This window comes from Streptomyces sp. NPDC101219, assembly GCF_044767675.1.
In the GTDB taxonomy this organism is placed as follows: domain Bacteria; phylum Actinomycetota; class Actinomycetes; order Streptomycetales; family Streptomycetaceae; genus Streptomyces.
Window position 1 is genome coordinate 650,678 of record NZ_JBIWOK010000001.1, and the last position, 55,638, is coordinate 706,315.

The following is a 55,638-nucleotide window of genomic DNA, read 5'->3' on the forward strand; positions in this document are numbered from 1 at the left end:
CCTGTGCATGCAGATCCAGGCCGACGTGCTCGGCGTTCCCGTCAGCCGGCCGGTGGTCGCCGAGACCACCGCCCTGGGCGCCGCCTACGCGGCCGGGCTCGCCACCGGCTTCTGGAACGACACCGACGAGCTGCGCTCGCACTGGCAGGAGTCGAAGCGCTGGGAACCGCAGTGGAGCGAGGAGCAGCGCCAGGAGGGCTACGAGGGCTGGAAGAAGGCCGTCGAGCGCACCCTGGACTGGGTCAAGATCACCTGAGGGATCACCTGAAGGTGCGGGCCGCCGGACCCGCGGGGACCTCCGGCGGCCCGCGCGAGACGGCTCAGCGGTCCGCGATGTCCTCGCGCAGGCCGTCGGAGAACTCCCACCACGCCAGCGGGAGCCAGTCGCCCTTGACGAAGGCGTCGACGGTGGCTCCCCGGCCACGGACGGTGACGGTCGTGCCCGGGGGGTAGGTGGTGCCGGACAGTCCCGGCACGGGGACCAGCAGTGTCCCCAGTCGTTGAGCTGACATTTCTCGGTCACTCTCGTGCTGTGCCCCCACGGGGGCACGGAAGTATTGCGTTCACGGGGACATTACCGATTTGCCCCCCACGGAGGGCCGGAGAACCATGAGAGATGGGTCACGCGTACCGAGCGGCAGGGGCGCGTGACGCATCACCGTGCGTTTCTCCGACGGAGGGAGCGGCCATGAAGGCCGTCGTTTACCAGGGGCCCTTCAGCGTCTCGGTCGAGGAAGTCGACAAGCCCGCCATCCAGCATCCCAACGATGTGCTCGTGAAGGTCACCTCCACCGCGATATGCGGCTCCGACCTGCACATGTACGAGGGCCGCACCGCGGCCGAACCCGGCATCGTCTTCGGTCACGAGAACATGGGCATCGTCGAGGAGGTCGGCGACGGCGTCACCACGCTCAAGGAGGGCGACCGGGTCGTCATGCCCTTCAACGTCGCCTGCGGTTTCTGCCGGAACTGCGCCGAGGGATTCACCGGATACTGCACGACCGTCAATCCCGGATTTGCGGGCGGCGCCTACGGCTATGTCTCCATGGGGCCGTGGCAGGGAGGCCAGGCGGAATACCTGAGGGTGCCCTACGCCGACTTCAACTGCCTGAAACTCCCCGAGGGCACCGAGCACGAGACCGACTTCGTGCTGCTCGCCGACATCTTCCCCACCGGCTACCACGGCTGCGAACTCGCCCAGGTGCGCCCCGGGGAGAGCGTGGCGGTGTACGGAGCGGGGCCGGTCGGCCTGATGGCCGCGTACTCCGCCATGCTGCGCGGCGCCAAGCAGGTGTTCGTCGTCGACCGGGTCGCGGAGCGGCTGCAGAAGGCCGAGGAGATCGGCGCCACACCGATCGACTTCTCCCAGGGCGACCCCGTGGAGCAGATCAAGGACCGGACCGACGGCGTCGGCACCGACAAGGGCGTGGACGCGGTCGGCTACCAGGCGACCGCCGGCGGTTCCGGCGAGGAGGAGCCCGCCGTCGTGCTGAACTCGCTGGTCGGCACCGTGCGGCCCACCGGCGCGCTCGGAGTGCCCGGTCTCTACGTCCCGGCGGACCCGGGAGCGCCGGACGAGCAGGCCAAACAGGGCATGCTCCTGGTCGCGATCGGCAAGCTGTTCGAGAAGGGCCTGCGGGTCGGCACGGGCCAGTGCAACGTGAAGCGCTACAACCGGCACCTGCGCGACATGATCATCGAGGGCCGGGCGAAGCCCAGCTTCGTCGTCTCCCACGAGCTCGGACTGGACGAGGCGGCCGACGCCTATGACAAGTTCGACAAGCGGGTGGACGGCTACACCAAGGTCGTGTTGCACCCCTGAGACGGGGCACCCGGTTCCGGCCCGCGGGAGGTGGAACCCGCGGGCCGGGCCATGCCCCGCGGAGGTCACTCCGTTGCCGCGCCGCTGTCGGCGGTCCGCCGGGCAGGCCGTGAAAAGCGCTGATACGTTCCGTTTCGAGCGGTACGTCCCGGAAAGGAATGCGGCCACGTCCCCCAACGGCAACGGGCCCGAGCCCGAGTTCTCAGCAGTCCGACGCCACCCCCGGCTCTTCCGTGCCGCCCAGCGTCGCCGGCAGCCGCGGCTGCGCCGGTCGGACATCACGGTGACGGACGAGCGGGCGGTCAAGCGTGCGGTGAAGGCCGCCTCGCTCGGCAACGCCATGGAGTGGTTCGACTTCGGCATCTACGCCTATCTGGCGGGCACCATCGGCCGGGTCTTCTTCCCCTCCGGCAACGAGACGGTGCAGCTGCTGTCGTCGTTCGCCACCTTCGCGGTCGCCTTCCTCGTGCGACCGCTCGGCGGCATGGTCTTCGGCCCGATGGGCGACAAGATCGGCCGCAAGAAGGTCCTGGCCCTGACGATGATCCTCATGGCGATCGGCACCGCCGCCATCGGCATGCTCCCCACCTACGCGGCCGTCGGCTTCTGGTCCCCCGCCCTGCTGATCGTCTTCCGCCTGCTGCAGGGCTTCTCCACCGGCGGCGAGTACGGCGGCGCATCGACCTTCATCGCGGAGTACGCCCCGGACAAGCGGCGCGGTTACTTCGGCAGCTTCCTGGAGCTGGGGACGCTGGCCGGGTACACCGGCGCCGCCGGCCTGGTCACCGCACTCACCGCGTGGCTCGGCAGCGACACCATGGACGCCTGGGGCTGGCGCATCCCGTTCCTGATCGCCGGACCGCTGGGCATCGTCGGCATCTACCTGCGGCTCAAGCTGGACGACACCCCCGCCTACCTGAAGCTGGAGCAGGAGACCGTCCGGGTGTCCGACGCCGCCGACGCGGTGGAGACCACCGCCCGCGGCGGACTCGCCCGCGTCTTCCGCGAACAGTGGCGCACGCTCGTGCTCTGCATCGCCCTGGTCGGTGCCTACAACGTCACCGACTACATGCTGCTGTCGTACATGCCGACGTATCTCTCGGACGAGCTGCACTACAGCGAGTCCCACGGACTGCTGATCCTGGTGGCCACGATGGTGGTGCTGATGCTGATCATCAACCGCGTGGGCATCCTGTCCGACCGGTTCGGCCGCAAGCCCCTGCTCATGACGGGCATGCTGGGCTTCTTCTTCCTGTCCGTCCCCGCGTTCCTGCTGGCCCAGCAGGGCAGCCTGCTCGCCGTCTCGGCCGGCATGCTGATGCTCGGCCTGTCCCTGGTCTGCCTGCTGGGCACCATGTCGGCCGCGCTGCCGGCCATGTTCCCGACGTCGGTGCGCTACGGCTCCCTGTCCGTCGGCTACAACCTGTCGGCATCGCTGTTCGGCGGCACCACGCCCCTGGTGATCACCGCCCTGATCGGCGTGACCGGCTCGGACATGATGCCCGCCTACTACGCGATGGCGGCGGCCCTGGTCGGCGTGATCGCGGTGGCCTGCATGAAGGAGACCGCGCAGCAGCCGCTGGAGGGCTCACCGCCCTCGGTGCAGACACCGGCGGAGGCCGCCGAGATCGTCGAGGCGCAGGCGCCCACGCCGAGGTTCTGAGGGGCGGGAAACCCGCCCGGGGAGCGGCGCGTCGAGGGCCCTCCCCGGGGCGGCGCGTGTCCGGTCAGGACGACTCGCGCACCACCAGTTCCGTCGGCAGCGTCACCTGGCGGCGGGGCGCGCCGTTGCGGGTGATGTCGGTGAGGATCCGCACCATGGTCCGGCCCAGCTCCTCCACCGGCTGACGCACCGTCGTCAGCGGGGGATTGGTGTGGCGGGCGAGGACGGAGTCCTCGAATCCGACGACGGCGACGTCCTCCGGCACCCGGCGTCCCCGGCGCCGGAGTTCGGCCAGCGCGCCGACCGCCATCAGGTCGGAGGCGGCGAAGACGGCGTCCAGATCGGGCGCGCGTTCAAGAAGCGAACACATCGCGCGGGTGCCGCTCTCCTCGGTGAAGTCACCCGCCTCGACCAGGAGTTCGTCGGCGGTCAGCCCCGCCTCGGCGTGGGCGTCGCGCCAGCCGGCGAGCCGGCTCCGGCCGACGTCCATGTCGTGGGGGCCGGTGATCGTCGCGATCCTCCGGCGGCCGCTGTGCAGCAGGTGCCGGACCGCCACGAGGGCGCCGCCAGCGTTGTCGGAGTCGACGTAGCTGAGCTGCTCGCCGGCGTCGCGGCGGCCGGCCAGCACGGTGGGCAGGCCCATCTCCTCCAGCATGCCCGGCAGCCGGTCGTCGGCGTGGACGGAGACGAGGAGGACCCCGTCCACCCGGCGCGTGGCCACCGACTCGGTGAGCTGGTCCCGTTCGGCCTGGTCGCGCACCAGCATCAGCTGCAGCTGGGTCCGGGTCTCGGTGAGGGCGCCGCTGACGCCCCTGATCAGCGCGGCGAAGAACGGCTCCGAGCCGAGCCTGCTCTCGGACTCCGGGATGACCAGGGCCACGGCGTCGGTGCGGTTGGTGACCAGTCCGCGGGCGACCGAGTTCGGGACGTAGTTGAGCTCCTTGATCGCCTCCAGGACGCGGGTACGGACCTCGGCGCTGACCAGGTCGGAGCCGTTGACGACGCGGGACACCGTGGTGCGGCCGACGCCGGCGCGGGCGGCGACGGTCTTGATCGTGGGACGGCGGTTCCCCGTCATGTGCTCCCCCCTGGGGCCTGTCGTTCGGATCATGCCGCGGACGCGGGGCCGGGCGCGCGCCAGGCGACGCCGGCCGCGGAGTGACCAGCGACAAGTCTTGCAGATGTCGCGCGGTGGCCGGTGCCGAGGTCGGGCGGCACCGGCGGCGGACAGCGGTCCGCGACGAAGAGTTGCGTTCAAGTTATTGACATACGAGCCGCCGCACATGAGTCTTCGTTGCATCGATGGGCACGTTCCCACCCCGAAGTGGGAACGTACCCACCTCATTTTTCAGAGCCGCTGTAGTCATCGCAGACCTCGTCACTCCGGTGTGTCAGCGCCGTCGCTAGGAGGAGATCCATGGGCAGTACCGGTTCGATGCGTTCGAAGGCGGTGGCGGCGGTCGCTGCCGTCGGCGCGCTGACGCTGGTCGTCGGCTGCAGCAGCGGTGACGACTCGGCCACCGGCGGTGGCAAGAAGGACGGCAAGGTCACCATCACCATGGGCCTGTACGGGGTCATGGGCATCAAGGAGACCGGCCTCCTGGAGAAGTACGAGAAGGAGAATCCGGGCGTCGAGATCAAGGCGGAGATCGCCGGTGACGAGCAGACGTACTACACGGCGCTGCAGACCCGGCTCGCGGCCGGCAAGGGCCTGAAGGACATCCAGGGCATCGAGATCGGCCGGGCCAAGGAGATCACCGAGACCCAGGCGGACAAGTTCGCCGACTTCTCCGAGGTGACGGGCACCGACCACTTCCTGCCCTGGAAGGAGTCCCAGATCAGCACCGCCGACGGCAAGGTGCTCGGCCTGGGCACCGACATCGGTCCCATGGCCGTCTGTTACCGCAAGGACTACTTCGAGCAGGCCGGTCTGCCCACCGACCGCGAGGAGGTCGCCAAGCTCTGGGAGGGCGACTGGAAGAAGTACGTCGAGGCCGGCCGCGACTTCAAGAAGGGCTTCAAGGGCAAGGACGTCGCCTACATGGACGCGGCCAGCGGCCTGTTCAACGCCATGGTCTACGGCCACTCCGAGCAGTACTACAACGAGCAGGGCGACCTGATCTACGACAAGAACCCGGTCGTCAAGGAGGCGTGGAACCTCGCCGCCGACGCCGCCGAGGACGGCCTGACGGCCAAGCTCCGCCAGTTCCAGCCCGGCTGGGACCCGGGTCTGGCCAACGGCACCTTCGCCACGGCCGTGTGCCCGGCGTGGATGCTGAGCCACATCAGCGAGAAGGCCGGCGACGCGAACAAGGGCAAGTGGGACGTCGCCCGGGCCCCCAAGGGTGCCAACTGGGGCGGCTCCTTCCTCGGCGTTGTCGAGCAGAGCCCGGTGAAGGAGGAGGCCCAGAAGCTGGTGGCGTGGCTGACCGCGCCGGAGCAGCAGGCCCACATCTTCAAGGAGATCGGCAACATCCCGTCCTCGCAGAAGGCCCTGGAGACCGCTGAGGTGAAGGGCGCCACCTCCGAGTACTTCAGCGGCGCGCCGATCGGCGAGATCTTCGGCGCCGCCGCCCGGGAGATCCCGGACAAGCAGGTCCTCGGCCGCAAGGACGGCACCATCAAGGACACCTTCTCGCAGGGCCTGACGCTCATCGAGCAGCAGGAGACCCCGCGTGACGAGGCGTGGGACACCACCGCGGAGCGCATCGAGAAGGCGGTCGGCTGACCCGTCACGCCCCGCGGCCGTCCGGGCCCGTCCGCCGCCGGCCGGCGGCGGGCCCGGCGCCCGGGACCGGGATCACGCATTCGCACCCAGGAAGGAAAGACGGTTGGCCACCTCCACCACCAAGGCCCCGGCCGGCGAGGAGCCGCCGGGCCCGCCGCCCGGCAAGGGCGGCGAGAGCACCCCCCGCAGGCGCGGCGCGCTGCTGCACCTGCTGGACGTCAAGGGCGCCCCCTACGCGTTCGTCGCCCCGTTCTTCGTCGTGTTCGCCGCCTTCAGTTTCTACCCCCTCGTCTACACGTCGTGGATCTCGCTGCACCAGGTGGAGCTGGCCACTCTCGACGTCATGGAGTGGGTCGGGTTCGACAACTACGTCGCACTCTGGAGCGACGAGCGGTTCTGGAACGCTCTGGGCAACACCATCACGATCGGTGTCATCTCCACGGTGCCCCAGCTGCTGATGGCGCTCGGCCTCGCCCATCTGCTCAACTACCGCATGCGGGCCTCGCTGTTCTTCCGCGTCGCCTCGCTGGTGCCCTACGCCACGTCGGTCGCCGCCGCCGCCCTCGTGTTCACCATGATCTTCGAGCGTGACTTCGGCATGATCAACTGGGCGCTCGGCACCGTCGGCATCGACCCGGTGGACTGGGAGGCCGACAAGTGGCCCGCCCAGGTCGCCATCTCCACCATCGTCATCTGGCGCTGGACCGGCTACAACGCCCTGCTCTACCTGGCCGCCATGCAGGCCATCCCCGCCGACCGGTACGAGGCGGCCTCCCTCGACGGGGCCTCCCGCTGGAAGCAGTTCACCCACGTCACCGTCCCGGGCATCCGCTCCACCATCGTGTTCACCATCGTGCTGTCCACGATCGGCGCCACCCAGCTGTTCGGTGAGCCGCTGATCTTCGGGCAGGGCCCCAACGGCGTCACCGGCGGCGCCGACAACCAGTACCAGACCCTGGGCCTGCTGCTGTACGAGGAGGGCTGGAAGAACTACCAGATGGGCCGCTCGGCGACCGTCGCCTGGGCGATGTTCCTGCTGCTCGTCCTCGTCTTCGTGGTGCAGCGCCTGATCAAGCGCCTGCGCTCCCGCACGTCCTGACCTGGAGTCGCCATGACCACCCACAGCCTCCCGGCCCGGACCGAGACCCCGGCCCGGCCGCCCGCCGAGACACCGCCGGGCCGCGGCGGACGCCGGCTGCTGCGCCAGCGCGCCGGCCGCCAGCACCACGCGGGCCCGCTGGCCTACGTCCTGCTCGCCATCATGGCGATCCTGTCGATCTTCCCGCTCTACTGGACCATGGTGGCGGCCTCCACCGACAACACCCGGGTCAGCCAGACCCCGCCGCCCTTCCTGCCCGGCCCGAACCTGTTCAGCAACCTCGCCCGGGCCTGGGACGAGGCGGCCATGGGCAAGGCCATGATCAACAGCCTGATCGTGGCCGGCGTGATCGCGGTGTCCACGGTGATGTTCGCGACGCTCGCCGGATTCGCCTTCGCCAAACTGCGGTTCAAGGGCCGCAACGCCCTGCTGATGCTGGTGATCGGCACCATGCTGGTGCCGCCGCAGCTCGGCGTGGTGCCGCTGTTCATGATGATGTCCGAGCTCGGCTGGTCGCAGCAGCTCCCGGCTGTCATCTTCCCCACGCTGGTGAGCGCGGTCGGTGTCTTCTTCATGCGGCAGTACCTCTCCGAGGCCCTGCCCGACGAACTCGTCGAGGCCGGACGGGTCGACGGGGCGCACTCGCTGCGCATCTTCTGGAGCATCGTCCTGCCCGTCGCCCGGCCCGCCATGGCCGTCCTGTTCATGATCACCTTCGTGCACGCATGGAACGACTTCTTCTGGCCGTTCGTGGTGCTCGACATGACCAACCCGACGGTCCCCGTCGCCCTCACCCAGCTCAGCGCCGGCTACGTCCGAGACCAGTCGCTGATCATGGCGGGCGCCCTGCTCGGCACCCTCCCGCTGCTGGCCATGTTCCTCGTGTTCGGCCGGCAGATCGTCAGCGGCATCATGGCCGGCGCCGTCAAGGGCTGACCCGCCGCGCCCGGCCCGTAGCGCCCACCCCCACCACGCGTTCCGCGTGCGACCCCCACCACTTCGAAAGGACTTACGTGGTCACCGCAGCACAGCCGACCGCGTCCGCCCCGGACGCAGCCCGCACCTTCCCCCAGGGGTTCCTCTGGGGTTCCGCGACGGCCTCCTACCAGATCGAGGGAGCCGCCACGGAGGGCGGCCGCACACCGTCCATCTGGGACACCTACGCCCGCACCCCCGGCCGGGTCCGCAACGGCGACACCGGCGACATCGCCACCGACCACTACCACCGCTGGCGTGAGGACGTCGCGCTGATGGCCGAACTCGGCCTGGGCGCCTACCGCTTCTCCCTGGCCTGGCCCCGCATCCAGCCGACCGGCCGCGGCCCCGCCGTGCAGAAGGGCCTCGACTTCTACCGGCGCCTCGCCGACGAACTGCTGGACAAGGGCATCAAGCCCGTCGCCACCCTGTACCACTGGGACCTGCCCCAGGAGCTGGAGGACGCGGGCGGCTGGCCCGAGCGCGCCACGGCCGAGCGGTTCGCCGAGTACGCCGCGCTCGCGGCGGACGCCCTCGGCGACCGGGTGCACACCTGGACCACCCTCAACGAGCCCTGGTGCAGCGCCTTCCTCGGCTACGGCTCCGGCGTCCACGCCCCCGGCCGCACCGACCCCGTGGCCGCCCTGCGCGCCGCCCACCACCTGAACCTGGGCCACGGCCTCGCCGTCCAGGCGCTGCGCGACCGGCTGCCGGCCGCCGCCCAGTGCTCCGTGACGCTGAACATCCACCACGTCCGCCCGCTCACCGACAGCGACGGCGACACCGACGCGGCCCGCCGCATCGACGCCCTCGCCAACCGGGTGTTCACCGGCCCGATGCTCCAGGGCGCCTACCCGGAGGACCTGCTCAAGGACACCGCCGGGCTGACCGACTGGTCCTTCGTGCGCGACGGCGACCTGCGCGAGATCCACCAGCCGCTGGACTTCCTCGGCGTCAACTACTACACGCCCACCGTCGTTTCCGAGACCGACGGCAGCGGCACCCACACCTCCGACGGACACGGCAACAGCGCCCACAGCCCCTGGCCGGGTGCCGACCGGGTCGCCTTCCACCAGCCGCCCGGCGAGACCACCGCCATGGGCTGGGCCGTCGACCCCACCGGCCTGTACGACCTGCTGCGCCGCCTGGCGTCGGACTTCCCGAAGGTCCCGCTGGTCATCACCGAGAACGGCGCGGCCTTCGACGACTACGCCGACCCCGAGGGCCGGGTCAACGACCCCGCCCGGATCGCCTACGTGCGCGGCCACCTGGCCGCCGTCCACCGGGCCGTCCAGGACGGCGCCGACGTGCGCGGCTACTTCCTGTGGTCGCTGCTGGACAACTTCGAGTGGGCCCACGGCTACAGCAAGCGGTTCGGTGCGGTCTACGTCGACTACCCGACCGGCACCCGCATCCCCAAGGCCAGCGCCCGCTGGTACGCGGAGGTGGCCCGCACCGGCGTCCTGCCCGGCGCCTGACCAGGCCCGGTGCGGCACCATTTCGCCGCCCCGCGCGGTGCCGCACCGCCGGACCGCCCCCGCTCCCGGAAGCCCCGGGAGCGGGGGCGGTCCGCCGTCGTCACCCGGCGCCGCTGGGCGTCGGCTGCGGCGTACCGCCCGCCAGGACCTCGGTGAGCCGCGGAGTGCCTTGGGCGACCGCCGCGTCCGTGGAGTCGTGGTCCGCGCCGTCGAGTCCGCCGTTGGTCACGGTGATCGCGTTCGCGCCGACCTGGACCGCCGCCACGTCCAGCGTCAGGGTCACGGGGTCGCCGTCGCTGGTGCCCTTCACCGTCACCGTCAGCCCCTGCCGCGCCTCGCCCTCCTCGGGCAGCGTCCGCTCCACGACCTGGACGGTGCGGTCGCCGTGGTCGCCCCCGGTCAGGGTGAACTCGTCGCAGGCCGAGGGCAGCGACTTCAGCCACTCCATGGACTGGTCCAGGTCGGCCTTCTCGTAGGCGGCGACCTGGTAGTACAGCCGGGAGTCGCCCTGCTCGAACCCGGTGACCGCCGACGCCCCGGACGGGCTGCCGAGCAGGGTCTCGTCGTAGAGCGAGTCCATCAGCCGCTTGCAGTCCTGCGCGTCGCTCTTGCCGGTGAGGAACTTCGCCGCGTCCACGTCACCCAGGAGCAGGGAGTCCCGCCAGGTGGCCGGGTCCTTCACCAGGTTCCAGTCGTCCTCGAGGTCCGACTCGGTGATCAGCGCGTTCCGAGCGCCGGTCTCCGTCAACTCCTGCCCGGGGGAGGGGGAGGCGGTGGTCTGCGCGGCGGGCGGCCGTTCGGCCACGGTGGAGGCGGTGCCCGACGCGGCCCCGGCCTCCCCGCCCCCGCCGGAACAGGCGGCCGTCGCCAGCAGAGTCCCGGCGGCGAGGACGGTGGCGAGGACCCGTACGGGACGGGCGGCCGCGCGCGGTCCGGCCGGCGGCCGGGCGACCGGACGGGATACGGACGCACCCGCCGCGATGACGCGGGACGGACGGACAGCCGGGCGGGGGGTGGTCACGAGCGCCTCCTGAGGACAACAGCGGCCGCCGCCGGCTGGCCCGGGGCGGCTCCCCTTGTCCCCTCACCGCACCACCGGCCCGTCCGGGCGACCAGCGCAACGCGGACATACGGGTGACGAGGGGCCGGGCGGGCGGGGGCCCGGGTTCCACGGCCGCGTCCGCACCGCACCCGCCGCGCCACCGGGACTTTGCCCGCTCTTTACAACCCGCCCCGTCGCTGCCTCGTCTCTCCGCACGATCCGTCACCCGGCCCGCCGGACCTCCGAGCGGGCGGAACCACCAAGGAGAGAGCCACCCATGCGCCGAACCCTGCTGAGTGCCGCGGCACTTGCCTGCACCGCCGTCCTGGCGGGCGCGGCCTCCGCGTCGGCCGACGGCCCCGCCCCGGCCGTGCCCGTCTCGGACGCCGCAGCGACCCCCGTCCCGACCGAGGCTTCCGCCACCGAGCCCTCCCCGGTACCGGCCACGAGCGACGCCCCCGCCCCGACCGAGGCTCCCTCCACCGAGCCCTCCCCGGTACCGGCGGAGAGCGACGCCCCCGCCCCGGCCGAGGAGGCCACGGGGGTGTCCGTCGTGCCCAGTGGCGCGCCCGACACCGGTGCGGCAGCCACCTCCTCCGGCCCGGACGGCACGCTGATCGGCGGGGGCGTCGCCGCCGCCCTCGCCGCCGGCGGCGCCGGTGCCCTCCTCGTGCGCCGCCGGCGGACGACCGCCGGATGACGGCCCTCTCCAGGCGCGCCCTCGTCACCGCGGCGGCGGCCTCCGTACTGGCCGCCTGCGGCACCGGACACCGCACCGGACACCGCACCGGACATCGCACCGGCACCGGGCTTCCCGGCGACGGGCAGGGCGGCACGGCGCGGGCCCCGCGCCCCACCTCGCGGGCGGACCACCCCGGCCGCTCCGTCCCGGTCCGGCTGCGGATCCCGGCCATCGGGGTCGACACACCGGTCATCCGGCTGGGACTGGCCGCGGACGGCACCGTCGAGGTGCCCCCGATCACGGCCGACGACCGGGCCGGCTGGTACCGGTACTCCCCGCCGCCGGGCAGCACCGGACCGTCGGTGATCCTCGGTCACGTCACCGTGGGCGACCACGGGGACGGGGTCTTCCGCCACCTGGGCCGGCTGGGCCGGGGCGACCGGATCGAGGCCCGCCTGGAGAACGGCACCGCATCGCGGTTCACCGTCCGGTCCGTCCGGACGGTGGCCAAGGCGGACTTCCCGACCGAGGCCGTCTACGGCGCCGTCGGCCGTCCGGAGCTGCGCCTCATCACCTGCGGAGGCCCCCGCTCCGGTGGCGAGTACCGCGACAACGTCATCGTGTTCGCCGCGCCCGACCCGGCGCATCCCTGACCGGTCACGGCCCCGGGCAGCCGGACCCGCACCCGGCTGCCCGGGGGAGCGGCCCCTGGGCCGCCGGTGCGCTCCGCTCCCCGACACTGGTCACCCCACGACCCTGGAGAATGTTGAAAAGGTCCCGAGAGAAGGCGGCCGCCGAGCTCTTCGCCGCCCTCTATCCGCGCCTCGCCGGCTGGTGCCGACGCCTGGTCGACGACGACGAGACGGCCCACGAGATCGCCTCGGAGGCGTTCACCCGGCTGTGGGCCCGCTGGACGACGGTGTCCGAACCCCGGGCGTTCCTCTACGTCACGGCCGCCAACCTCGTCCGGGACCACTGGCGCAAGCTGGGACGCGAGCGCCGCGCGGTGGACCGGGTCACCACCGAGACCGCAGTCCGCCCGCACAGCGAACCGGCCGACCCGTCCGTCCGGCTGCTGGTGCAGTCCCTGCCGGAACGCCTGCGCGTGCCGATCCTGCTGCACTATTACGCCGACCTGCCGATCCGTGAGATCGCCGTGGTGACCGGACGCAAGGAGGGAACCGTCAAGGCCGATCTGCACGCCGCCCGGGAACTGCTCCGCGCCCACCTGAGGAGAAGCCTTGATCACACACGCTGACGAGGGTCCGGAGTTCGCGCCCGACGACCCCCTCGCGGTCCTCCTGCGCCCGTCCGGCGACCATCTCGGCCCGCCTCCCGGCCGGTTCGAGGAGGTCCGCCGCGCCGCGGCCCGGCGCCGCCTGGTGCGCGCCGCCGCGGGGGCCGGCCTCGCCTGCGGTGCCGCGCTCCTCGTCGCGCTGCCCCTCCAGCAGACCGCTCCCGACGGGCCGGCCGCTCCCACGGCGCCCCTGGCCCCGCCACCGGTCAGCAGCACCTCCCCGACGCCGACGCCGGCGCCGCCGTCGCCCGAGCCCTCCGTCGCCCGGCCCACCGAACAGCCCACGACCGTGGGCCCCGAGGTCCCCGTACCGTCCACCGGGCACCCCGGAACGGCCGGCCCCCGCGTCCCGTCACCGTCGGCCACCCCGGTCCCGGGGACGGTCCCCACGCCGTAGGGCCGCGACCGGGCCTGCCCGCTCACTCCGGTGAACCCGTCACCCCGGCGGAGCGGCCGGCGTCGGGGCGTGGCGCACCGGCCCTGAGCGCGGCCACGGCCGAGGCGGCGTCGTCGGCGTAGAAGCGGAAGGCCCGGGCCTCGGCGGGCCGGCCCAGCACGCGTACGAAGCGCACCGATTCGGTGAGTTCGACGGTGACCGTGGTCTGCCCCGCCACGGCCAGGTCGGCCGTCCCGTCGTCCCCGACGGCGGCCATCCTCCCCTCGGGGAAGGCCCGGACCGCGCGGACCGAGGCGATGCGGCCGGCCGGGATGCGGATGTCCAGCAGGGCCCCGTACCGCAGCCGCAGCGAGCCGTCCGCCCCGATCACGTGCGGGCGCACCACGCAGGAAGCGTGCAGGGCGACGACGAAGTAGCAGCCCCAGACGTCCACGACGAGCGTCACCGCGTGGACCACCGGCCACGGGATCACCAGCGCCAGCATCACCGTCTCGACGACACAGACGAACAGGAATCCGGCCATGACCGCCGACTGCCCGGAGGCGTACGGGACGGCCGTGTCGCCCCGGCGCACGCCGTGCGGTCCCCGGCGGGTCACCCACCGCAGGAAGCTGGTCGACAGGAAGATCTCGTGGGCCGTGAGCCGGCGCACCGCCGCGGGCACGCTGTCGGCGAGCGCGGCGCGGAGGGCGGCACGCCGGCCGAGCCCTCCGTGCCGGTGCCGCCGGTGGTCGAGGCCGACCAGGACGGTGGCCAGGACCAGCGGGACGAGCGCCGTCAGCCGCACCGTCCACTGCACCCCCGGGGCGATCCGTACCCCTCCCACCACGCACAGGACCAGCACCAGTTCGGCGGGGAGGAGCGCGACGAGGGACCAACGCACCGCCGTGCGCAGGGCCTTGAGGTTCGTGGCGCCGGCCGGGCCGGCGAGCTCGGTTCGCATGGCCCCAGTAGAACCGTTGCCGTCGCGACAGGGTCAAGCGCCGTCCCGGCCTCCCGCCCCGTCCTACGGAAGGCCCGTGCGGGACTCCCGGTCCGGGGCGGGAGCGGGCACGGGCGCGCCCACCTCGACGCCCCGCCACACGGCACGCAGCGCGGATCCGGTGTCGTCGGCCAGGTGGTCGTCCGGTACGGCCCACATCCGCACCGGGGTCGCGTCGGCGCCGATCGCGGGCCAGCCCGGGTCGCCGGACGCGGCGAAATCCGCCCAGGCCCGCACCATCCGGCGGGACAGGGCCCGGTCCTCCTCGTCCGGGGCGCCGCCGATGAGGAACGGGGCCCCCGTCGCGTCCAGGTTGCCGAAGGCGAAGGGGACATCGGCGGTGTGCCAGGGCCGGACCGTGCCGTCCGGTCCCGGGCGGCGGCGGGCGAAACGGGACAGGTGCGCCCGACCGCCGGCCCGCGCGTGCCGTTCCGCCAGCCGGCTGCTGTACTCGCCGAAGCAGGCGTCGCCCAGGAACGCGAGATGCCGGTCGAACACCGGCGCGTCGGGCATCAACGCCCGGTACTGGTCGACCAGTTGTACGGGAAGGCTGAGCGCCTCGGCGGCGTCCGCCGTCGCCCGCTCCGCGTCGGTCCGGCGCACGCTGCCCGTCGCGTGCAGGAACCAGTACTCCTCCAGGGTGTGGCAGACCAGCAGGTCCACGTGGCGGGCGGCACCGGCCGTCACGGCGGTGAGCGGATCGGCGGGCAGCACCTCACCGTCGACCACCGGCTGGAACAGGACGGGGTCGACCGCCTGGCTCGGCAGGACCGGATCGTCAGCGCACTGCCCGGACACCGTGTCGGCGGCGGCCACCAGGCGCCCGGGTGAGGCGGACCGCAGACCGTCGGCCGTCGGCGCGACCCCTGCGGCCCGCGCGATCCTCGCCGTGACCGCGGCGGCGGCCCCGGCGGAGAAGAAGGCGGCCGGCACGCTGTGGGCGATCGCCCGCCGCATCAGCCCGCGTGCCCGGTCCATGCCCAGCAGACAGGCGACGGAGCCCCCTCCGGCGGAGTGCCCGGCCACGGTGACGCGTTCGGGGTCCCCGCCGAACTCGGCGATGTTGTCCCGGACCCAGCGCAGTGCGGCCACCTGGTCCAGCAGTCCCCGGTTGTCGGGGAAGCCCGGCACGTGCCCGAACCCCTCGAAACCCACCCGGTAGTTGCAGCTCACCACGACCACCCCGGCCCGGGCGAGCGCCGCACCGTCGAAGCCGGGCTCCGCGGAGGAACCGAAGGTGTAGGCACCGCCGTGGATCCAGAACAGCACCGGCAGCGGTCCGCCGTCCGGCCGGGGGCGCACCCACACGTTGACGCTGAGGACGTCCTCGTCCCCGGGGCGCCACACCGGTGCGCCGGGCAGTTCGGCCGACTGCGGGGCGACCGGCCCGAACTCCGTGCAGTCCCGGGGGTGCCGGTCCCCCCAGCCGGGGACCGGCCGCGGCTCACGGAAGCGGTGCGGGCCGAAGGGCGGGGCCGCGTACGGCACCCCCAGCACGGCGATCACGCCGTCGGGCGACCCCCGCCCGGCCACCCGGCCACTCGTCGTCCGGAACTCCGTGCTGATCCTCGCGCTGTCGTCCATGCGGGGCAGCCTCGCACGCCGTCCGGCCCGTCCTCGAACCATTAACCGCCGCTCTGCGCGCGCCCGGTGGCGGGCCCGGCCCCCGCTCACCCGGCCGTGGGAACGCCGAACCACCTCCGCAACCGCTCCTCCAGGGCGTCCTGCCGCTCACCGGCCCAGGCGACATGACCGTCCGGCCGCAACAGCAGCGCGGGCACGTCGAGTTCGTCGCCGGCGTCGACCACGTGGTCGACCCGGTCGGCCCACCCCGACACCGTCAGGCCGCCCGTCGTGTCGAGCAGCAGGCCCCGCCCGCCGTGCATCAGCTCGTACAGGCGGCCCCGCTTCAGGGCGACGTCCCGCAGGCGGCGGCCCAGCAGTTCGTGGTCCCGGCCATCGCCGTCGCCGACGTCGTAGCGGATGTCCACCGCGGTGATCATTCCGGTGATGTACCGGTTCACCTCGTCGATCCCCATCAGCTTCGTGAACAGCTCGCGCAGCGCGGCCGTGCCCGGGTCGGTCCGCATCAAAGCGATCTGCGCACGGGTGTTGGCGAGGACGGCGGCCCCCACCGGGTGCCGCTCGTCGTGATACGTGTCCAACAGCCCTTCGGGCGCCCAGCCGTTGACGGTCGCCGCCAGCTTCCAGCCCAGGTTGAACGCGTCCTGCACCCCGAGGTTGAGGCCCTGACCGCCGGTCGGCGGATGGATGTGCGCGGCGTCACCGGCCAGCAGCACCCGTCCGGCCCGGTAGCGTTCGGCCTGCCGCGTGGCATCACCGAAACGGGACAGCCAGCGCGGCGAGTGGACCCCGAAGTCCGTGCCGGCGACGGCCCGCAGCCGCTCCTTGAACTCCTCCAGGGCCGGTCCCGTCGTCCGGTCCTCGGACACGCCCTCGGCCGGGACGACGAAGCGGTGCATGCCGTGCTGTCCGTCCACGTCGGGGACGACTCCGAAGCGCAGCTGGGTCGTGCGGACCCGGGCCACGACCTCGGCGATCTCCGCCGGGTCCGCGGTCGCCGCCATGTCGCCCAGCAGAGTCTCGACCGTGGCGGGCTCCCCGGGGAACCCGATGCCGAGCAGCTTGCGCACCGTGCTGCGCCCGCCGTCGCACCCGACGACGTAGCGGGCCCGCAGCCGGGTGCCGTCCGCCAGGACGGCGTCCACCGCTTCCCCGTCCGCGCCGTCCTCGCCGCCCCCGAGCGGGGTCAGCCCGACGACGTCGCAGCCGCGGCGGATGTCGGCGCCGAGTTCGACGGCGCGTTCGTGGAGCAGGCGCTCGGTGTCCGGCTGGGCGGTGGCCAGGCCGTAGGGGTGCGCCGTGTCCAGTCCGTCCGGCCAGGGGGCGGTGATGCCGCCGAAGAGGCCGCCGACCTGGAACGTCTCACTGACGGCGAGGAAGCGGTCCAGCAGGCCCCGCTGGTCCATCAGCTCGACACTGCGCGTGTGCAGCCCCCGCCCCCGGGACTGCCCGGAGGGCCCGGGCAGCCTCTCCAGGACGACCGTGTCCACGCCGTGCAGCCGCAGTTCGCAGGCCAGCATCAGGCCGGTGGGACCGCCCCCGACCACGATCACGTCCCTCATCGCACAACACCCGTCCGCCGAGTTCGAGAAATGGCTGATACGCCCACAGAAGCCGTGTACGTCGCGAAGCGGGATTTTCCGCTGTTCCGGGCGTAGGTCGGCCATTCTGCGGGACACCGGGGGTCTTGCCGCAAGCCCCCCGGTGCGCTATACGTTGAGAGTGGCAAGGAGCGGACGACTCCTTGCCTTTCGTGTTTTCCGGCCCCGGCGGACGCGTGGCCCTCGCTGTGCCGCTCCCTCGCGGCCGCGGACGACGGGTCTACTCGCAGACGATCTCGTCGCGCGGGGTGTAGTGGGTGTGGAAGGGCTGCCGCTTCACTTCCCGGCCGTCGTTGAGGAAGACCCGCTCCACCGTGACGTCGAAGCCCTCCAGCGGGGTCTGCGGCACGCACTCCTTGTCGGTGCTCACCTTCCGCTTCGGCTCCACCACATTGCGGCGGGGACCGGTCACCGACTTGATCTCGTCGTACTTCTTGGTGCCGAAGAAGGTGATGGTCACGGACGTGTCGGTCGCCTGGGCCTGGATGTACAGGGCGTTGCCGGAGTCGTTCGCGAACTTCAGGTCCAGGCTGCCCCAGGCCACGGTGGCCTCCCGGCCCTCGGGGTAGCGCTCGATGTAGAAGGAGTGGGCGCCGTATTCGACGGGCCGCACGCCGGCGAAGAACATCGCGTTGAACATGGTCGTGGCCACGGAGGAGACGCCGCCGCCCGGCGCCTTGGTGTACTTGTCGTTGAGGATGATGACGCCGTCGCCGAACCCGTTGGCCTCGGTGCGTTCACCGACGGTCCGGTTGAAGCTCCAGGTCTCGCCGGGCATCACGAGGGAGCCGTTGATGAGCTCCGCGGCACGGCCGATGTTCTGGGTGCGGTAGGCGGCCGGCTCGAAGGTGACCGTGTACGACGACACCTTCTCCTTCAGGCCCAGCCGGGCCACCTTCTCGGGGGTCAGTTCCGGTTCGGTGCGCCGCGTGGCGAGTTCGCCGGTGCGGCCGGCACCCGACTCGGTGAGCAGGGGCAGTACGGCCTTGCCGAGGGCCTTGTCCTCGACCCGCACCCCGGTCCGGCCGCGGTCGGCCACGACGACCCGGTCGCCGTCGACCCGCAGCGTGGCGTTGCGGGGCGTGGTGGTGAGCTCCGCCAGGGGGCGGGCCACGGCGGGGGCGGCCCGCAGGCCCTTCTCGTCCAGCCGGGGCGCGAGCCTGCCGCCGTCGTCGGGACGCATGCTCAGATGCTCGCCCAGTACCTTCGGGGGGATCGAGAACCGCTGGTCGCCGGCGGTGAGGGTGACGGGCGCCGACATGGCCGGCCGGGCGAACTCGCGCACCGCGCGCTCCACCTCCGCCGCCGTGACCTTCGGCCGGGTCTCGCGCGCGGGCAGGGCGGTCACCTTGTCGGTGCCCTGCTGGAAGGAGTCGCGCAGGGTGTCCACCGCGGCGTCGACGTCCAGGGCGTGGCCGGCGCGCGGCGCTGTCGCGTTGACCCTGCCGTCGGCGAACGTCACGCCCCCGTCGCGCACCTTCCGGTCCAGCTCCTCGGCGAGCGAGCGCAGCGCCGCGCGCGAGGCGTCCTCGTCGGTGGTCACGACGGGCTCGATCTCACCGCCCGAGCGGAACAGGGCCCCGATGACGCTGACCGGGTCGGATCCGGTGTGCGCGGCGCGGTCCACGGTGCCGGGGATGTCGAAGGTCAGCCCGGCCTCCCGGGGGACGACCGCCCCTGTGCGGTCGCCGACCGACACGGGGAGCTCGCGCGATGCGACGGGCGTGAGGTGCCGCTCCAGCTTCCGGGTGGCCTCCGCGGCGCTCAGCCCTCCGATGTCCACCCCGCGCACCGTCGTCCCGGACTCGATCTGCCCGCCCGCGACGAGGAGCCCCGTGAGATACAGCCCGCCGAATCCGAGGGCGAGCGCCCCGCCGGTCACGGCGAGCGCGGGAACGGCCGCGGGGCGGCGGACGGAGGGTATGCGGGGGCGCATGGGTCTCCTGGACGATCGACACGGTGGTGCGCCCCTGGCGCGACGCCACGTACGGGGCAATCACACCAAGGTAGGCGCAACGCGGCATCGGCCGGGTATGCCCCAGGTCACCCCGGACCCTCCCGGAGCGGACCCGCGGCGCGCTCGCCGCTCTACCCAGGGCCGGGGGGTCCGCGATGTGAAGGCGGTCACAGTCGACTGTGAGGACACTCACAGCCGCGCGGGGCGGCCGGCGGCGGGAACGCTCTCGTGCCCCGGCACGCCGACGCCACCGCGCGCCGCGTCACCGTCAGCCGGGCGCCGCGGCCGCCGTCCGGGCCGATCCCGTCGTGGCGAAGCGCTGGCGGTAGGCGCCGGGGGTGGTGCCGAGATGGCGGGCGAAGACGCGGCGGAGCGTCTCGTCGCTGCCGAACCCGCTGTGCCGGGCCGCCGAGGTGACGCTGTGGCCGTCCAGGAGGAGCTGCTGGGCCCGGCCGAGGCGGACCCGCTCGACCCAGCGGGCGGGCGTGGTGCCCAGCTCGGTGTGGAACAGCCGGGTCAGGTGCCGGGGGCTGACGGCCGCCGCACGGGCCATCGACGCCAGGTCGTGGCCGGCCGCCGGGTCGGCCAGCACGGCCTCGATCAGGGGCTGCAGCAGGGCGTTCCCGGTGGGCGGGGCGGTGGCGGTGGTGAACTGCGACTGGCCGCCCGGGCGCTGCAGGAAGACGACCAGCTCGCGCGCGATGTGGCGGGCCGCCTCCGCGCCGTGGTCGTCCTCGACGAGGGCCAGGCTCAGGTCGATGCCCGCGCTGATGCCGGCCGAGGTGATGAAGCGCCCGTCCCGGACTTGGATCGCGTCCGGTTCGACACGCACCCGCGGGTGGCGCCGGGCCAGGGTCCCGGCGTGCCGCCAGTGCGTGGCGGCCCGGCGGCCGTCGAGCAGCCCGAGGTCCGCCAGCACGAAGGCGCCGGTGCACACCGAGGCGACCCGCTCGGCGGGCGCGGCCAGGGCACGGGCCGTCGCCAGCAGCTCCGCCTCGACCGGCTGCTCGGCCAGGCGGTCGCCGCCGGCCACGAGCAGCGTGTCGACCGGACCGGCCTCGGCCGCCGTCACCGTGCCGCTCAGCGGCATCCCCGTCGACGTCCTGACCCCGCCGCCGTGTGCGGACACCAGGACCAGGTCGTAGCGGTGGCCGAGCCGGCCCGCCTGGTGCAGGACCTCGGCGGGACCGCTGACGTCCAGCAGCGTCACCCCGTCGAACACCACGAAACCCACCCGGTGCGTCATGCGCGGGTCACCCCGATGCCGGGCGCCGGACGGCCCGGGCGGGCGGTGCCCCGGCCCCGCGATGTCCGGATCCGAGGACTGTCTGGCAGAAAGGACATGGCGCCATCGTACGGGGCCCACGACCCTGGAAGAGGGGCCGAGACGAGGAAGTGGAGAGACGACATGAGCGAGACCATCGCGGGCGTACGGATCCCGGACAGCGCGCTGGCCCGGGAGGCGACCGAACTGGTGCGTGAGGCCGCCTCACCCCTGCTGTTCGACCACTCCCGGCGGGTGTTCCTGTGGGGAGCGATGCGCGGGCGCGAGCAGGGCCTGAGCTTCGACCCGGAGCTTCTCTACGTCGGGGCGATGTTCCACGACCTCGGCCTGACCGAGCGGTTCCGCCGCACCGACCAGCGGTTCGAGATCGACGGCGCCGACGAGGCGCGGCGCTTCCTGCACGCCCACGGTGTCACCGGCGAGGAGGCCGACCGGGTCTGGACGGCCATCGCCCTGCACACCACCCCGGAGATCCCGCTGCACATGGCCCCCGAGATCGCCCTGGTCACCCGGGGAGTGGAGCTGGACGTGCTGGGGATCGGCTACCCGGCCGTCTCCGACGAGGAGCGGGCGGCCGTGGTCGCCGCGCACCCCCGCCCGGACTTCAAGAACCGGATCCTGGCCGCCTTCACGGAGGGCATCAAGGACCGCCCCGACACCGCCTTCGGCAACGTCAAGGCGGACGTGCTAGCCCACTTCGTCCCGGGCTTCGTCCGCGGGGACTTCGTCGAGGTCGTCAAGAACTCCGCCTGGCCCGAGTAGCCCCCGGGGCGTGCCCGGCGGCCGCGCCGGGCGGCGCCGCGTAGCAGCGGACGGTCACCGTGAGCCGGGGACCCCACTCCTGCTCGACGGTGCCCAGCGGCCGCCAGTCCAGCCGCTCGTAGAGGGCCACCGCCGCGGTGTCGGACGCCACGACGTCGAGCACCGGATGCAGCCCGCGGCGGCGGGCCTCGGCCACCGCCTGCGCCATGAGCAGCGCGCCGATGCCCCGGCCGCGGGCCCGCGGGTCCACGAACAGCCGGCCGACCACGGCGGCCGCGCCGGCGTCGGAGCCCGTAAGGGCACTCCACAGCCCGGGGGCCGCGTCCGCCGCTCCGCTGCGGGACAGGCCGACGTGGCCGGACAGCCGGCCGTCGCTCTCGGCCACCCAGGCGGAGACGAGCGCCCCACCGGTGAGCCACGCCCGGGGCGACGGCGGCCAGTTCACCGGGTAGCCGTCGCTCCGGTGCACCTCCCCGAGCACCCGCACGCACGCACCGAGGTCGCGCGGGGTCCGCCGGCGGACGAGGGGCCGGGCACCGGCACCGGAAGCGCTCCCGCTCTGCATGGCGGCATGGAACCACCCGCGCGGCACGCACCGCCACGGACTTTCCCCGCCGTCCGCCGTGCCGGAGACGGTCAGGCGGCCTCGTGGATGACCAGCTTGAACTCGGCCAGCACGATGTCGCGGGCCACCCCGGCGTCGTGGGTGGCGCGCAGCGCGAGCGGCACGTCCGGGTCGACGAAGATGCCCCACTGCTTGGTCCAGCACTGCATGCCGGGGCTCGGCGGCCGGTGTTCCGTCGCCGTGGTGTCGTTGGGTGAGGGTGTGAGCCCCAGGGGGTCGCGGACGAACTGGTCCCGCAGTTCGTCGTAGCTGCCGGCCTCCCACTGGATCATCGCGTACAGCGTGCCCCAGCCCGCGGTGCTGGGCCAGATGAGCCCCGAACGGTCGTCGGTGTCCCAGCTGGTGACCACGTAGCCGTCCGGCTGCTCGACCTGGTGCATGGTGAACCGGTCGCTGGACTCCGCGGAGCCGAACGGGAACCTGACGACCGTGTACGGGCTGTCGGCGGGTATCGACTGGGGCGTGGCCCGCTTGAGCGAACACACCTGCACTCCGGATGCTGCGGTTGCGTCGATGGACATGCTCCAGGCATGCCCAGCACGGACCGATTCGATGTCAACTCGGCTGTTTTGAGGGGAAATCCGCGCGGCTCGTGTCCACCGTCGCGCGGCTTCGTGCCGGGCCCCCGCCGCGGGGGCGGCCCGCGCGTCCCCCGGCCCCGTGGGGCACGATGGAGTCGGCGACGGTGGTCCGCACGGAGGAGGCGACGGTGCTCGGCAGGGGGACGCGGTGGTTCGCGGGCGGCGTGATCCTTGCCTGCGCCGCGCTGGTGGGCCCCAGTGCGCCGGGCGGCAGTCTCTTCGCGGGCCACCCGTCGGCCGCGGCCGGCCGGGAGACCGTCCCGAACCGGGTCATGACGTGGAACCTGTGCAATCCCTGCGACACGGCCAACGTCGACCGGGCGGCGGAGATCGCCCGGTACGCGCCCCAGGTCGTCGGCCTGCAGGAGGCCTGCGTACGCGACGTCAAGGCCGTCCGGGACCACCTGGAGCGGCTGCACGGACTGGACTACCACGTCGAGTACGGGCCGGTGCTCCGCAACTGGAGCCGCTGCGGGGGTGTGCCCTGGCGCCCGGGGCAGTTCGGACAGGCCATTCTGTCGGCGGCGCCGATGACGGACCGTGTCACGGTGGAATACCCGGACGGCGGTTCGGAGGACCGCGGTTACACGGCCGTCACCACCACGGTGGGCGGCCGGACCGTCCGCGTCTTCAACACCCATCTCGCCGAGCGCCGCCAGGAGGAGGTCCGGGGGGCGCAGGCCGGCGTGCTCGCCGCCGCCGTCGTGCGGCACGACCGTGCGATCGTCCTCGGCGACCTCAACGCCGTGCCCGACGCGCCCGAACTGGCCGGGATTTGGGAACTGGCCGAGGACGTGGACCCGCACTGCCGCCCCCTGCCCGCCGGCACCTGCAAGCCGACCACCGACTGGCACAGCAAGTTCGACTACGTCTTCCTGCGAGGTCTGGCCCCGCTGCGGCACCGGGTCCAGGCGTCCGCGTACTCCGACCACCACCTGCTGTACGCGGACGTCGAGCCGGTCTGAGGCGGCCCCGCCGCCGTCCCGGGCGCCGTCAGCGGGCGGCGGAGACGGCGGCCTCGACGTCCGTGCCCCCCATCGACGAGGCGCTCGCCGCCTTCCACCACCTGGCGATCTACGGCTGACCGCCACGGACCCCGTCCCGGCGGCGGCCCGCCCGGGAACAGGGGGCGGGCGCCCCGGGACACCGGGTCACCGGTCACGGCAGGGAGTCCGGCTCCCGGCCGCCCTGGTCCAGCCGGAAGGGCGGGTAGACGTCGGTGAGGAGAGCCGCGTAGGCCGCCACGCGCAGCACCCAGCGGTTCAGCCCGAGCAGCAGGTCGAACAGGCCGCGCGGATAGCGGCCGGTGAAGGCCAGGGCGATCCCCACGAACAGGGTGAGCAGACCGATCAGGCCGCCCGAGAACCAGGCCATCCGGGCGCCGCCGACGAAGAAGCCCAGGACCAGGTAGTGCGGTACGGCCAGCAGCCACCACTTCACCAGGACAAGACCGCGGGACAGCTCCTGCGGGTAGGCGATGTCCCAGTGCGTCGGGTAGTCGGGGACGTCGGCGAGGGTGAACGGGGGATAGCGGTCGGTGCCCAGCGCACCGTAGGCGTAGTACGCCACGCGCCAGTTCCAGCGCAGCACGCCGGTGCTGAAGTCGAACAGCGGACGCGGGTAGCGGCCGGTGAAGAGGATCGCGAAGAAGGCGACGACGCCCACCACGACGAACGCCACCCACAGGAACAGCAGCACGACGTAGTGGGGGAGGGCCAGGAGCCATTTGACCAGCCACAGCCACCGGGACAGCGGGGTGTCCGGCTCGGCGGTCAGCCGGGCCGGATGGCTCGGCGGTGTGGTCGCGCCGGGCGGCGGCCCGGGGCGGGGGACTTCGTGCGCGCCCATGGTGACCGGTCCCTTCGGGGAGTCCGGTGACGATCACGAGCCGCGGCACGTGGTCGCCGTTGTCCTTCCTTCCAGCGTGGTGGAATCCCTCCCGGCCCGCACGGGCTGGGCGCGCCGCGCACCCGGCCGCGCGGGCCGCCGGCCGATCTGCGGACCGGCCGCGGAGCCCTCAGTGTGGATACGAGGAGCGGGCCGTCCGACCCGCGGTGAGGGAGTACGCCATGGCGAAGGGCCGCAGTGGGGGCAGGAAGCTCAAGAAGGGCGACAAGGTCGCCTGGAGCAGTCACGGCAGTGAGGCCGAGGGGACGGTCGAGAAGGAGATCACGGAGCGCACGGAGGCCGCCGGGCGGACGGTGGACGCCTCCCCGGACGATCCGCAGTACCAGGTGCGCAGCGAGAAGTCGGGCCGGTCGGCGGTGCACAAGCCGTCCGCGCTGCGGAAGAAGTGACGGCCATGGACGAGGCCGAGCGGAAGGAGGCCCGGGGAGGAGTTCGGCGAACTGGTCGACATGAAGCCCGCCGAACTGGAGAAGTGGCCGGCCACGGACGAGTCCCGGGACGCCGGGGAGCACAAGGACGGCGGTGAGTCCACCGGCCATGCCTCCGGCCGCCGGATCGTCGAGATCCTCCGCGCCGGGAAGGGGGACCTGTCCGACGACGACTACCGGCACATGCGCAAGGTCGTCGGCTACGTCCGGCGGCACCTCGCCCAGCGGCCCCAGGGGGACGTGCGCGAGAGCCGCTGGAGGTACTCGCTGATGAACTGGGGGCACGACCCGCCGGCCCGCTGACCGGGCCACAGGCAGCCCCGTCGGCCCGTCGCGGTCACTGCGGGGACCCGCGCCCGCGCACCGGACGTTCCGCACGGCGGCGCCCGGCGCGCCACCGGGCGGCGGCGACCACGGCGAGCACGCCCAGACCGCCGGCCAGACCACCGACGGCGGCGCCCAGCGCCGCACGGCGGGCCCGCCCGCGGGGACCGGTCCACCCACCGGCCCCCCGGCCGTCCGTCCGCCCGGGCCGGCCAAGTACGGGGGCCGTCCCCTGGTGCGGCGGACCCGCGGATGCGTCGGCCAGGTCCCGCACGATCCGCTGCCAGACGCGCTCCGGCGGAGCCGACGGCACATCCACGACGTCGGCCGCCCGGGCCGCGGCCACCACACGGGCCATCGCGCGCAGTTCGTCCCGGCACCGACCGCACTCCGCGAGGTGCCGCAGGGTGCTCTCGTCCCCGTGGGCGGAGTGCCCCAGCGCCAGCTCCACCAGGCGCGCCTGTTCGACGTGGGCCACCATGCCCTCCTCGTCCCTCGTGTTCGCTGACGGCGCCCCGCAGCCCTCGCGCGGTCCGTACGGCCCCGACGCGCCCGTCAGGACTCGGCCGGTACGGCGGTGACGACCAGGTTGGACCGGTAGCCGCCCCGGTCGGGAAGGAACGGCGGGGCGCAGGTGACGAGCGTGAGGACCGGGTCACCGGTCCGGCGGAAGACGGACGGGGGCAGCTCGTCCTGGGGGACGGTGCGGCGCGCCACGACCCGGTGGACGACCGGATCCGCCCCGCGGCGCAGCACCTCGACCCGGTCTCCGCGCCGCAGGTCCCGCAGCGCGGCGAACTCGCCCAGTGCGCCCGTCTCGTCGTCCACGTGCCCGGCGAGGACGGCCGACCCCCGGCCGGCGCCCGGGGCCGGGCCGAAGCGGTACCAGCCGGCCACGGCCGGGTCCGAGGGCACGGTCATGGTGCCCTCCCGCGTCACCCCGACGGCTTCGATCCGGGCGTCGAGTCCGACGCGCGGCACCCGGATCCGCCGGGGCGGAGCGGCCGGACGGGCGGTGGTGTCCGCCGAGGCCGCCGACGCGTCCGGCGCGGTGACCTCGGTGGTGCCGTGCCCCGGGGCCGTCGGCCCGAAGTCGGCCCGGGGCACGGCCGTCTCCGGTGTTCCGCACGCCAGGCCGAGGGTGGCGGCCAGAGCGGCGGCGGCCACCGCCGCCCCGCCTCGCCACCGGCGCCGCTCAGGCACGCCGGCCGGCGACCCGGCGGGCCACCAGCACGCTCGTGACCGTCACCGCACCGGCCGCCGCGGCCCAGCCCGGCCACGAGCCCGGGGAACCGGGGTCCGCGGCCGCGCCGTTCCCGCCGGCGTGCACGCCCTTGGGGGCCGACGCCGTGCCGCTGAACGTCTGGGTCTTCAGCGCCAGGTTGTCGTCCTCGGCGCTGCCCCAGGCGTAGACGACGTTGCTGGTCCCTTCCTGGAGGGTGAGGTCGGCCGGGCCGATGGCCACGGTGTCCGTACCGGCGAGCACGACGTCCGCGTTCACGGTGCCCGCGTCGACCTCGGTGGTCTGCTCCTTCGGGTTCTCCAGGCCCGTGAAGACCGGCTGTCCGCCCGCCCGGACGTCGACGGCGGGAGCGGCCGCCACATGACGCACCGTCAGCCTGGCCTTGCCGGCGTCGACCTGGGACACGTCGTTGACGAACGCCGTCAACTCGGGCTTTCCGTCGGCGTTCAGGTGGGCGGCGATCGTGGCGTCGGCGCCCTCGGGCACCTTGATCTCCTTCTCCAGCGCCGGGGCGCCGTCGGGGCCCTGGCCCGCTTCGAAGATCTGGATGTCGTAGGTGCCGGCGTCGAGTTGCTGCGGTTCGGTCACCGTGCCGGGCTCGAAGTCGCCGAGCAGTTCGTCGCCGTTGGCGTACACGTCCACCGTCATGCCGGGGATGCCGTGGAAGACGGACACGCCGGCCGTGCCGTCGTCGCCGCCGGGTGCCGCCAGGGCGGGCGTGGCGGCACCGAGGGCCAGCGCGCACGCTCCGGCGCAGGCGGCGAGGGTGAGGGGGGTGCGAGAAGTCATGTGCCTGGGTCCTTTCGGGTGGAGTCCCCGCACCGCGCGGGGTCTCGGTGATGCTTCGGCCGGGGGAGCGGCCCCGGATGCGGGGGAGGGTGTCCCTGTGTGCCTGCCTATGTGCCGTCGGCCGGGGCGCGGCCCCGGTCGACCGCGCCGCGCAGCCGGTGCAGACCGCGCCGGGCATGGCTCTTGACCGTGCCCAGGGGCATGCCGGTGCGTTCCGCTATCTGGGCCTGCGTCAGGTCCTCGTAGAAGGCCAGGCACAGCACGTCCCGCTGGTGCCGGGGCAGGCGGGACAAGGCGTCCACCAGCAGCACCCGGTCCAGGACGCTCTCCGGGGCAGGCTCGCGGGGCGGGGAGGTGCCGGCGCCGCGTGCGGCCGAGTCCGCGAGCGCCAGCCGTTTCGTGCGGGCGGCCAGCGCGTCGACGATCTTCCGGCGGGTGATGCCGACCAGCCAGGCGCCCAGCGGTCCGCGCTCCGGCCGGAACCCGTCCCGGCCGCGCCAGGCGCCCAGGAACACCTGCTGGGTCACGTCCTCGGCCTCGTGCGTGTCACCGAGCGACCGGACGGCCATCGTGTGGACCAGCGGCCCCCAGCGCCGGTAGATCGCCGCGAACGCGTTCTCGTCGGCGGCACGCAGGCCGCGGGCCAGCTCGTCCTCGTACCGGGTCTCCTCGGCCGGCGGGACGAGGGTGCCGGTACGTCGCGTGGTCGTGCTCATGGCCCGGTTCCTCCTGTCGTGCGTCGTTCGTCGTGCGTCGTCTGTGCCGTCAGTCTTGGCGGGCAGAAACGATGCAGGCAACATGCGTCGTTTGTGCGTCGTACAATGGAGACATGGACGAAGACCTGGACGACGGGGCCGGCGGCCGGCCCGGGCACGCCGGCCGCGACGACGACGCACCCCGCGGCGGCGGGCTGACGACGGGCGAGGTCGCCCGGCGGCTCGGCGTGGCCCCGACGACGGTCCGCAGCTGGGACCGCCGCTACGGCCTCGGCCCCGACGCGCACACCGGCGGACGGCACCGGCGCTGGACCGCCGCCGACGTGGCCCGGCTGGAGCGGATGTGCGCCCTGACGGCGACGGGGCTGCCGCCCGCCGAGGCCGCCCGCCTGGCCCGCGGCGACACCCCCGTGGACGCGCCGCCCGCCATCGGCCGCGCCGTCACCGCGTCCGTGTCACCCGGTGCGCGGGCCCCCGGACGCAGCCGGGCCGGCAGCGGACTGCGCCTCGGCGACGTACGGCAGGAGTGCAAGGGGATCGCCCGCGCCGCGCTGCGCCTCGACGCCGCCGCCCTGGAGGAGCTGCTGCCGGCCGCGATCGCCGAGCACGGCCTGGTCCCCGCCTGGACGGAGGTGATCATGCCGACGCTGCAGGCGGTCGGCCGCAAGTGGGAGAGCTCCGGCGAACGCTACGTCGAGGTCGAGCACTTCCTGTCCTGGCACGTCTCCGGTGCCCTGCGCCGCAGCGCACGGCCGGTGGCCGCCGACCGGCCCGGTGCCACCACCGTCCTCGCCTGCGTGCCGGGGGAGAACCACACCCTGCCGCTGGAGGCGCTCGCCGCCGCCCTCGCCGAACACGGCCTGCCGGTCCGGATGTTCGGCGGCGCGCTGCCCGTCGAGTCGCTGGTCGCCGCCGTGCGCAGGACCGGGCCCGCCGTGGTGGGCCTGTGGGCGCAGTCCCGCACCACGGCCAGCCGGCCGCTGGCCCAGCACGTGGCGGCGATGGAATGGGGCGTGCGCGGCGCCCGGCGCAAGGCGGCCGTGCTGACGCTGGGGCCCGGCTGGGCCGGCCAGGGTGTGTCCGGTCTGCCGCGCCCGGCGGGCCTGGCGGAGGCGGTCGCGCTCACCCGCTCCCTCACGCAGGGCTGACGGAGTCCGGCGCGCGAGGTCCCCGCCGTGGTGGCTCCTGGCCTTCACCGCCCGGGCGTGATCCGCTGTGCGGACGGTACCCGGACCCTGCCCGCACGTCGCCCCCCTCGACGGACCCCACGGAGGAGGCCCATGGACGCCGCCCACCGCCGAAGGCCGGACTCCGCCGCACGGACCCTGCGGTCCCGGCCGCCCCGTGGCCCCGGGGCCGGCGCGCCCCCGTCGCCCGCCGGGAGCCGGCCGGCCGTGCGCGTGTCCGGGCGCATCCGGCGACGCCCCACCTGCCGAAGAGAGCCCGGACGGAGCCCGTCCGCCCGCCCCTCGGACGCCGGCGCCCCCCGGGCCCGCCGTACGCCTCCCGCCCCCCGACCCGGAGTGACCGTGGACCCCGACGCCGTACCCGCCGCGCCCGCCGGAGCCGGCGGTGCGCTCCCCGCCGCACGCGGCGACCGGACCGACGCGGCATCCCCCGCATCCCCCGTCGCCGGACGGCCGGCCCGGTGACCCCGCACCACCCCGGCCCGCCCCGCACGTCCGACGTGGTCGTCGTCGGCGGCGGCGCCGCCGGGCTCAGCCTCGCGCACCGGATCACCGCCACCGGTCCCCGGTCCGTGACCGTGGTGGAACCCCCTGACGGGCCGGCGCGTCCGCCCGAGCGGACCTGGTGCTACTGGGACCGGGACGCCGGGGACCTCGACGCGGCGGTCACCGCCTCCTGGCCGCGGCTGCGCGTCCACGGCGCCGACGGCCGCCCGGTCACCGTCGACCCGGCCCCGCTGCGCTACCGCATGCTGCGCTCGGGGCCGTTCGAGCGCCTGATGCACCAGCGGCTGGCCGCGTCCCCCGGCGGACAGGTCCTGCGCGCGACGGCGGACACCGTGCGCGACGTGCCCGGCGGGGCGGAGGTCAGGTGCACGGACCCCGACGGCCGCCCCCTGACGCTGCGCGCCCGCCACGTCTTCGACTCCCGCCCGCTGAGCGCCCTGCCACCGGCCCGGACCCAACTGCTCCAGCACTTCCGGGGCTGGTTCGTGCACACCGCGCGGGAGCGGTTCGACCCGGCCGTCGCCGACCTCATGGACTTCCGGGTGCCCCGGCCGCGCCACGGCCTCGCCTTCGGCTACGTCCTGCCCCTGGCACCGGACCGCGCGCTCGTGGAGTACACCGAGTTCTCCCGTGCGCCGCTGACCACCGAGGCGTACGAGGCGGCCCTCGGCCACTACGCCCGGCACGTCCTGCGCCTCGGCCCGTTCACCGTGGAAGCGGCCGAACAGGGCGTCATCCCCATGACCGACGCGCGTTTCCCCCGCCGCGCCGGAGCGTCCGTCTTCCGCATCGGGACGGCGGGCGGCGCCACCCGCCCCGCCACCGGCTACACCTTCGCCGCGGTGCGGCGGCACAGCACCGCCATCGCCGCCGCCCTGCACGACGGACACGACGACATCCCCGCCCCCCACGGGCGGCGGGCGCTCGCCATGGACGCCATCCTGCTGCGCGCCCTGGACACCGGACGCATCGACGGCCCCGCGTTCTTCACCGGCCTGTTCCGGCGCACACCCCCGGAGCGCCTGCTGCGCTTCCTCGACGGCGCCACCTCCCTCCGGGAGGAGTGGGGCATCGGGCTGCGCACCCCTGTCGGCCCCATGCTCCGCACCGCCGTCGAAGTGCCCTTCCTGCCCCGCCGTCTCCGACCCGCCCCGTCCGCCCCACCCGCACCGACCGGAGTCAGCCACCGATGACCCTGCTCCACGACCACGACCTGGCCCGCGCCTTCGACCACGCGTCACACACCTACGACCGCCTCACCGCCGTCAACCCCGGCTACCGCACCGACCTGCTGCGTTCCGCACGCCGGCTGCGGCTGCCCGACGGCGGGGCCGGACTGCACGTCCTCGACCTCGGCTGCGGCACCGGCACCTCCACGCGGGCCCTGCTGCGGGCCGCGCCGAAGGCACGCATCACCGCCGTCGACGCCTCCTCCGGCATGCTGCGGCGCGCCCTCACCAAGCCCTGGCCCGAGAACGTGCGGTTCCTGCACCTGACCGCCGAGGAGGTGGCGACCGCGGGGGAGGGGCCCTTCGACGCCGTCTTCGCCGCCTACCTGTTCCGCAACGTCACCGACCCCGACCGGGTGCTCGGCGCCGTGCGGGGGCTGCTGCGGCCCGGCGGGCGCCTCGTCGCCCACGAGTACACCCTCAGCGGAGCACCCGCGCACCGGGTCCTGTGGACGGCCGTCTGCCAGGGTGTCGTCATCCCGGCCGGCACCCTCGTCGGCGACCGCGCCCTGTACCGCCATCTCTGGCGCAGCGTCCTGGAGTTCGACACCGCGCCCGCCTTCGCCGACCGCCTCACCCGCGCCGGCTACACGGCGGTGCGCTCCGCACCCGTCGCCGGCTGGCAGACCGGCATCGTGCACACCTTCCTCGCCCGGACCCCTCCGGGCACGGAGCCCGTCACCGGCTCCACGGACACCGCCCGGCCCGTCGTCGAGGAGGCCACCCCGTGACCGTTCCCCCGCCCCCCGTCCCCCGCAGGGGCCGCGACCGCAAGGCCGACGTCCTCAAGCCCGCCCCGGGCCGCGACCGGTTCACCCGCACGGACGCCCCCCGGGTCGCCGTCGCCGGCGGCGGCATCGCCGGCCTCGCCGCGGCCACCCTGCTCGCGGAGCGGGGCGCCCGCGTCACCCTCCACGAGGCCGGGGACTCCCTCGGGGGCCGCCTGTCCGGACACCCGACCCGCCTGGCCGACGGCTCCCCGGTGACCATGAGCCGCGGCTTCCACGCCTTCTTCCGCCAGTACTACAACCTGCGCGGCCTGCTGCGCCGGACCGACCCCGGTCTCACCCGGCTCACCCCACTGCCCGACTACCCCCTCCGGCACAGCGGGGGCCTCACCGACAGCTTCGCCCGCGTCCCGCGGACGCCCCCGTTCAGCGCGCTCGGCTTCGTCGCGCTCAGCCCCACCTTCGGCTGGCGCGACCTGGCCGGGCTGGACGCCCGCGCGGCCCTGCCGCTCCTCGACGTCCGCGTGCCGGACGTCTACGAGCGCTTCGACGGCATCAGCGCCACCCGGTTCCTCGAAGGCGTCCGCTTCCCCGAGGCCGCCCACCATCTCGCGTTCGAGGTGTTCTCCCGCAGCTTCTTCGCCGACCCGCGCGAACTGTCCGCCGCGGAACTGTTGTTGATGTTCCACATCTACTTCCTCGGATCCGCCGAGGGACTGCTGTTCGACGTGCCCGACGAGCCCTTCCCGCACGCCCTGTGGGACCCGCTCGGCGACTACCTCGGCCGCCTGGGCGCCGACGTGCGCACCGCGAGCGCCGTCCACGCCGTCCGGCCCCGCGACGACGGGGGAGTGGACCTGGACACGGACACCGGTGCTGAGCGCCACGACGCCGTGGTCCTCGCCCTGGACCCCGGTGCCCTGCGCGCACTCGTCGCCGCCTCGCCCGGCCTGGGCACCACCGCCTGGCGGGACGACGTGGCCGCCCTGCGCACCGCGCCGCCGTTCCTGGTCTCCCGGCTCTGGCTGGACCGCCCGGTCCGCGCCGACCGCGCCGGGTTCCTCGGCACCAGCGGCTACGACGGGCTCGACAACATCAGCGTCCTGGAACGCTACGAGGGTGAGGCCGCGCGGTGGGCCGCCGCGAAGGGCGGATCGGTGGTGGAACTGCACGCCTACGCCGTCGACCCGGCAGCCGATCGCGACAAGACGGAACGCACGCTCCTGGACCGGCTGCACCAGGTGTACCCGGAGACGCGCGAGGCCCGCGTGGTCGACGCACGGCACCTCTGGCACGCCGACTGCCCCCTGCTCCCCGTCGGTTCGTACCGTCGGCGGCCCCCGGTGCGCACCCCCCACCCCCGGGTGACGCTGGCCGGCGACGCCATCCGCTGCGACCTTCCCGTCGCCCTGATGGAACGCGCCGCCACCACCGGATTCCTCGCCGCCAACGCGCTGCTCGAAGCGTGGGACGTCCACGGGCAGGTGCTGTGGACGGTCCCCCGGGCGGGCCGTTCCCCCGCCCTGCGCGCCCTCGCCGCCCTCGGGAGGGAGCCGCGCCCCCGGAACGGCTGAGCCGCCGGCGCGCGACGGCCGTACGGCCCGGGGCCTCCACGGCTCCGGGCCCCGTCCGGGCCGGGGCATGCGTGCGGTCCAAGCCGTCCCGGGCTCCGGTCAGCGCTCCTCGTCCGTGTCCCGTTCCGGCCGGCCGGGGCCGTCCAGGGGCGTGCCGTCCCGGGCGAGCCGGTCCGCGAGCGCGTCGGCGAGCAGCCGGTCCCGCTCGACGGCATGGGTGCGGTGGGCGGTGCGGGCGATGATCTGACTCGCGATCGGTGCGGTGAACAACTGGACCACGGCGACGACCAGCAGCACCGCGGCGTGGCGCAGCGGCATCTGCGCGGCCGCCCCCACGAGCACGAGGAACAGCCCCAGGGTCTGGGAGTTGGAGGCCGTGTGCAGCCGGGTCACCACGTTCGGGAAGCGCAGCAGCCCCAGGGCACTGAGACAGCAGAAGCCCGCGCCCGCCGCGAACAGCACGACCGTCACCGCGTCGAGCAGAACGGTCACCGCATGCCCTCCCGCTTCTCGATCAGGTGGGCGACCGTCACCGAACCGATGAAGGCCAGCAGGGCGAGGACGACGAGCAGCGGGACCATCGTGGTGTCGTCACGCGCCACGGAGCCCACGGCCGTCGCGGCGATGGTCAGGGTGACCAGCACGTCGAGCGCCAGGATGCGGTCGAGGGCCAGCGGACCGCGCACCAGGCGCACCAGGGTGATGAAGGCGGACACCGCGATCACGGTCAGGGTGATGGCGTAGAGCAGGCTCATGATGTCCCTCCTCGGGCGTCGTCCCGGGGTTCCTCCTCGGGCGGGGCGGGGGCGGACGGCCCGTCGCCGGTGTCGTGCCGGTACCGGACGGCCCGCGCCACCCGGCGCTCCAGGGCCTGGATGTCCGCCCGGCGGCGGGCGATGTCGTCCTCGCTGCCGTGGGGCAGCAGCGCGTGCACGTAGAGGCACCTGCGGCGCCGGTCGATCTCGACGACCACGGAGCCGGGCGACATGGTGATGAACTCGGCGACGGCCGCGATCAGCAGGTCGCTGTCGAGGCGCAGCGGGACCTCGACGATCGCGAACGACGCCCGCCGGCCGTGACGCACGACCTGCCAGGCGACCACGCACCCGGACTTCACCAGATCGGTGAGCACGTGGACCATCAGCCGCGCGATGCGCAGCGGGTCGGGCACGGCCCCCGGCAGGACCGCGGGCAGCGGGAAGAGCAGGACCACGCCGACGGCCACGAGGAGGCCGCCGGCCACCACCACCGCGCTCGCGGTGCCCCACAGCAGCAACCACAGCAGCCAGAGCCAGATGATCATCGGCAGGTGGCGCAGGCCGGGCCGGGCCCGGCGCCCGTGACGGTCCGCGGCGGCGCTCACCGGCCCGTGCCTTCCATGACGGCGGACCGGTACGCGTGCGGGCGCAGCAGGTCCTCGGCGGCCCGTTCGCTGACCCGGGCGAGCGGGCCCGCGCACACGGCGACCGCCACTCCGGCCGCCGCCATACCGGCCGTGGCGGCGAGCATGAGCCCCTTTCCGCGCCGGAGGCCCGACGCCGGGGCCGCGGCGGGCGCCTCGTCCGTCGGCGCACGGCCCGGCGGATGTCCCATGAAGGCCGCCGTCCACACGCGGCTCATCGTGTAGAGGGTCAGCAGACTGGTGACCAGGGCGGTCCCGGCGAGGAGGTAGGCGGTCGGCCCGCCCCGGGCGACGGCCGCCTGCAGCAGTGCCAGCTTGGCGACGAAACCCGAGAACGGCGGGATGCCCGACAGGCTCAGGGCCGGTACGAGGAACAGCGCCACCACGACCGGGCCGGGACGCGGCCACCGCCTCAGAAGGTGCAGCGCCGCCGTGTCCGTGCGGAGCACGATCAGGTCGGTGACGAGGAACAACGCCGCCTGGACCACGATGTGGTGAACGATGTAGAGGATGGTGCCGGTCAGCCCCGCGGTGTCGAACAGCGCCAGACCGAACAGCATGAAACCGATGTGGCTGACGAGCGTGAAGGACAGCAGCCGGTTCAGGTCGTCCTGGGCGAGGGCACCGAGGATCCCAAGAATCATGGTGATGATCGCGGCACACGCCAGCAGGAGCCACACCTCCGTGCGCGGGAAGAGCAGCGTCTGGGTGCGCAGCAACGCGTACACGCCGACCTTGGTCAGCAGCGCGGCGAAGACCGCGGTGATCGGCGAGGGGGCGGTGGGATAGCTGTCGGGCAGCCAGAAGTGCAGCGGCACGATCGCCGCCTTGATGCCGAGCACGGACAGCAGCAGCAGGGCGAGCGCGGAGCGCAGGCCGTCCGGCAGCTCCGCGATCCGCGGGCCGAGCTGCGCCAGGGTGACCGTGCCGGTCGACGCGTACACCAGCGCGACCAGTGCCAGGAAGAGCAGCGACGACGTCAGACTGACGATCGTGTACGTCATCCCCGCGCGGGTGCGGTTCTCGTCGCCGTCCAGGGTGATCAGCACGTAGGAGGCGGCGAGCATCACCTCGAAGGCGACGAACAGGTTGAACAGGTCGCCGGTGAGGAACGCCAGGCTCAGGCCCGTCACGAGTACCAGGTAGGCCGGGTGGAAGGCCAGGGCGGCACCGCGCCGCTCCTCCGCGGTGCCCTGGCCGATGGCGAACAGCAGCACGGCCAGGGCGACCAGTGCCGAGACGGTCAGCAGCAGGGCGGACAACCGGTCGGCCACGAGGGTGATCCCGAGCGGTGCGGGCCAGTCCCCGGCGTGCAGGGTCTGCGGCCCGTCCCGGTCGGCCAGCACCAGCAGCGCCGCACCGCAGGCGGCCACCGCCGCGAGGAGGACGACGCCGGCCGTGCGCACCACCGCACGGGGGAGGCCCAGCAGGGAGGCACCCGCGCCGAGGGTCGGCAGCAGGATGGGCAGGGCCAGCAGGACCGCGGTCATCGGTCTCCCTCCGGGGCGGTGTCCTCCACGGTCCGGGCGGGGCCCGTGTCGTCCTCGTCACGGTCGCCGAAGGTGCCGATGCGCCGGTCCTCCACGTCGTCGCGCACTTCGTCGTGCCCCGTCAGGCGCCACGACCGGTAGGCCAGGGCCATCAGGAACGCCGTCAGACCGAAGGTGATCACGATCGACGTCAGCGCCATCGCCTGGGGCAGCGGGTCGGCCATGTGCCCCGGGAGGGGGGATCCGTCCTCAAGCACCGGGGGGCGGCCGGGCGTGCCCCCGGCCACCAGGAGCAGCAGGTTCGTCCCGTGGCCCAGCAGGACGAAGCCGAGGACGATCCGCATCAGCGACCGTTGCAGCATCAGGTAGAAGCCGACGGCGAACAGACCGCCGACCACGAGCGCCAGGGTCACATCGGCCGAGCTCATCGTGCCCCCCGTGCCGTCGCGCCGTCGTCCGCGGTGTCGGCCGCGTTCGCCTCGGCGATGTCCTGGCCGAGGTGGACGCCGACGGCCGACAGCAGTTTCAGTACGACACCGATCACCAGCAGGTAGACGCCGACGTCGAAGAACACGCTGGTCGCCAGCTTCACCGCGCCCAGGAGCGGCGGATGCAGCGTCACCACCGTGCTCTCCAGCACGGCACCGCCGAAGAGGAGCGGGACCGCCCCCGCCACGGAGGCGAGCAGCAGCCCCGAGCCGGCCACCACGCTCGCCGGCGCCCGGACCGCGGCCCGGAGGTCGGCGCGCCCGCCCGCCAGGTACCGCAGGACGAAGGCCAGACCCGCCACCAGACCGCCGGCGAACCCGCCGCCGGGGCCGTAGTGACCGGAGAACAGCAGGAACAGCGACAGGACCAGGACGGAGGGGAACAGCAGGCGGGCCGCCACCTCCAGCAGCAACGTCCGCTCGCCGCCCGGTCGTTCGACCGCGCCGGGCAGCCAGGTCCGCGCCGGCTCGTCCCAGTGCGCCGTCGGGGCCGTGCCGCCCGGCCCGCCGGACATCCTGCCGGGGCCGCGCCCGCCCACCCGGATCAGGCTCACCGCACCGACCGCCGCCACCATGATGACCGAGATCTCCCCGAGTGTGTCGAGCGCCCGGAAGTCGACGATGATCGTATTGACGATGCTGTCGCCCCCCGTCTCCTTCATGCGGTCCGTGTACCCCGACGAGACGGCCGGAGCCGTGCGCGCGGCGGACGCCACCAGCGTGAACCAGGTGACGAGGACCCCCACCGCGCCGGCCGCCACCGCCCGCACCAGACGCACCCGGGTCGCCGTCCGGCCGGGACTGAACCGGGCCGGCATCCGGCGCAGCACCAGGACCACCACGACCAACGTCATGGTCTCCACCAGGAACTGGGTCAGCGCCAGGTCCGGCGCACCCCGCACCAGGAACACCCCGGCCACGCCGTAGCCGACCGCACCGGTCAGCAGGAGACCGGTCAGCCGGTGCCTCGAGCCCACCACCGCGGCCGCCGCCGTCAGCACCACCACGGCCAGGATCGGCTCCACGGGGGACCACCACAGCAGCGGCGAACCCGGAGAGAGCGCGCCGGCCACCAGTGCCGTGCCGGGCACCAGCAGCACGGTCGCCAGCAGCACCGTCAGGTACAGCGGGACCGAACCCACCTGGGTGTGCCGCGTCACGGCCACGGCGAGCCGGTCGGCCGCCGCGACCGTGCGGTCGTAGGCGCGCTGCACATCGGGCAGGCGCGGCGCCTCGGGCAGGGCACGCCGTCCCAGGTGCACCAGCACGCCGAGCGTCAGCGTCAGCGCCGACAGCCCCAGCACGGGCGTGAACCCGTGCCACAGCGACAGCTCGTACGGCCCGTCCGGGCCCGGCGGGTAGGTGTCGGCGTACGCACCCGCCAGCGCCGCGGTGCCCGTGTAGCCCACGCCCAGCACCAGCCCCGCCCCGGCCAGCACGGCCACCGGCGCGACGAACCCGGCCTCGGGCCGCTCCGCCTCGGCCACCGGGCCCCGGGGGCGGCCGCCGAACGCCCCCTGCACGAACCGCGCGGCGTACGCCACGGTCAGCGCCGACCCGGCCACGAGCACCGCCGTCAGCCATCCGTGCCCGGCGAGCCGGGAACCGCCGTGCAGGAACGCCTCGAAGTAGGCCTCCTTGCCGAGGTAGCCGACCAGCGGCGGGAGCCCGGCCATCGACGCGGCGGCCAGCGCCGAGACCGCGAGGAGCACCGGCATGCGACGCCCCGCGCCGGACAGTTCACGGATGTCCCGGGTCCCCGCCCGCCGGTCCAGGATCCCCACGGACAGGAACAGGGCCGCCTTGAACGCCGCGTGCGCGAGCAGCATCACCGCCCCGGCCAGCGCGGCCGTCCGCGTACCCGCCCCCAGCAGGGCGACGAGCAGGCCCAGCTCGCTGATCGTGCCGTAGGCCAGCAGCAGCTTCAGGTCGGTCGCGCGCAGCGCCCGCCACGCGGCCGCCACCATCGTGGTCACGCCCACCGCGAGCACCATCGGCCGCCAGGGGGCGACGTCCGACAGGGCGGGAGCCAGCCGGGCGATCAGGTAGACCCCGGCCTTGACCATCGCGGCCGCGTGCAGGTAGGCGCTCACCGGGGTCGGCGCCACCATGGCCGCGGGCAGCCAGCCGTGCAGGGGCATCTGCGCGGACTTGGCGAACGCCCCGATCAGGACGAGCACCACGGCCGCGGAGACCGCGCCCCCCTGCGGCGGGTCGGCGAGGATCGCGGAGATCCGGTACGTCCCGGCCGCCCGGCCGAGCATGATCAGACCGAGCAGCATCACCAGACCGCCCGCCGTGGTCACCAGCAGTGCCTGCCGGGCGGCGCGCCGCTCGTCCCGGTCGTCCCCGCTGCCGGCGATGAGCACGAAGGAGGCGACCGTCGTCAGTTCCCAGAAGACGTACAGGACGAAGACGTTGTCGGCCAGGACGAGTCCGGTCATGACCCCGGCGAAGGCGAGCAGCACGGCGGCCAGACGGCCGGTGTCCCGTTCGACGTAGTACCGGCAGTACAGCAGGACCAGGGCTCCCACGCCGGCGACGATCCACAGCATCAGCAGGGACAGCGCGTCCAGCCGCAGGTCGACCGTCAGCCCCAACGAGGGGGCCCACGTCAGGCTCTCCCGGTACTCCCCGCCGTCCAGGACGTGCGGGGCGCGCGTACCCGCCCAGACCACGACCGCCAGCGGCACCAGCGCCACCACCCACACCGCGCGGCCGGCGCGCCGCTGCCACCAGGGGATGGTCACTGCCACTGCCGCGTGCGCAGCCAGCAGGAACAGCACCGCACCAACTCCTCCGCCTCGTTCCGGTCGCCGCCGCGCGCCCGGCCGTACCGGCCGTCCCCACAAGCCCTATCCCGATCGCCGGTCGAGGGTGCCCGGCACGGCGGCAATGAATCCCTCCGGTTGGTGCAGACGGGTGCAGAAGGCCCCACCGGGACCGCCCCGGACCGCCCCGGACCGCCCCGGACCGCCCTGTGCCGCCCGGCACGCACGACCCGGGCACCTCCCGGGGCGGGCCGCCCCCGCCGTCGAGCCACCGGCATCACAGCCGCCGGACCCTCCGGGGGCCCCGGAGCGGCCGCGTCAGGTGTTGAGCCGCCAGATCGCGAAGTTGAGGGACGCCGCGTACAGCACCCACAGCCCGTACGGCACGAGCAGGAGCGCGGCCACCGGGCTGCGGCGCCGGAACAGCAGCATCGTGACGGCGAGCGCGGCCAGCAGCAGGCAGATGTCCAGGAACGCCAGGCCGTACCGGCCGGCGCCGAAGAACAGTGGCGTCCAGGCCAGGTTCAACGCGAGCTGCAGGCCCCAGAAGGCCATCTCCTTCCTGGCCGCCGCCAGGGGGCGGTGACGCAGCACGAGCCAGGCGGAGAAGGCGATGGTGGCGTACAGCACCGTCCAGACCGGGCCGAACAGCCAGGAGGGAGGAGCCCAGGCGGGGCGGTCGAGCGAGCGGTACGTGCTCCCCGAGTCCGACGCCGCCAGGCCACCCAGGGCGGCCACCGCGTAGCAGACCGCGAGGAGCAGGACGAGGAGCAGCAGCGACCGGCGCGAGGCCGAGCGGCGCCGGTCCTGGTCGGTTGGAGCCTGGGTCACCTGCGGTCTCCCGTCGTCGCGCGTGCGGTGTGCCGCCCGGGTGCCCCCGGCCCGCGCTCCGATGCGCCGCGCGCCGCACGCGACCCCTCGCGCCGGCACCCTGTGGAGCGGGAGCGGGGGACCCGGACTCTGCGCCGTGGTCCCGCCGTCAGCCCGGGAAACGCCCCGTGCTGCGCAACGCCCAGCGCCGCTCCGCGTAGGCCAGGTCGTCCCGCCACAGGCGTCCGGCCGTGCGCCGCATCAGCGGACGCAGCGCAGGGGCGGCGGCCCGGGCGAGCCGGAAGCCCCGCCGGTCCGAGGCGGCGACGACCGCCTCGACCACCGCGGTCCGCGGCGCGGGATCGCCCTCGCCGGTCAGCGGCGTGGCATGCGTCTCCACCACGGACGTCACCCCTTCGCCCTCGGTGATGCGCATGACGACCGTGCGCGGGTCCGGCGCGGTGAACTCCGCCCGCACCGGCACCACCAGACGGCCCGCCACCCGGAAGGAGACGTCGACGACGAAGGCGTCGCCGTCGTCGACGTCCGGCTCCCGCACCACCGACAGGTCCACGAACGAATACGGGTGGAACCACGAGCCGTGCCAGGGATCCAGCCGGTTGGCGACCACGTCCTGCGGTTCGCAGCGCCCCACGGCCGTGAACACGGCGTCCACGCCGCCGCCGGGCCGGGGCCGGGCGGGCACCGCGGGCCGCTCCGAGGGTTCCTCCCCGCCGACCGCGTCCAGCCGCACCCACACGAGCACCCCGTCGTCGTGCGCGGGATACGGTTCCCAGCCGGCGAACGGGCCGCCGTCCAGGGCCAGTCCGTGCCAGTGGCACACCAGCGTGCCGCACACCACCCGGCTGTCGCGCAGCGGCGCCCCCAGGTGCGGGCAGATACCCGGCCCCGCCCGCAGCTCACCCGTGTCCGTGCGCCACAGCACGACCTCGACGCCGCCCACCGTCCGGCCGTACGGCCGTGCGCCGGCCCGCACGTCCCGTGACGCGCCGACGACGAACCAGTTCCCGGACGGGCGCGCCGAGGCGCGTTTCAGCGCGTCCGCGATCAGGGCCGGGCGGGCCCGGCGCCACGTCGGCTCCTGTCCCGCCCAGTCCGGGCCGCTGCGCCGCCGCAGTGGCGACGTCCAGCGGGCTCCGTCCGCTCGCCCCTTCACTGTCCCGCTCCGTCCGCCCCGAGTGCCGCCGCGCCCGCCGCGCCTGCCGTGCCCGGCACCGCGCGGGTCCGCGGCCGGTTCCGCGCGCGTCGGCGGGCACGGAGCACCGCCACTGCGCCGCCCGCCGCCGTGGCGGCCCGGCGCCGCCGGGACACCACCGCACGCCGGTGGAGCACGTCGTAGTCCTGCTCCGCGATCGCGTCGAGGATCCCGCCGTAGAGGACGAACGCGGTACGGATGCAGGGCCGCACCCGCGGGTCGAGCAGCGCGATGCCCGGCTCCGCCGCGCGGTACACCTGCCGTGTCAGGGCCTCCGCGGCCACGAACGCCGCCCGGATCCGCGGATCACGCCGCCCGGTGCGGCGGCTCCACTCCAGCAGCGGCCGGTCCACGCCGTGCGCGGCCAGCAGGTCCGCCGGCAGGTAGACGCGGCCCCGGTCCAGGTCCTCGCCCACGTCCCGCAGGAAGTTGGTCAGCTGGAACGCCACCCCCAGGTCCGCCGCGTGCGGCGCCGCCTCCTCCCGCGGGCCGACCGTGCCCAGCACGGGCAGCATCTGCAGCCCGATGACCGCGGCGGAGCCGTGCATGTAGGCCCGCAGATCCGCGTAGGTGGGGTAGTCGGTGACGCTCAGGTCGGAGCGCATCGAGGCGAGGAAGTCGGTGAACAGCGCCGGCTCGATGCCGTACCGTGCGGCGGTGTCGGCGACGGCCCGCACGACGGGCTCGTCGCCCCCGCCGGTGCGCAGCCCCCGGACCAGATCGGCCTTCAGGAACTCCAGCAGCCGGTCCCGCTCGGCGGGCGTGCGCCGACGGTCCAGATCGTCCACGATGTCGTCCGCCCAGCGGGCGAAGCCGTACAGCGCGTGCACGGCCGAACGCCGCTCCAGCGGCAGGAGCCGGGTGGCGAGGAAGTACGTCCTGCCGTGGCGGGCGTTGAGCCGCCGGCAGTGGGCGTAGTCGGCGCGCAGCACGGGACCGGTGATCCCGGCGGCGTCCAGTTCACGACGGGTCATCGGCACCTGCCGGGCTCGGAGCGGACGGGACGGTCGCGGTGGCCGGACGGCCCCGCGGGACACGGCGGCGGGCGCCGGACGGGCCGCCGGTCACGCGGGCGGCGGCCAGCTTGCCGCTGATGAGCACGGTCGGCACCCCCACCCCGGGCGTGGTCCCGCAGCCGGCCAGCACCACGTTGTCCAGGCCGCGCACCATGTTGCGCGGCCGGAACGGGCCGGTCTGGGCGAAGGTGTGCGACACGGAGAAGGGACTGCCCGCCGCGTGGCCCTGGGCCGTCCAGTCCAGCGGCGTCACCAGCTGCTCCTCCTCGATGCTGTCCGCGAACCCCGTGAGGCCCCGGCGCTCCAGCTCGGCGACCAGGCTGTCGCGGTAGCGCGGGCCGAGGTCCCGCCACGCGGCGGCGGACGGGCCGACGTCGGTGTTGGGGCAGGGCGCCAGGACGTAGTGGAGGTGGCGGCCCGGGGGCGCCAGGGAGGCGTCGTGCGCCGTCGGACGGGTGATCAGCAGGGACGGGTCGCTCATCAGGTCCCCCGTGCGGGTCAGTTCGTCGAACGTGCGCTCCCACGCCGCCCCGAAGGACAGCGTGTGGTGGGCGAGTCCGGGCCAGGTGCGGTCGGTCCCCGCGTGCAGCACCACCGCGGACGGCGAGTGGCGCAGCCCGACCGGCCGGCGCGGGGCCCGCCCCAGGAGACCGTGGGCGGTGGACAGTTCGCAGGTCAGGACCACCGCGTCGCAGTCGATCCGCTCACCCGAGCTCAGGTGCACGGCCCGCACCCGTCCCGCCCGCTGCTCCAGGGAGCGCACCTCGGCCGCGTACCTGAGCTCGGCACCCGCGTCGGCCGCGGCGTCCGCCATGGCCCGCGGCAGCGCGTGCATCCCGCCCCGGGGGAACCAGACCCCGGCCACGGTGTCCATGTAGGCGATCACCGCGTAGGCCGCGAGGGCCCGTGCGGGCGCCACCCCCGCGTAGAGCGCCTGGAAGGAGAACACCCGGCGCAGCCGGGGATCGCTCAGGAACCGTCCGATCCGCGCGTCGAGCCGGCCGAATCCGCCCAGCGCCGCCAGCCGCGCCAGGTCCGGGTGCAGCAACTGCAGGGGCGAGTCGAAGTTCGTGTCGATGAAGCGCCGCATCTGCGCCCGGTACAGACGTTCCAGCCAGTCCCGCAGCCGCCGGTAGCCCGCCGCCTCGGCCGGTCCGGCGAACCTGCGGACCTCCGCCTCCATCGCCTCGCCGTCCGTGTGCACGTCCAGCGACGTGCCGTCCGCGAAGGCGGCCCGGTACGCGGGGTGCAGCGCCGTCAGCTCCACGCGGCGGGCCAGGCTGTCCCCGACGGCCGCGAACGCCTCGTCGGCCAGATGGGGCATCGTCAGCACGGTGGGACCGGTGTCCACCGCGTAGCCGCCCAGCCGCACCCGGCCGGCCCGGCCGCCCGGACCGGTGTCGCGTTCGACGAGCGTCACCCGCCGCCCGGCGCCCAGCAGGTGCAGGGCGCAGGCGAGCCCGGACAGTCCGGCGCCCACCACGACGACGTGGTCGGCGGGCCCCGTCACCGTCCTCACCGGACCCCCTCGGCGGTGCGCGGCGCGAACCCCGACGCCCGCTCCACCAGCAGCGCGAAGTCCCGCCGCACGCCGTGGTCCGCGCCGGTCCCTTCGAAGGTCCGCAGCGCGGTGCCCGCCAGCTCGCCGATCTTCGACTCGACCACGGAGCGCGCGCCGGTCCGCTCCAGCGCGGCCCGCATCCGCTCCACGGCCGCCTCGTCCCGGCCGGCACCGTCCGGCGAGAGGACGGCGACGGCCTCCTCGTCCCCGGCGGCGTCGGCCAGGCCCAGGCCGACGGCGAGCAGATACGTCGGCTTGCGCGACCGCAGGTCCTCGCCGACCGGCTTCCCGGTCCGCGCCGGCTCGCCGAACGCGCCCAGCAGATCGTCCCGGAGCTGGAACGCGAGCCCCGCGCACCGGCCCGCCGACCGCAGCGCGTCGACCGTGTACGCGTCCGCGCCGGCCAGCGCCGCGCCCAGCGCCAGCGGCCGTTCGACCGTGTACAGGGCACTCTTCAGCGTGGCGATGGCCAGCGCCTCGTCGACGCCGAAGGAGCCGGTGGCCTGCGCATGCAGGTCGCGGTACTGCCCGGCCACCATCTCCTGCCGCATCGCCTGCCACTCCTGCAGGAGCCGCGGCCCATGGGGCGTCCCGAGAGCCGTCTCCGTCAGCAGGTCGTCCGCCCAGGCCAGCGCCAGGTCGCCGGCGAGCACCGCGGCCGACGTCGCGAACGCCTCCGGGGAACCGGCCATCCGGGTCGCGCGGTGCATGGCCGCCAGGTCCACGTGCACGGAGGGCGCGCCCCGGCGCAGCGGTGATCCGTCCATCACGTCGTCGTGTATGAGGGCGCACGCCTGCAGCAGCTCCAGCGCGGCTCCCGTCCGCAGGACGGCGCCGCCGTCGCCCGAGCCGCCGGCGGCCCGCCAGCCGCACCACGCGAACGCGGTGCGCAGCCGCTTGCCGCCGCGCCGCACGAGGCCGGCGACGCGTCCCGCGACGTCACGGGCGTACACCGGGTCCACGTCGCGGGCCTGCGACAGGTGCGCGTCGAGGATCCGCTCCAGGACGGCCTCGACGGCTCTGGTGGCGTCCAAAGCGGTGAGCGGGTCGTCCGTGGTCCCGGCCGGCCCGGCCGTCGTCGGCCGCAGTCCAAGCATGCACAGCCCCTTCTCGCTCTCAGTCATCAGCACACCGGTGTTTCCGCCGGGTGCCCCGGTGCGGATGCGCTGATGCCTGCCCGGTGCGGGAGGGGGAGGGAGCGTCACTCACTCCATCGGCCCCGCCCCCGTGCGTCCGTGGCGGTGTGTCACGACGCGCGGACGGGCGTGCCGCGCGCCCCGCGTCAGTCGCGGCCACGGGCGCTCCTGAAGCGGGCCAGTCCGTCGGCCAGGCCGATCAGCGGCTCGGGGTAGCGCAGCCGGGCCCGCTGCCCCTCCGGCAGGAGCCAGGGCTCGTGCACCGCCCCGCCCTTCACCTCCGCCAGTTCGGGCACCCAGCGGCGCACGTAGGCCCCGTCGGGGTCGTGGCGCCTGCCCTGGAGCACCGGGTTGAGGACGCGGTGCGGACGGGTGTCGGTGCCCGTTCCCGCGACCCACTGCCAGTTCAGCTGGTTGTTGACCACGTCGCCGTCCACCAGCCAGTCCAGGAAGTGCCGGGCGCCGGTCCGCCAGTCCACGTACAGGGTCTTGGTGAGGAAGCTCGCCGCCAGCAGACGGGCCCGGTTGTGCATCCAGCCCTCGTGCCGCAGCTGCCGCATCGCCGCGTCCACGACCGGGTAGCCGGTCCGTCCCTCCCGCCAGGCGGCGATGTCCCCGGCGGCCTCGTCCTCCGTGCGCCAGCGGTCGTTCCGGGTGCGGTAGTCCCGCACGGACGCGTCGGGGCGCGCCGCCAGCACCTGGTGGTGGAAGTCCCGCCAGCACAGTTGTCGGACGAACGCCTCGGCGGCGGCTCCGCCGCGCGCACGGGCCCGCTGCACGAGTTCCGCCGCCGAGAGGGCGCCGAAGTGCAGGTACGGCGACAGCCGGGAGGTGGTGTCGCCCGCCAGGTCGTCCTGGCCCTCCCCGTAGGCGTCCAGCCGCGTACGGGACCACCGGGCGAACCGGTCCCGGCCCGCCGTCTCGCCGCCGGCCGCGAGCCCGGGGGAGGTCCGGTCCGTGTCCGGCCGGGGCGGCACCGGGTCCCCGCGGACCGACGGGGGAACGCGCACGGCGCGCGGCGCCGGCCGGGCGGGCCGCAGCCGCTCGCCCGACCAGCGGCGCAAGTAGGGCGTGAACACCGCGTAGTGGTCGGAGCCGGACGGTGTCACCGCTCCCGGGGGCACCGCGGTGACGACGGCGTCGTGCACCCGCAGGGCCACGCCCCGAGGGCCGAGGGCGTCGCGCAGCCGCTCCTCCCGGCGGTGGGCGTAGGCGGTGACCCCGGCCGCCATGTGGACCTCCGCCGCCCGGCACTGCGCCGCGACGGCCGCGACCGCCTCGGCGACGGGACCGGCCCGCACCACCAGCCGACCGCCGCGGGCGCGCAGCGCGCCGTCGAGGTCGGTCAGGCAGTCGGCGAGGAAGGCCAGCCGGTTGGGTGCGCCGAACCCGGCCGCGTCGACGCCCGGATCGCGGACGAACAGCGGCACCACCTCGTCCGCCGCCGCCAGCGCGGCGTGCAGCGGCGGATGGTCGTGCACCCGCAGGTCGGACGTGTACAGGACGACCGCGACGGTCATGGCGTCCCTCCTGGTGCGCTGATGATGTGGCGGTGCGGCGGTGCGCTGATGTGGCGGTGCGGCGGCTCGGTGGCGTGTGCTGTGTGCAGAGGGGGCGCCCTACCGGTCCGCTCGGCGGGGACGCAGGTGCCGAGGGCCGCGGTCGGCCCCCGCCGCGCGGGTGCGCCCGCCCGCCCCCCGGCCCGCGGCCTTGGCGATGTTGCGGGCCATGCCGCCGAAGACGACCGCGTGGAAGGGGGACACGGACCACCAGTAGACGTGCCCCGGCAGGCCGCGCGGATGGAACAGCGCACGTTGCCGGTAGCGGGTGCGGCCCTCGCCGTCCGACTCGGCGCGCATCTCCAGCCAGGCCGGTCCCGGCAGCCGCATCTCGGCGCGCAGCCGCAGCAGACGGCCCGGTTCGATCTCCTCCACCCGCCAGAAGTCCAGCGAGTCGCCCACCCTCAGCCGCTCGGCGTCCCGCCGTCCGCGGCGCAGCCCGACCCCGCCCACGAACCGGTCCAGCCAGCCCCGGACCGCCCAGGCCAGCGGGAAGGAGTACCAGCCGTTGTCGCCGCCGATGCCCTCGATCACCTTCCACAGGGCCTGCGGCGACGCGTCGACCGGCAGTTGGCGCTCGTCCTGGTAGAGGCTCCCGCCGGCCCAGTCCGGGTCGGTGGGCAGCGGATCGCTGGGCGCCCCCGGCACGGCGGCGGACGACCAGCGCGTGGCGACCTGCGCCTCCCGCACCCTGCGCAGCGCCAGCTCCAGTGCCTCGTTGAACGGCAGCGGCCGGCCCGGGGCGTCCGGCACGTAGCGGGCGATGTCGTGCTCGTGGCAGACGACCTCGTGCCGCAGCGACTCGGTGAGCGGCCGGGCGATCGACGCGGGCACCGGGGTGACCAGACCGACCCAGTAGCTGGACAGGCGCGGCGACAGGACGGGCACCGGCACGATGAGCCGCCGCCGCAGCCCGGTGGCGGCGGCGTAGCGGCGCATCATGTCCCGGTAGGTGAGGACGTCCGGCCCGCCGATGTCGAACGCCCGGTCGACGTCCGCGGGCATCGTCGCCGAACCGACCAGGTAGCGCAGCACGTCCCGGACTCCGATGGGCTGGGTACGGGTGTTCACCCAGCGGGGCGTCACCATGCCGGGCAGCCGCTCCGTGAGATAGCGCAGCATCTCGAACGAGGCCGACCCGGAGCCGATGACGACCGCCGCCCGCAGCACGGTGGCCGGCACCGGGCCGTCGAGGAAGATGCGCCCCACCTCGGCCCGGGACCGCAGATGCGGCGAAAGGGACTGCTCGGGCACCCCCATCGGAGTGAGTCCGCCGAGGTAGACGATCCGCCGGACACCGGCGGCGTGCGCCTGCTCGGCGAAGATCCGGGCCGCCCGGCGGTCGGTGTCCTCGAACCCGGAGCCAGAACCGAGGGCGTGCACCAGGTAGTAGGCCACGTCGACGTCGCGCAGGGCGGCGGCGACGGACGCGGCGTCCGTGACGTCCCCGCGCACCGTCTCGGCGTCGCCCGCCCACGGGTGGTCACGGAGCTTGTCCGGGGAACGGGCCAGGCAGCGGACCCGGTGACCGGCGGCCAGCAGTTCCGGTACCAGACGGCCCCCGATGTACCCGGACGCTCCGGTGACCAGGCAGCGCAGCCGTTCGGTGTCCTGCTGTGCGTCCGTGCCCACGGTCCAGCCTCCCTGCGTCCGCCGCCGGGACCGTTCCCGGGGCCTGTCGTTCGAGCATCGCCGCCGCGCCGTGCCCGCGCATGCCGCGGCCGGCCGGGCGCGGGCCCCGCCCCGGCGACCCGGGAGGAACGTCGGCGGCGCCGCTCCCGCACACCTCTTCTTCGCCGGCAGGGGGCGCGCCGGATGCGCCGTCCGCCGGATTCACCGACCAGCCGGATTCACCGCAGCCCGCGGATCCACCGGCCCTCCGGACCGGGCGCCCGCTCAGTCGTCCGCCGCCCGCCGCCCCGCCGGACCGGCCCCGTCCGCCCGGCCGGCGGAGGTGTTGCCGTCGGCAGGCGGGTCCCCGCCGGCCCCGACGTCCGCCCCGGCACGGTCGCTGTGGTCCGCCCGGCCGCCCGCACCGAGCAGGCCCGTCGCCTCGAAGCTCTCCGCGGCGGCCAGGCGCGGCAGCTCCCGCCGGGACAGCAGCGTCACCACCGGCGGCATGGCGGCCCGCACCGCCTGGGCGGCGCGCAGCCAGCGGGGCACGTAGACGGCCGGACGGCGCCGCTCCACGGCCGTGACCAGCCGGCCCGCAACATAGGAGACGGGGAACACCTTGCGGGCCGGCGGCGGCATGTGGCCGCGCAACTGCCGCAGCACGGCGTACTGGTCGGCGTCCCGGATCATGTCGGTGTCCGTCCAGTTGATGTACGCGATCCCCACGCCCACCCGCCGGTGGGCGACCTCCGCCCGCAGCGCGTGCGCGAAGGACTCGACCCCGGCCTTCGAGGCGCAGTAGGCGCTCATCATCGGCGCGGCGCCGATGGACGCGAGCGAGGCGACCTGGAGGAAGTAGCCGCGGGTCTCGAACAGGGCGGGCAGGAACGCGCGGGCGGTGACGGCGCTGCCGATGAGGTTGACCTCCACGACCCGGCGCCAGACCGCCGGATCCGACGTCTCGAACGGCCCGCCCTCGGCGACCCCCGCGTTGGCGACCACGACGGACGGCGGTCCGAGGGCCGCACCGATCTCGTCGGCGACCCGCGCCATACCGTGGTCGTCGGTGACGTCGACGGCCCAGCACCGGGACACGCCCGGCAGGGTGTCCCGCACCGCCGCGAGGGTGCTCTCCTCGCGGCCCAGCAGGGCGACCTTGGCACCCCGGGCCGACAGGTCCCGGGCCATGGCCTCCCCGAGTCCACGCGCCGCACCGGTCACGACGGCGGTACGCCCGCGCAGCGGGCTGTGGTGCACAGGCGGCATGGAACGGCTCCTTGGGCGTGGCCCCCGGCCCACGGTAGGCGCGGACCGCACCGTCGGCACGCCGGAGTCCCCCCGCCACGGGCGCCGGCCCGGGCCCTGAGCGGGCGGCGCGCCCGGTGCCGCCGCGGCACGACCGGCCTCCGCCCGGGCGCAACCGCGCGGGCGGCGCCCTGCGTCGATCATGACGGAAGGAACAACCGAGGCCCGCAATCGAAGGAGTGACGGATGATCCGCCGCGGCACGTCCCCCACGCCCGCCCCGACCCGGCGCACCCTGCTCACCGCCGGTACGGCCGCTGCCACGGCCACGCTCGTCGCCGCGCCCGCCCACGCCTCGAACGGCCTCAGCGGCCGCTTCCGCGCGCTGGAGAAGCGGTACGGGGCCCGGCTGGGCGTCTACGCCCACGATCCCCGCTCGGGGCGGACGGTCCGGTACCGCGCCGACATGCTGTTCCCCCAGTGTTCCCTGTTCAAGACGCTCGCCGCCGCGGCCGTCCTGCGCGACCTGGACCGCGACGGCGAGGTCCTCGCCCGCCGGATCCACTACACCGAGGCGGACCTCGTCGAGGGCTCGGACCACACCAGGAAGAACCTGGCGACCGGCATGACGGTCGCCGGACTGTGCGACGTCGCGATCCGCTTCAGCGACAACACCGCAGCGAACCTCCTCCTGCGCGAGCTGGGCGGCCCCACGGCGATCACCCGCTTCGCCCGGTCCACCGGCGACCGGGTGACCCGCCTCGACCGCTGGGAGACCGAGCTGAACTCCGCGGAGCCCTGGCGGACCACCGACACCACGAGCCCGAGCGCCATCGGCCGCACCTACGCCCGCCTCGTCCTCGGGGACACCCTGAACCGCTGCGACCGCTCCCGGCTGACGGACTGGCTGCTGCGCAACGAGACCAGCCGCACCCGGCTGCGGGCGGGCCTGCCCGGCACCTGGACGGTGGCGGACAAGACCGGGGGCGGCCCGTACGGCACGAACAACAACGTGGGCATCGCCTGGACGGACGACGGCACGCCGCTCGTGCTCTCCCTGCTGTCCCGCATGTCCGAGCGGGACGCGGTGAAGGACGACGCGCTGATCGCCGGGGCCGCGGCCGTCCTGGCGGACACCCTGGCGTAGGCCGCCCCGCGTCGAGGGTGTCACCGGTGATGCGCACCCCGGTCGGCGTGTCGGCGGGAACCCGTTGGAGCGTGTCGTTCCAGCCCCTGGGGGAGGGGCTGGACGACGGATAGCTTCGGTGCCGTCCCGCAAGGGCCGGACACACCGAAGGAAGCTCATGCACGCTCAGATCGTCCTGTTCGACGGCTTCGACCCGCTCGACGTCATCGCCCCCTACGAGGTCCTGTACGCCGGGGGCACCGCCTCGGGCGGTGCGATGACGGTGGAGCTGGTGTCCGCCGAGGGGCCGCGCGAGGTGGTCGGCGGCACCGGCGCCCTGGCCCTGCGGGCCACCGGCACCCTGGACGCCGGGCGTCCGGGGCTGATCCTGGTGCCGGGCGCCGCCGGCCGGGTCGGTGAGCCCGGCGAGGTGCCCGACCAGGAGGCCGGTGAGCCGGGGGAGTGGCGGCAGGACGAGTTCGTCCCCGTCCTGCTGGGACGGACCCTCGCCACCACCTTGCCCGGACTGCTGAAGGCCGCGCTGGACAACCCGGCGGTGACGGTCGCCACCGTGTGCGGCGGCTCGCTCGTGCCGGCCATGGCCGGGCTGATCGAGGGCCGCCACGCCACGACCCACCACCTGGGAATGGACATGCTGGAGGCGACCGGCGTCCACGCGGTCCGTGCCCGCGTCGTCGACGACGGCGACCTGGTCAGCGGCGCGGGCGTCACCTCCGGCCTCGACGTGGCGCTGCACCTGCTGGAACGCGAACTCGGCCCGCGCATCGCACACGCCGTCGAAGAGCTGTTCGCCCACGAACGGCGCGGCACGGTCTGGCGTGCCCGGGGGCCGGTCCCGGCCGGTCTGTGACCGAGGCCGAAGGGTGAGGCGGCGTCGAGGCCGTCCCCCCGCACCCCAGCCGCAGCGCCGCCCCGCCCGTCACCTCTCACCCTCGTTCCGCACCACCGTCAGGAGAACCCGAGCATGTCCGTCGAAGGCACGTGGGACCTGTCCATCGCCACCCCCATCGGCAGGATCCGGCCGGTGGCCGAGTTCCGCAGGGAGGGCGACACCCTGACCGGGACCGCCCACGGCGCGGGGGAGGAGGTGCGGCTGGAGGACATCGTCCTGGACGGGGACCGGGTCACATGGAAGCAGTCCGTGACCAAGCCGCTGCGGCTGAACCTGGCCTTCGCCGTGCGCATCGACGGCGACACCCTGGAGGGGACCTCCCGCGCCGGGCGTCTTCCCGCGTCACGGGTCACCGGCACGCGCCGGCCCGCCTGACGACGCCGGGGGACCGGACGGCGGGAATCCGGACGGCGGGGGACCGGACGGCGGCCCCGGACCTCACGTCGCGGTCGGCACGCACAGCACCGGGACGCGGGCCAGGTGGAGCAGCTTGTGGGGCGTCGAGCCGAGGAGCGCGCCACGCAGCGGGCTCTCCCCCCAGCTGCCGACGACGATGACCCGGGCCGTGTGCCGTTCGGCCGCGTCGAGGAGGGCCTCGGCGGGCCTGCGGTCGATGAGTTCGACCGTGGCCCGCACTCCGGCCTCCTCGGCGGCCCGGACGGCATGGTCCAGGGCCGCACGCCCGGCCTCGTGCAGCGCCTGCGTGTGGGCGGTGTACTCCTCGCCCATGGCGCCGGGCGGCGCGGCCCCGTACACCACCACGAGCGGCTCGTCGAACGCCGCCGACACGTCGACGGCCACGCGCAGGGCGCTCTTGGCTCCCGGTGACTCGTCGTATCCGAGGACGACCGCCATCTCAGAGCTCCTTGTGGCCGTGGACGAGGTCGGGGTCGGCCACTCCGCGGCGCTCCGACCAGAACGCGGGCGCGACGAACCGCCACACGATCATGAGGACGACGCCCGCGAGCGTGATGCCGATGCCGATGACCAGCGGCGGTCCGAGACCGAACCAGGAGACGCCGCTGTAGGAGTTGGCCGGATCGGACATGTCGGCGACCGACTCCACCAGCAGCCAGGTCAGCAGTCCCGCGCCGACCACGGGACCGAGGCCGATGAACAGGAAGTTGCGCACGCTCTCGGTCAGGTGGCGGCGGTAGTAGACGGCGCACGCGACGCCGGTGAGCGCGTAGTAGAAGGCGATCAGCAGGGACAGCGCGGTGAGCGAGTCGAACAGGGCGTTGCTGCTGATCTGGTTGACGGCGAGGTACCAGACGATGGCGATGACGGCGACCCACCAGGTGCTCACGTCGGGGGTGCGGAAACGCGGGTGGATGTGGGCGAAGTGCGCTGGCAGGGCCCGGCGGCGGGCCATGGACAGCGCGGTGCGGGAGGCGGGGATGATCGTCGTCTGCGTCGACGCGATGCCGGAGGTGGAGACCGCGAGCAGCACCACCCAGTCCCAGCCGCCCATGGCCTCGTCGGCGAGCAGGGCGAAGATGAACTCCTCCTCCGCGGCGTTCTCGGCCAGGAAGGCGGGCCCGGCGTAGGCGACGACGGCGTAGGCGACCGAGACGTAGGTCAGCAGCAGGATGACGGTCGACCACACGGCCGCCCGGCCCGGCGCGGTCGCCGAGTGCCGGACCTCCTCCGTCAGGTTGACCGCGGATTCCCAGCCCCAGTAGATGAACACGCCCAGCAGCAGGGCGCCGGTGAGGGAGGCGCCGCCGGCGCCGAACGGGTCCAGCCAGCGGAAGGACGGGTTGGTGGAGTCCAGTGAGCCGGTCCCGGCGTAGACGCGGTAGAGCGCGACCACCGCGAACGCGATGAGGCACGCCACCTGAGCGAGGATGAGAGCGTTCTGGACCCGGGCCGACAGCTCGGTGCCGATGACGCAGACGGCCGTCATCACCAGGATGAGCAGCACCGTGAGCAACTGGCGCACGAAATCGTTCTCGACCCAGCTGTCGAGGCCGAACGCGAGCAGGGCGAAGGTGACGGCGACGTCCGCCAGCGAGCCGACGACCAGGACACCGGTCATCGCGATGGCCCAGCCGCCGAGCCATCCGGTCCAGGGCCCCATCGCCCGGGTGACCCAGGAGAAGGTCGTCCCGCAGTCCTGGTCCACCCGGTTGAGGTAGTAGAACGCCGATGCGATCAGCAGCATCGGCACGAACGAGGCGAACAGCACCCCGGGGGCGTAGATGCCCACCAGGGCCACGACCGGGCCGATGACAGCAGCGAGCGAGTAGGCGGGCGAGGTGGCGTTGAGACCGATCACGAGTGCGTCGACGAACCCGATCGCGTTGGCCTTGAGGCTCTGGGCCGGGCGGCGGGTGTCCTGGGACGAGCCGGACATGCTGCCTCCCTTGCATCGCGCGTAACCCCATGAAAACGCCGCGACGGAATTTCCGCCCGATTTGCCCGCCCGAGGAGTGCCGGCGTGAGCGACGGACCGAGTGTCACGGGGCCTGTGGCGGTCCACCCGTGGGCCGCCGGGCCCGCGCCCGCGACGTCGAGACGCGAAGACATAAGGGACTTCGATCTACGTTCAACTACCGGTCGTGTTCATTCTATTGACACGTGCATTACATCGGCTTTACGTTCCGGCCATCTGAGAGCGCTCTCAGGCTCCCCGATCTGTGACGACTTGAGGTGCCCCCCATGCCATCCCCCCGCACCAGACCGTCCGTCGTGCTCCTGCTGGCATCCGCCCTGGCCTTCCTCGGCCTGGGCCCGGCCGCCGCACCCGCGGCCGCCGCCACCGTGCCCGTGGGCTCCGGCAGTTACTCCGACACCCGGCCCGCCGGCACGTCGGGCCCCACGACCAACACCGGCACACCGGTCACGCCCAAGGTGACCGCGGCCGCCCGGAACCGGCCCGTCCCCACCAACGACTGGTGGTCCTCCCTCGCCTTCCAGCGCTACGGCGACAACCCGTACTCCACCCCCATGTACGGGCACCCCCTCACCTACCAGGCCACCTCAGGCGGACTCGACATCGGCTACCCCACGTCCCCCGCGATCGTCGGGGACGGCCGGCAGTACGAGTACGCCCACAAGCGGGACCTCACCATCGGCCTGAGCGGCCTGAACTCGCCCGACACCAAGGCCGACGACTGGTCCGACTGGACCGTCACCCCCCTGTGGTCCGACGGCAGCCGCACCCTGCGCACCACCATCGGCCACGGCTCACCGTTCGTGTACGCCGAGGGCTCCGGCGGCGACGCCCGGATCACCACCGCCGGGACGCCCAGCGTCTTCGCCGACCAGGGCAACGTCCTCGGCATCACCGTCGCCGGTCACCACTACGCCCTGTTCGCGCCGGCCGGCAGCGACTGGAACGTCTCCGGCACGACCGTCACCGCGGGCCTCGGCTCCAAGAACTACTTCTCCGTCGCGGTGCTGCCGTCCACCGACGCGCTGGCCACCTTCAAGAAGTACGCCTTCAGCTTCGTCACCGGCTCCAAGGCCGCCTGGAACTACACCGGCGGCACGGTCAAGGCCACCTACACGCTCACCACCGAGGCCAAGGAGGGCACCGAGCGCGGCACGCTGCAGGCCCTCTACCGGCACCAGTGGCTCCACACCACCGACCCCCTCACCTCGTACACCTACGTCTCACCGCGCGGCACCATGAAGGTCCGTGAGGGGGCCTCCTTCTCCACCAGCCAGAAGGCGGCGGCGGTGCTGCCCGCGCTGCCCGAGTCAGATGCCGTGGACACCGCCCGGCTGCGTGGCCACCTCAACGACGTCGTGGGCGCCTCGGACCCGTTCTCCGGCGCGACCGACACCTACTGGACCGGCAAGGCGCTCGGCCGTCTCGCCCAACTGGTGCCCGTCGCCGAGCAGATCGGCGAGACCGGCACCCGGGACCGGCTCATCGGCCTGATCAAGGGCAAGCTCCAGGACTGGTTCACCGCGGGTGGCGCGAACGAGTTCAGCTACGACAAGGACTGGCGGACCCTGACCGGCTACCCCGCCTCCTACGGCAGCGACACCGAGCTCAACGACCACCACTTCCACTACAGTTACTTCGTCTACGCGGCGGCCATCGTCGCCCAGTACGACCCGGCGTGGGCCGCCGAGTCCGCCTGGGGCG

54 protein-coding genes (2 of these 54 only partly in view) are annotated in these 55,638 nt (G+C 74.2%); 23 read left to right on the forward strand and 31 right to left on the reverse strand.

The window, feature by feature from the left end:
- Nucleotides 1–256 carry the 3' portion of a glycerol kinase GlpK gene (gene glpK / locus ACIRPP_RS02970; RefSeq protein WP_403637432.1) on the forward strand. It extends 1,262 nt beyond the left edge of the window, so only the last 256 of its 1,518 coding nucleotides appear in the window; its start codon lies off the left edge, out of view; it ends in the stop codon at nt 254–256.
- A 64-nt stretch (nt 257–320) separates the two neighbouring features.
- Here glpK and ACIRPP_RS02975 read toward each other — a convergent pair whose 3' ends face one another.
- Complete coding sequence (locus ACIRPP_RS02975) at nt 321–512, reverse strand: hypothetical protein (protein ID WP_164339129.1); 192 nt, start codon at nt 510–512, stop codon at nt 321–323.
- A gap of 176 nt (nt 513–688) precedes the next feature.
- Here ACIRPP_RS02975 and ACIRPP_RS02980 point away from each other — a divergent pair, with 176 nt between their 5' ends.
- Together ACIRPP_RS02980 and ACIRPP_RS02985 are read left to right on the forward strand one after the other, a co-directional pair.
- The gene (locus tag ACIRPP_RS02980) at nt 689–1,822 is read left to right on the forward strand and encodes a glutathione-independent formaldehyde dehydrogenase (RefSeq protein WP_164349208.1); all 1,134 of its coding nucleotides are present in this window, start codon (nt 689–691) and stop codon (nt 1,820–1,822) included.
- Nucleotides 1,823–1,931: 109 nt separating this feature from the next.
- Entirely contained in the window at nt 1,932–3,485 is a 1,554-nt protein-coding gene (locus tag ACIRPP_RS02985) for an MFS transporter (RefSeq protein WP_403637435.1), read from the forward strand.
- Between the two features lie 64 nt (nt 3,486–3,549).
- On the opposite strand, the gene ACIRPP_RS02990 is transcribed toward ACIRPP_RS02985, so the two are convergent.
- A complete protein-coding gene (locus ACIRPP_RS02990; RefSeq protein WP_403637437.1) occupies nt 3,550–4,563 on the reverse strand; it encodes a LacI family DNA-binding transcriptional regulator in 1,014 nt (337 codons plus the stop codon).
- Nucleotides 4,564–4,902: 339 nt separating this feature from the next.
- On the opposite strand from ACIRPP_RS02990, the gene ACIRPP_RS02995 reads away from it, so the two are divergent.
- The 4 genes from ACIRPP_RS02995 to ACIRPP_RS03010 all read left to right on the forward strand — a co-directional run bounded on the left by ACIRPP_RS02995 (nt 4,903) and on the right by ACIRPP_RS03010 (nt 9,765).
- Nucleotides 4,903–6,213, forward strand: a complete 1,311-nt coding sequence (locus tag ACIRPP_RS02995) for an ABC transporter substrate-binding protein (RefSeq protein WP_403637439.1) — start codon at nt 4,903–4,905, stop codon at nt 6,211–6,213.
- Nucleotides 6,214–6,316: 103 nt separating this feature from the next.
- Complete coding sequence (locus ACIRPP_RS03000) at nt 6,317–7,312, forward strand: carbohydrate ABC transporter permease (protein WP_403637441.1); 996 nt, start codon at nt 6,317–6,319, stop codon at nt 7,310–7,312.
- A gap of 12 nt (nt 7,313–7,324) precedes the next feature.
- Nucleotides 7,325–8,248, forward strand: coding sequence for a carbohydrate ABC transporter permease (locus ACIRPP_RS03005; RefSeq protein ID WP_362100387.1), 924 nt, complete (start codon nt 7,325–7,327; stop codon nt 8,246–8,248).
- A 77-nt stretch (nt 8,249–8,325) separates the two neighbouring features.
- The gene (locus ACIRPP_RS03010) at nt 8,326–9,765 is read left to right on the forward strand and encodes a GH1 family beta-glucosidase (RefSeq protein WP_403637444.1); all 1,440 of its coding nucleotides are present in this window, start codon (nt 8,326–8,328) and stop codon (nt 9,763–9,765) included.
- Nucleotides 9,766–9,865: 100 nt separating this feature from the next.
- Here ACIRPP_RS03010 and ACIRPP_RS03015 read toward each other — a convergent pair whose 3' ends face one another.
- Nucleotides 9,866–10,747, reverse strand: a complete 882-nt coding sequence (locus ACIRPP_RS03015) for a hypothetical protein (RefSeq protein WP_403637586.1) — start codon at nt 10,745–10,747, stop codon at nt 9,866–9,868.
- Between the two features lie 337 nt (nt 10,748–11,084).
- Here ACIRPP_RS03015 and ACIRPP_RS03020 point away from each other — a divergent pair, with 337 nt between their 5' ends.
- The 4 genes from ACIRPP_RS03020 to ACIRPP_RS03035 all read left to right on the forward strand — a co-directional run bounded on the left by ACIRPP_RS03020 (nt 11,085) and on the right by ACIRPP_RS03035 (nt 13,183).
- Nucleotides 11,085–11,507 (forward strand): sortase-dependent protein, encoded by a 423-nt coding sequence (locus ACIRPP_RS03020; protein ID WP_403637446.1) that lies wholly within the window; start codon nt 11,085–11,087, stop codon nt 11,505–11,507.
- The gene (locus ACIRPP_RS03025) at nt 11,504–12,142 is read left to right on the forward strand and encodes a class F sortase (RefSeq protein WP_403637448.1); all 639 of its coding nucleotides are present in this window, start codon (nt 11,504–11,506) and stop codon (nt 12,140–12,142) included. The genes ACIRPP_RS03020 and ACIRPP_RS03025 overlap by 4 nt, the downstream gene beginning before the upstream one ends.
- 113 nt (nt 12,143–12,255) lie before the next feature.
- A complete protein-coding gene (locus ACIRPP_RS03030) occupies nt 12,256–12,747 on the forward strand; it encodes an RNA polymerase sigma factor (RefSeq protein ID WP_403637450.1) in 492 nt (163 codons plus the stop codon).
- Nucleotides 12,731–13,183, forward strand: coding sequence for a hypothetical protein (locus ACIRPP_RS03035; RefSeq protein WP_403637452.1), 453 nt, complete (start codon nt 12,731–12,733; stop codon nt 13,181–13,183). The genes ACIRPP_RS03030 and ACIRPP_RS03035 overlap by 17 nt, the downstream gene beginning before the upstream one ends.
- Before the next feature lie 22 nt (nt 13,184–13,205).
- Here ACIRPP_RS03035 and ACIRPP_RS03040 read toward each other — a convergent pair whose 3' ends face one another.
- From ACIRPP_RS03040 to ACIRPP_RS03060, 5 genes are all read right to left on the reverse strand, one after another.
- The gene (locus tag ACIRPP_RS03040) at nt 13,206–14,126 is read right to left on the reverse strand and encodes a hypothetical protein (protein WP_403637454.1); all 921 of its coding nucleotides are present in this window, start codon (nt 14,124–14,126) and stop codon (nt 13,206–13,208) included.
- Between the two features lie 63 nt (nt 14,127–14,189).
- Nucleotides 14,190–15,749, reverse strand: a complete 1,560-nt coding sequence (locus ACIRPP_RS03045) for a carboxylesterase/lipase family protein (protein WP_403637456.1) — start codon at nt 15,747–15,749, stop codon at nt 14,190–14,192.
- Between the two features lie 86 nt (nt 15,750–15,835).
- Nucleotides 15,836–17,311: an FAD-dependent monooxygenase gene (locus ACIRPP_RS03050; protein WP_403637458.1), complete on the reverse strand. Its 1,476-nt coding sequence runs from the start codon at nt 17,309–17,311 to the stop codon at nt 15,836–15,838.
- A 259-nt stretch (nt 17,312–17,570) separates the two neighbouring features.
- Nucleotides 17,571–19,286: a VanW family protein gene (locus ACIRPP_RS03055; protein WP_403637460.1), complete on the reverse strand. Its 1,716-nt coding sequence runs from the start codon at nt 19,284–19,286 to the stop codon at nt 17,571–17,573.
- Between the two features lie 289 nt (nt 19,287–19,575).
- Nucleotides 19,576–20,553 carry a GlxA family transcriptional regulator gene (locus tag ACIRPP_RS03060; protein ID WP_403637462.1) on the reverse strand — a complete coding sequence of 326 codons (978 nt, stop codon included), beginning with the start codon at nt 20,551–20,553 and terminating at the stop codon, nt 19,576–19,578.
- 162 nt (nt 20,554–20,715) lie between these two features.
- On the opposite strand from ACIRPP_RS03060, the gene ACIRPP_RS03065 reads away from it, so the two are divergent.
- Nucleotides 20,716–21,354, forward strand: a complete 639-nt coding sequence (locus ACIRPP_RS03065) for an HD domain-containing protein (RefSeq protein ID WP_403637464.1) — start codon at nt 20,716–20,718, stop codon at nt 21,352–21,354.
- Here the strand turns inward: ACIRPP_RS03065 and ACIRPP_RS03070 are convergent.
- Entirely contained in the window at nt 21,329–21,919 is a 591-nt protein-coding gene (locus ACIRPP_RS03070) for a GNAT family N-acetyltransferase (RefSeq protein ID WP_403637466.1), read from the reverse strand. The genes ACIRPP_RS03065 and ACIRPP_RS03070 overlap by 26 nt on opposite strands.
- 71 nt (nt 21,920–21,990) lie before the next feature.
- Nucleotides 21,991–22,500, reverse strand: a complete 510-nt coding sequence (locus tag ACIRPP_RS03075) for a hypothetical protein (protein ID WP_403637468.1) — start codon at nt 22,498–22,500, stop codon at nt 21,991–21,993.
- A 149-nt stretch (nt 22,501–22,649) separates the two neighbouring features.
- On the opposite strand from ACIRPP_RS03075, the gene ACIRPP_RS03080 reads away from it, so the two are divergent.
- On the forward strand, nt 22,650–23,525 hold the full coding sequence (locus ACIRPP_RS03080) for an endonuclease/exonuclease/phosphatase family protein (RefSeq protein WP_403637470.1): 876 nt from the start codon (nt 22,650–22,652) through the stop codon (nt 23,523–23,525).
- 193 nt (nt 23,526–23,718) lie between these two features.
- Here the strand turns inward: ACIRPP_RS03080 and ACIRPP_RS03085 are convergent, their stop codons facing one another.
- Nucleotides 23,719–24,408 (reverse strand): DUF4389 domain-containing protein, encoded by a 690-nt coding sequence (locus tag ACIRPP_RS03085; protein ID WP_403637472.1) that lies wholly within the window; start codon nt 24,406–24,408, stop codon nt 23,719–23,721.
- A 221-nt stretch (nt 24,409–24,629) separates the two neighbouring features.
- On the opposite strand from ACIRPP_RS03085, the gene ACIRPP_RS03090 reads away from it, so the two are divergent.
- Both ACIRPP_RS03090 and ACIRPP_RS03095 read left to right on the forward strand, forming a co-directional pair.
- Entirely contained in the window at nt 24,630–24,857 is a 228-nt protein-coding gene (locus tag ACIRPP_RS03090; RefSeq protein WP_403637474.1) for a DUF2945 domain-containing protein, read from the forward strand.
- A gap of 60 nt (nt 24,858–24,917) precedes the next feature.
- Nucleotides 24,918–25,199, forward strand: a complete 282-nt coding sequence (locus ACIRPP_RS03095; RefSeq protein ID WP_403637476.1) for a DUF3140 domain-containing protein — start codon at nt 24,918–24,920, stop codon at nt 25,197–25,199.
- Nucleotides 25,200–25,233: 34 nt separating this feature from the next.
- Here ACIRPP_RS03095 and ACIRPP_RS03100 read toward each other — a convergent pair whose 3' ends face one another.
- From ACIRPP_RS03100 to ACIRPP_RS03115, 4 genes are all read right to left on the reverse strand, one after another.
- Nucleotides 25,234–25,701: a hypothetical protein gene (locus ACIRPP_RS03100; RefSeq protein WP_403637478.1), complete on the reverse strand. Its 468-nt coding sequence runs from the start codon at nt 25,699–25,701 to the stop codon at nt 25,234–25,236.
- Nucleotides 25,702–25,775: 74 nt separating this feature from the next.
- Nucleotides 25,776–26,387, reverse strand: coding sequence for a class F sortase (locus ACIRPP_RS03105; RefSeq protein WP_403637480.1), 612 nt, complete (start codon nt 26,385–26,387; stop codon nt 25,776–25,778).
- 28 nt (nt 26,388–26,415) lie between these two features.
- Nucleotides 26,416–27,252, reverse strand: a complete 837-nt coding sequence (locus tag ACIRPP_RS03110; RefSeq protein ID WP_403637482.1) for a DUF4397 domain-containing protein — start codon at nt 27,250–27,252, stop codon at nt 26,416–26,418.
- Nucleotides 27,253–27,359: 107 nt separating this feature from the next.
- Nucleotides 27,360–27,968 carry an RNA polymerase sigma factor gene (locus ACIRPP_RS03115; protein WP_403637484.1) on the reverse strand — a complete coding sequence of 203 codons (609 nt, stop codon included), beginning with the start codon at nt 27,966–27,968 and terminating at the stop codon, nt 27,360–27,362.
- A gap of 113 nt (nt 27,969–28,081) precedes the next feature.
- Between ACIRPP_RS03115 and ACIRPP_RS03120 the strand changes: the two genes are divergently transcribed.
- The 4 genes from ACIRPP_RS03120 to ACIRPP_RS03135 all read left to right on the forward strand — a co-directional run bounded on the left by ACIRPP_RS03120 (nt 28,082) and on the right by ACIRPP_RS03135 (nt 33,193).
- On the forward strand, nt 28,082–29,116 hold the full coding sequence (locus ACIRPP_RS03120) for a MerR family transcriptional regulator (RefSeq protein ID WP_403637486.1): 1,035 nt from the start codon (nt 28,082–28,084) through the stop codon (nt 29,114–29,116).
- Between the two features lie 500 nt (nt 29,117–29,616).
- Complete coding sequence (locus ACIRPP_RS03125; protein ID WP_403637488.1) at nt 29,617–30,855, forward strand: lycopene cyclase family protein; 1,239 nt, start codon at nt 29,617–29,619, stop codon at nt 30,853–30,855.
- Entirely contained in the window at nt 30,852–31,622 is a 771-nt protein-coding gene (locus ACIRPP_RS03130) for a class I SAM-dependent methyltransferase (RefSeq protein ID WP_403637490.1), read from the forward strand. Before ACIRPP_RS03125 ends, ACIRPP_RS03130 begins: the two co-directional genes overlap by 4 nt.
- Nucleotides 31,619–33,193 (forward strand): FAD-dependent oxidoreductase, encoded by a 1,575-nt coding sequence (locus ACIRPP_RS03135; protein WP_403637492.1) that lies wholly within the window; start codon nt 31,619–31,621, stop codon nt 33,191–33,193. The genes ACIRPP_RS03130 and ACIRPP_RS03135 overlap by 4 nt, the downstream gene beginning before the upstream one ends.
- 99 nt (nt 33,194–33,292) lie before the next feature.
- On the opposite strand, the gene mnhG is transcribed toward ACIRPP_RS03135, so the two are convergent.
- The 14 genes from mnhG to ACIRPP_RS03205 form a co-directional block, all read right to left on the reverse strand.
- Nucleotides 33,293–33,685: a monovalent cation/H(+) antiporter subunit G gene (gene mnhG / locus ACIRPP_RS03140; protein WP_403637494.1), complete on the reverse strand. Its 393-nt coding sequence runs from the start codon at nt 33,683–33,685 to the stop codon at nt 33,293–33,295.
- Nucleotides 33,682–33,948 carry a monovalent cation/H+ antiporter complex subunit F gene (locus tag ACIRPP_RS03145; RefSeq protein ID WP_403637496.1) on the reverse strand — a complete coding sequence of 89 codons (267 nt, stop codon included), beginning with the start codon at nt 33,946–33,948 and terminating at the stop codon, nt 33,682–33,684. The genes mnhG and ACIRPP_RS03145 overlap by 4 nt, the downstream gene beginning before the upstream one ends.
- On the reverse strand, nt 33,945–34,556 hold the full coding sequence (locus ACIRPP_RS03150) for a Na+/H+ antiporter subunit E (protein ID WP_403637498.1): 612 nt from the start codon (nt 34,554–34,556) through the stop codon (nt 33,945–33,947). Before ACIRPP_RS03150 ends, ACIRPP_RS03145 begins: the two co-directional genes overlap by 4 nt.
- The gene (locus ACIRPP_RS03155; RefSeq protein WP_403637500.1) at nt 34,553–36,085 is read right to left on the reverse strand and encodes a Na+/H+ antiporter subunit D; all 1,533 of its coding nucleotides are present in this window, start codon (nt 36,083–36,085) and stop codon (nt 34,553–34,555) included. Before ACIRPP_RS03155 ends, ACIRPP_RS03150 begins: the two co-directional genes overlap by 4 nt.
- Nucleotides 36,082–36,513: a Na(+)/H(+) antiporter subunit C gene (locus tag ACIRPP_RS03160; RefSeq protein WP_403637502.1), complete on the reverse strand. Its 432-nt coding sequence runs from the start codon at nt 36,511–36,513 to the stop codon at nt 36,082–36,084. Before ACIRPP_RS03160 ends, ACIRPP_RS03155 begins: the two co-directional genes overlap by 4 nt.
- Entirely contained in the window at nt 36,510–39,359 is a 2,850-nt protein-coding gene (locus tag ACIRPP_RS03165; RefSeq protein ID WP_403637504.1) for a Na+/H+ antiporter subunit A, read from the reverse strand. Before ACIRPP_RS03165 ends, ACIRPP_RS03160 begins: the two co-directional genes overlap by 4 nt.
- 303 nt (nt 39,360–39,662) lie before the next feature.
- Nucleotides 39,663–40,175, reverse strand: a complete 513-nt coding sequence (locus ACIRPP_RS03170; protein WP_403637506.1) for a TspO/MBR family protein — start codon at nt 40,173–40,175, stop codon at nt 39,663–39,665.
- 148 nt (nt 40,176–40,323) lie between these two features.
- Nucleotides 40,324–41,331, reverse strand: coding sequence for a DUF5914 domain-containing protein (locus ACIRPP_RS03175; RefSeq protein ID WP_403637508.1), 1,008 nt, complete (start codon nt 41,329–41,331; stop codon nt 40,324–40,326).
- Nucleotides 41,328–42,344, reverse strand: a complete 1,017-nt coding sequence (locus ACIRPP_RS03180) for a phytoene/squalene synthase family protein (RefSeq protein WP_403637510.1) — start codon at nt 42,342–42,344, stop codon at nt 41,328–41,330. Before ACIRPP_RS03180 ends, ACIRPP_RS03175 begins: the two co-directional genes overlap by 4 nt.
- Nucleotides 42,331–43,905, reverse strand: coding sequence for a phytoene desaturase family protein (gene crtI, locus ACIRPP_RS03185; protein ID WP_403637512.1), 1,575 nt, complete (start codon nt 43,903–43,905; stop codon nt 42,331–42,333). Before crtI ends, ACIRPP_RS03180 begins: the two co-directional genes overlap by 14 nt.
- Entirely contained in the window at nt 43,902–45,044 is a 1,143-nt protein-coding gene (locus ACIRPP_RS03190; RefSeq protein WP_403637588.1) for a polyprenyl synthetase family protein, read from the reverse strand. Before ACIRPP_RS03190 ends, crtI begins: the two co-directional genes overlap by 4 nt.
- A gap of 185 nt (nt 45,045–45,229) precedes the next feature.
- On the reverse strand, nt 45,230–46,603 hold the full coding sequence (locus ACIRPP_RS03195; protein ID WP_403637514.1) for a cryptochrome/photolyase family protein: 1,374 nt from the start codon (nt 46,601–46,603) through the stop codon (nt 45,230–45,232).
- A gap of 99 nt (nt 46,604–46,702) precedes the next feature.
- Nucleotides 46,703–48,274, reverse strand: a complete 1,572-nt coding sequence (locus tag ACIRPP_RS03200; protein ID WP_403637516.1) for an SDR family oxidoreductase — start codon at nt 48,272–48,274, stop codon at nt 46,703–46,705.
- A 264-nt stretch (nt 48,275–48,538) separates the two neighbouring features.
- Complete coding sequence (locus ACIRPP_RS03205) at nt 48,539–49,522, reverse strand: SDR family oxidoreductase (protein WP_403637517.1); 984 nt, start codon at nt 49,520–49,522, stop codon at nt 48,539–48,541.
- Between the two features lie 225 nt (nt 49,523–49,747).
- On the opposite strand from ACIRPP_RS03205, the gene bla reads away from it, so the two are divergent.
- From bla to ACIRPP_RS03220, 3 genes are all read left to right on the forward strand, one after another.
- A complete protein-coding gene (gene bla, locus ACIRPP_RS03210; protein ID WP_403637519.1) occupies nt 49,748–50,647 on the forward strand; it encodes a class A beta-lactamase in 900 nt (299 codons plus the stop codon).
- Nucleotides 50,648–50,804: 157 nt separating this feature from the next.
- Complete coding sequence (locus ACIRPP_RS03215; RefSeq protein ID WP_403637520.1) at nt 50,805–51,497, forward strand: DJ-1/PfpI family protein; 693 nt, start codon at nt 50,805–50,807, stop codon at nt 51,495–51,497.
- Between the two features lie 114 nt (nt 51,498–51,611).
- Nucleotides 51,612–51,914 (forward strand): hypothetical protein, encoded by a 303-nt coding sequence (locus ACIRPP_RS03220; RefSeq protein ID WP_403637522.1) that lies wholly within the window; start codon nt 51,612–51,614, stop codon nt 51,912–51,914.
- Between the two features lie 63 nt (nt 51,915–51,977).
- Here ACIRPP_RS03220 and ACIRPP_RS03225 read toward each other — a convergent pair whose 3' ends face one another.
- Nucleotides 51,978–52,394 carry a universal stress protein gene (locus ACIRPP_RS03225; RefSeq protein WP_403637524.1) on the reverse strand — a complete coding sequence of 139 codons (417 nt, stop codon included), beginning with the start codon at nt 52,392–52,394 and terminating at the stop codon, nt 51,978–51,980.
- Between the two features lies 1 nt (nt 52,395).
- Nucleotides 52,396–53,895 carry an APC family permease gene (locus tag ACIRPP_RS03230; protein WP_403637526.1) on the reverse strand — a complete coding sequence of 500 codons (1,500 nt, stop codon included), beginning with the start codon at nt 53,893–53,895 and terminating at the stop codon, nt 52,396–52,398.
- Nucleotides 53,896–54,200: 305 nt separating this feature from the next.
- Here ACIRPP_RS03230 and ACIRPP_RS03235 point away from each other — a divergent pair, with 305 nt between their 5' ends.
- Nucleotides 54,201–55,638, forward strand: the 5' portion of a protein-coding gene (locus tag ACIRPP_RS03235; protein WP_403637528.1) for a glycosyl hydrolase. Its footprint extends 1,352 nt past the window's final position; the window shows 1,438 of its 2,790 coding nt (coding positions 1–1,438); the start codon lies at nt 54,201–54,203; the stop codon falls past the right edge of the window.

What these genes read in the sequence shown, in the direction of transcription:
- ACIRPP_RS03025 (WP_403637448.1), top strand. Translation starts at nt 11,504, where the DNA reads ATGACGGCCCTCTCCAGGCGCGCCCTCGTCACCGCGGCGGCGGCCTCC.
- ACIRPP_RS03160 (WP_403637502.1), bottom strand. Translation starts at nt 36,513, where the DNA reads ATGAGCTCGGCCGATGTGACCCTGGCGCTCGTGGTCGGCGGTCTGTTC.
- ACIRPP_RS03060 (WP_403637462.1), bottom strand. Translation starts at nt 20,553, where the DNA reads ATGACGCACCGGGTGGGTTTCGTGGTGTTCGACGGGGTGACGCTGCTG.
- ACIRPP_RS03145 (WP_403637496.1), bottom strand. Translation starts at nt 33,948, where the DNA reads ATGAGCCTGCTCTACGCCATCACCCTGACCGTGATCGCGGTGTCCGCC.
- ACIRPP_RS03040 (WP_403637454.1), bottom strand. Translation starts at nt 14,126, where the DNA reads ATGCGAACCGAGCTCGCCGGCCCGGCCGGCGCCACGAACCTCAAGGCC.
- ACIRPP_RS03110 (WP_403637482.1), bottom strand. Translation starts at nt 27,252, where the DNA reads ATGACTTCTCGCACCCCCCTCACCCTCGCCGCCTGCGCCGGAGCGTGC.
- ACIRPP_RS03215 (WP_403637520.1), top strand. Translation starts at nt 50,805, where the DNA reads ATGCACGCTCAGATCGTCCTGTTCGACGGCTTCGACCCGCTCGACGTC.
- ACIRPP_RS03005 (WP_362100387.1), top strand. Translation starts at nt 7,325, where the DNA reads ATGACCACCCACAGCCTCCCGGCCCGGACCGAGACCCCGGCCCGGCCG.
- ACIRPP_RS02975 (WP_164339129.1), bottom strand. Translation starts at nt 512, where the DNA reads ATGTCAGCTCAACGACTGGGGACACTGCTGGTCCCCGTGCCGGGACTG.
- ACIRPP_RS03225 (WP_403637524.1), bottom strand. Translation starts at nt 52,394, where the DNA reads ATGGCGGTCGTCCTCGGATACGACGAGTCACCGGGAGCCAAGAGCGCC.
- ACIRPP_RS03020 (WP_403637446.1), top strand. Translation starts at nt 11,085, where the DNA reads ATGCGCCGAACCCTGCTGAGTGCCGCGGCACTTGCCTGCACCGCCGTC.
- ACIRPP_RS03120 (WP_403637486.1), top strand. Translation starts at nt 28,082, where the DNA reads ATGGACGAAGACCTGGACGACGGGGCCGGCGGCCGGCCCGGGCACGCC.
- ACIRPP_RS03080 (WP_403637470.1), top strand. Translation starts at nt 22,650, where the DNA reads ATGGAGTCGGCGACGGTGGTCCGCACGGAGGAGGCGACGGTGCTCGGC.
- ACIRPP_RS03050 (WP_403637458.1), bottom strand. Translation starts at nt 17,311, where the DNA reads ATGAGGGACGTGATCGTGGTCGGGGGCGGTCCCACCGGCCTGATGCTG.
- ACIRPP_RS03220 (WP_403637522.1), top strand. Translation starts at nt 51,612, where the DNA reads ATGTCCGTCGAAGGCACGTGGGACCTGTCCATCGCCACCCCCATCGGC.
- ACIRPP_RS03130 (WP_403637490.1), top strand. Translation starts at nt 30,852, where the DNA reads ATGACCCTGCTCCACGACCACGACCTGGCCCGCGCCTTCGACCACGCG.
- ACIRPP_RS03075 (WP_403637468.1), bottom strand. Translation starts at nt 22,500, where the DNA reads ATGTCCATCGACGCAACCGCAGCATCCGGAGTGCAGGTGTGTTCGCTC.
- ACIRPP_RS02995 (WP_403637439.1), top strand. Translation starts at nt 4,903, where the DNA reads ATGGGCAGTACCGGTTCGATGCGTTCGAAGGCGGTGGCGGCGGTCGCT.
- ACIRPP_RS03045 (WP_403637456.1), bottom strand. Translation starts at nt 15,749, where the DNA reads ATGGACGACAGCGCGAGGATCAGCACGGAGTTCCGGACGACGAGTGGC.
- ACIRPP_RS02980 (WP_164349208.1), top strand. Translation starts at nt 689, where the DNA reads ATGAAGGCCGTCGTTTACCAGGGGCCCTTCAGCGTCTCGGTCGAGGAA.
- ACIRPP_RS03055 (WP_403637460.1), bottom strand. Translation starts at nt 19,286, where the DNA reads ATGCGCCCCCGCATACCCTCCGTCCGCCGCCCCGCGGCCGTTCCCGCG.
- ACIRPP_RS03230 (WP_403637526.1), bottom strand. Translation starts at nt 53,895, where the DNA reads ATGTCCGGCTCGTCCCAGGACACCCGCCGCCCGGCCCAGAGCCTCAAG.
- ACIRPP_RS03115 (WP_403637484.1), bottom strand. Translation starts at nt 27,968, where the DNA reads ATGAGCACGACCACGCGACGTACCGGCACCCTCGTCCCGCCGGCCGAG.
- ACIRPP_RS03155 (WP_403637500.1), bottom strand. Translation starts at nt 36,085, where the DNA reads ATGACCGCGGTCCTGCTGGCCCTGCCCATCCTGCTGCCGACCCTCGGC.
- ACIRPP_RS03070 (WP_403637466.1), bottom strand. Translation starts at nt 21,919, where the DNA reads ATGCAGAGCGGGAGCGCTTCCGGTGCCGGTGCCCGGCCCCTCGTCCGC.
- ACIRPP_RS03090 (WP_403637474.1), top strand. Translation starts at nt 24,630, where the DNA reads ATGGCGAAGGGCCGCAGTGGGGGCAGGAAGCTCAAGAAGGGCGACAAG.
- ACIRPP_RS03180 (WP_403637510.1), bottom strand. Translation starts at nt 42,344, where the DNA reads ATGACCCGTCGTGAACTGGACGCCGCCGGGATCACCGGTCCCGTGCTG.
- ACIRPP_RS03195 (WP_403637514.1), bottom strand. Translation starts at nt 46,603, where the DNA reads ATGACCGTCGCGGTCGTCCTGTACACGTCCGACCTGCGGGTGCACGAC.
- ACIRPP_RS02990 (WP_403637437.1), bottom strand. Translation starts at nt 4,563, where the DNA reads ATGACGGGGAACCGCCGTCCCACGATCAAGACCGTCGCCGCCCGCGCC.
- bla (WP_403637519.1), top strand. Translation starts at nt 49,748, where the DNA reads ATGATCCGCCGCGGCACGTCCCCCACGCCCGCCCCGACCCGGCGCACC.
- ACIRPP_RS03190 (WP_403637588.1), bottom strand. Translation starts at nt 45,044, where the DNA reads ATGCTTGGACTGCGGCCGACGACGGCCGGGCCGGCCGGGACCACGGAC.
- ACIRPP_RS03085 (WP_403637472.1), bottom strand. Translation starts at nt 24,408, where the DNA reads ATGGGCGCGCACGAAGTCCCCCGCCCCGGGCCGCCGCCCGGCGCGACC.
- ACIRPP_RS03205 (WP_403637517.1), bottom strand. Translation starts at nt 49,522, where the DNA reads ATGCCGCCTGTGCACCACAGCCCGCTGCGCGGGCGTACCGCCGTCGTG.
- ACIRPP_RS03100 (WP_403637478.1), bottom strand. Translation starts at nt 25,701, where the DNA reads ATGGTGGCCCACGTCGAACAGGCGCGCCTGGTGGAGCTGGCGCTGGGG.
- ACIRPP_RS03095 (WP_403637476.1), top strand. Translation starts at nt 24,918, where the DNA reads ATGAAGCCCGCCGAACTGGAGAAGTGGCCGGCCACGGACGAGTCCCGG.
- ACIRPP_RS03065 (WP_403637464.1), top strand. Translation starts at nt 20,716, where the DNA reads ATGAGCGAGACCATCGCGGGCGTACGGATCCCGGACAGCGCGCTGGCC.